This is a genomic window from Photorhabdus sp. RW14-46 (genome assembly GCF_963887965.1).
Taxonomy (GTDB): Bacteria; Pseudomonadota; Gammaproteobacteria; order Enterobacterales; family Enterobacteriaceae; genus Photorhabdus; species Photorhabdus laumondii.
The window spans coordinates 1-57671 of record NZ_CAWPHH010000026.1; the positions used below are offsets into that span (position 1 = coordinate 1).

Annotated in this window: 49 protein-coding genes, 4 tRNA genes and 1 pseudogene (1 of these 54 running past the window's edge); 20 read left to right on the plus strand and 34 right to left on the minus strand. The window is 42.5% G+C overall.

Annotated elements, in window-relative coordinates; translation table 11 throughout:
• Positions 1–29: 29 nt before the first annotated feature.
• From AACQ38_RS17660 to lptM, 8 genes are all read right to left on the minus strand, one after another.
• Positions 30–998 carry an IS30-like element ISPlu1 family transposase gene (locus AACQ38_RS17660; RefSeq protein WP_165578717.1) on the minus strand — a complete coding sequence of 323 codons (969 nt, stop codon included), beginning with the start codon at positions 996–998 and terminating at the stop codon, positions 30–32.
• A 972-nt stretch (positions 999–1970) separates the two neighbouring features.
• Positions 1971–2921 carry a magnesium/cobalt transporter CorA gene (gene corA / locus AACQ38_RS17665; RefSeq protein WP_011148706.1) on the minus strand — a complete coding sequence of 317 codons (951 nt, stop codon included), beginning with the start codon at positions 2919–2921 and terminating at the stop codon, positions 1971–1973.
• A gap of 95 nt (positions 2922–3016) precedes the next feature.
• Entirely contained in the window at positions 3017–5179 is a 2163-nt protein-coding gene (gene uvrD / locus AACQ38_RS17670) for a DNA helicase II (protein WP_011148707.1), read from the minus strand.
• Between the two features lie 66 nt (positions 5180–5245).
• The gene (gene yigB, locus AACQ38_RS17675) at positions 5246–5962 is read right to left on the minus strand and encodes a 5-amino-6-(5-phospho-D-ribitylamino)uracil phosphatase YigB (protein WP_011148708.1); all 717 of its coding nucleotides are present in this window, start codon (positions 5960–5962) and stop codon (positions 5246–5248) included.
• Positions 5962–6873: a tyrosine recombinase XerC gene (xerC, locus tag AACQ38_RS17680; protein ID WP_011148709.1), complete on the minus strand. Its 912-nt coding sequence runs from the start codon at positions 6871–6873 to the stop codon at positions 5962–5964. The genes yigB and xerC overlap by 1 nt, the downstream gene beginning before the upstream one ends.
• A complete protein-coding gene (locus tag AACQ38_RS17685) occupies positions 6870–7574 on the minus strand; it encodes a DUF484 domain-containing protein (RefSeq protein ID WP_165578718.1) in 705 nt (234 codons plus the stop codon). Before AACQ38_RS17685 ends, xerC begins: the two co-directional genes overlap by 4 nt.
• 32 nt (positions 7575–7606) lie before the next feature.
• Positions 7607–8431 (minus strand): diaminopimelate epimerase, encoded by an 825-nt coding sequence (dapF, locus tag AACQ38_RS17690; protein WP_165578719.1) that lies wholly within the window; start codon positions 8429–8431, stop codon positions 7607–7609.
• Positions 8432–8479: 48 nt separating this feature from the next.
• On the minus strand, positions 8480–8665 hold the full coding sequence (lptM, locus tag AACQ38_RS17695) for an LPS translocon maturation chaperone LptM (protein ID WP_011148712.1): 186 nt from the start codon (positions 8663–8665) through the stop codon (positions 8480–8482).
• 78 nt (positions 8666–8743) lie between these two features.
• On the opposite strand from lptM, the gene cyaY reads away from it, so the two are divergent.
• A complete protein-coding gene (cyaY, locus tag AACQ38_RS17700) occupies positions 8744–9064 on the plus strand; it encodes an iron donor protein CyaY (RefSeq protein ID WP_011148713.1) in 321 nt (106 codons plus the stop codon).
• A 45-nt stretch (positions 9065–9109) separates the two neighbouring features.
• Here cyaY and AACQ38_RS17705 read toward each other — a convergent pair.
• Positions 9110–10292 (minus strand): annotated as a pseudogene (locus AACQ38_RS17705) (IS4 family transposase).
• Positions 10293–10388: 96 nt separating this feature from the next.
• On the minus strand, positions 10389–12959 hold the full coding sequence (locus AACQ38_RS17710) for a class I adenylate cyclase (protein ID WP_011148714.1): 2571 nt from the start codon (positions 12957–12959) through the stop codon (positions 10389–10391).
• A gap of 598 nt (positions 12960–13557) precedes the next feature.
• On the opposite strand from AACQ38_RS17710, the gene hemC reads away from it, so the two are divergent.
• The 4 genes from hemC to hemY are packed head-to-tail and all read left to right on the plus strand — an operon-like array spanning position 13558 to position 17623.
• Positions 13558–14499 carry a hydroxymethylbilane synthase gene (gene hemC, locus AACQ38_RS17715; protein ID WP_011148715.1) on the plus strand — a complete coding sequence of 314 codons (942 nt, stop codon included), beginning with the start codon at positions 13558–13560 and terminating at the stop codon, positions 14497–14499.
• Positions 14496–15236, plus strand: coding sequence for a uroporphyrinogen-III synthase (gene hemD / locus AACQ38_RS17720; protein ID WP_165578720.1), 741 nt, complete (start codon positions 14496–14498; stop codon positions 15234–15236). The genes hemC and hemD overlap by 4 nt, the downstream gene beginning before the upstream one ends.
• A gap of 20 nt (positions 15237–15256) precedes the next feature.
• Entirely contained in the window at positions 15257–16381 is a 1125-nt protein-coding gene (gene hemX / locus AACQ38_RS17725; protein WP_011148717.1) for a uroporphyrinogen-III C-methyltransferase, read from the plus strand.
• Between the two features lie 3 nt (positions 16382–16384).
• Positions 16385–17623, plus strand: a complete 1239-nt coding sequence (hemY, locus tag AACQ38_RS17730; RefSeq protein WP_165578721.1) for a protoheme IX biogenesis protein HemY — start codon at positions 16385–16387, stop codon at positions 17621–17623.
• A 65-nt stretch (positions 17624–17688) separates the two neighbouring features.
• Here the strand turns inward: hemY and AACQ38_RS17735 are convergent, their stop codons facing one another.
• Entirely contained in the window at positions 17689–17991 is a 303-nt protein-coding gene (locus tag AACQ38_RS17735; RefSeq protein WP_165578722.1) for an NINE protein, read from the minus strand.
• A 351-nt stretch (positions 17992–18342) separates the two neighbouring features.
• On the opposite strand from AACQ38_RS17735, the gene AACQ38_RS17740 reads away from it, so the two are divergent.
• Complete coding sequence (locus AACQ38_RS17740; RefSeq protein WP_157852087.1) at positions 18343–18489, plus strand: hypothetical protein; 147 nt, start codon at positions 18343–18345, stop codon at positions 18487–18489.
• A 271-nt stretch (positions 18490–18760) separates the two neighbouring features.
• Here the strand turns inward: AACQ38_RS17740 and AACQ38_RS17745 are convergent.
• The 19 genes from AACQ38_RS17745 to trxA form a co-directional block, all read right to left on the minus strand.
• Positions 18761–18837, minus strand: a tRNA-Pro gene (locus AACQ38_RS17745).
• 42 nt (positions 18838–18879) lie between these two features.
• Positions 18880–18966: transfer RNA gene (locus AACQ38_RS17750), tRNA-Leu, on the minus strand.
• A 15-nt stretch (positions 18967–18981) separates the two neighbouring features.
• Positions 18982–19057 (minus strand) — tRNA-His (locus tag AACQ38_RS17755).
• Between the two features lie 76 nt (positions 19058–19133).
• Positions 19134–19210 (minus strand) — tRNA-Arg (locus AACQ38_RS17760).
• 282 nt (positions 19211–19492) lie between these two features.
• Positions 19493–20869, minus strand: a complete 1377-nt coding sequence (gene thrP / locus AACQ38_RS17765) for a bifunctional threonine/serine APC transporter ThrP (protein WP_041380423.1) — start codon at positions 20867–20869, stop codon at positions 19493–19495.
• Positions 20870–21127: 258 nt separating this feature from the next.
• Complete coding sequence (wecG, locus tag AACQ38_RS17770; protein WP_165578723.1) at positions 21128–21865, minus strand: lipopolysaccharide N-acetylmannosaminouronosyltransferase; 738 nt, start codon at positions 21863–21865, stop codon at positions 21128–21130.
• Positions 21856–23235: an ECA oligosaccharide polymerase gene (gene wzyE / locus AACQ38_RS17775; RefSeq protein ID WP_011148722.1), complete on the minus strand. Its 1380-nt coding sequence runs from the start codon at positions 23233–23235 to the stop codon at positions 21856–21858. The genes wecG and wzyE overlap by 10 nt, the downstream gene beginning before the upstream one ends.
• Positions 23232–24317: a TDP-N-acetylfucosamine:lipid II N-acetylfucosaminyltransferase gene (locus AACQ38_RS17780; RefSeq protein WP_165578724.1), complete on the minus strand. Its 1086-nt coding sequence runs from the start codon at positions 24315–24317 to the stop codon at positions 23232–23234. Before AACQ38_RS17780 ends, wzyE begins: the two co-directional genes overlap by 4 nt.
• Complete coding sequence (wzxE, locus tag AACQ38_RS17785; RefSeq protein WP_165578725.1) at positions 24314–25564, minus strand: lipid III flippase WzxE; 1251 nt, start codon at positions 25562–25564, stop codon at positions 24314–24316. Before wzxE ends, AACQ38_RS17780 begins: the two co-directional genes overlap by 4 nt.
• A 1-nt stretch (position 25565) precedes the next feature.
• The gene (gene rffA / locus AACQ38_RS17790) at positions 25566–26696 is read right to left on the minus strand and encodes a dTDP-4-amino-4,6-dideoxygalactose transaminase (protein ID WP_058588783.1); all 1131 of its coding nucleotides are present in this window, start codon (positions 26694–26696) and stop codon (positions 25566–25568) included.
• Position 26697: 1 nt separating this feature from the next.
• Positions 26698–27408: a dTDP-4-amino-4,6-dideoxy-D-galactose acyltransferase gene (gene rffC, locus AACQ38_RS17795; RefSeq protein ID WP_165578726.1), complete on the minus strand. Its 711-nt coding sequence runs from the start codon at positions 27406–27408 to the stop codon at positions 26698–26700.
• On the minus strand, positions 27386–28267 hold the full coding sequence (gene rfbA, locus AACQ38_RS17800) for a glucose-1-phosphate thymidylyltransferase RfbA (RefSeq protein ID WP_011148727.1): 882 nt from the start codon (positions 28265–28267) through the stop codon (positions 27386–27388). Before rfbA ends, rffC begins: the two co-directional genes overlap by 23 nt.
• A gap of 21 nt (positions 28268–28288) precedes the next feature.
• Complete coding sequence (rffG, locus tag AACQ38_RS17805) at positions 28289–29359, minus strand: dTDP-glucose 4,6-dehydratase (RefSeq protein WP_011148728.1); 1071 nt, start codon at positions 29357–29359, stop codon at positions 28289–28291.
• Positions 29356–30618, minus strand: a complete 1263-nt coding sequence (wecC, locus tag AACQ38_RS17810) for a UDP-N-acetyl-D-mannosamine dehydrogenase (RefSeq protein ID WP_011148729.1) — start codon at positions 30616–30618, stop codon at positions 29356–29358. The genes rffG and wecC overlap by 4 nt, the downstream gene beginning before the upstream one ends.
• A 19-nt stretch (positions 30619–30637) precedes the next feature.
• Positions 30638–31759, minus strand: coding sequence for a non-hydrolyzing UDP-N-acetylglucosamine 2-epimerase (wecB, locus tag AACQ38_RS17815; RefSeq protein ID WP_165578727.1), 1122 nt, complete (start codon positions 31757–31759; stop codon positions 30638–30640).
• A gap of 126 nt (positions 31760–31885) precedes the next feature.
• On the minus strand, positions 31886–32941 hold the full coding sequence (wzzE, locus tag AACQ38_RS17820; RefSeq protein WP_011148731.1) for an ECA polysaccharide chain length modulation protein: 1056 nt from the start codon (positions 32939–32941) through the stop codon (positions 31886–31888).
• 29 nt (positions 32942–32970) lie between these two features.
• Positions 32971–34056, minus strand: a complete 1086-nt coding sequence (wecA, locus tag AACQ38_RS17825; RefSeq protein WP_165578728.1) for a UDP-N-acetylglucosamine--undecaprenyl-phosphate N-acetylglucosaminephosphotransferase — start codon at positions 34054–34056, stop codon at positions 32971–32973.
• 296 nt (positions 34057–34352) lie between these two features.
• Entirely contained in the window at positions 34353–35612 is a 1260-nt protein-coding gene (gene rho / locus AACQ38_RS17830) for a transcription termination factor Rho (protein ID WP_011148733.1), read from the minus strand.
• 476 nt (positions 35613–36088) lie between these two features.
• Positions 36089–36415: a thioredoxin TrxA gene (gene trxA / locus AACQ38_RS17835; RefSeq protein ID WP_011148734.1), complete on the minus strand. Its 327-nt coding sequence runs from the start codon at positions 36413–36415 to the stop codon at positions 36089–36091.
• Between the two features lie 118 nt (positions 36416–36533).
• On the opposite strand from trxA, the gene rhlB reads away from it, so the two are divergent.
• Positions 36534–37820 (plus strand): ATP-dependent RNA helicase RhlB, encoded by a 1287-nt coding sequence (rhlB, locus tag AACQ38_RS17840; RefSeq protein WP_011148735.1) that lies wholly within the window; start codon positions 36534–36536, stop codon positions 37818–37820.
• 5 nt (positions 37821–37825) lie between these two features.
• On the plus strand, positions 37826–39328 hold the full coding sequence (gene gppA, locus AACQ38_RS17845; RefSeq protein ID WP_011148736.1) for a guanosine-5'-triphosphate,3'-diphosphate diphosphatase: 1503 nt from the start codon (positions 37826–37828) through the stop codon (positions 39326–39328).
• 50 nt (positions 39329–39378) lie between these two features.
• Here gppA and rep read toward each other — a convergent pair whose 3' ends face one another.
• Both rep and ilvC read right to left on the minus strand, forming a co-directional pair.
• Positions 39379–41406 (minus strand): DNA helicase Rep, encoded by a 2028-nt coding sequence (gene rep / locus AACQ38_RS17850; protein ID WP_113042871.1) that lies wholly within the window; start codon positions 41404–41406, stop codon positions 39379–39381.
• A 209-nt stretch (positions 41407–41615) separates the two neighbouring features.
• Positions 41616–43094 carry a ketol-acid reductoisomerase gene (gene ilvC, locus AACQ38_RS17855; RefSeq protein ID WP_165578729.1) on the minus strand — a complete coding sequence of 493 codons (1479 nt, stop codon included), beginning with the start codon at positions 43092–43094 and terminating at the stop codon, positions 41616–41618.
• A gap of 189 nt (positions 43095–43283) precedes the next feature.
• Between ilvC and ilvY the strand changes: the two genes are divergently transcribed.
• The 3 genes from ilvY to AACQ38_RS17870 all read left to right on the plus strand — a co-directional run bounded on the left by ilvY (position 43284) and on the right by AACQ38_RS17870 (position 45600).
• The gene (gene ilvY, locus AACQ38_RS17860; RefSeq protein WP_011148739.1) at positions 43284–44165 is read left to right on the plus strand and encodes an HTH-type transcriptional activator IlvY; all 882 of its coding nucleotides are present in this window, start codon (positions 43284–43286) and stop codon (positions 44163–44165) included.
• Between the two features lie 580 nt (positions 44166–44745).
• Positions 44746–45291, plus strand: coding sequence for a hypothetical protein (locus AACQ38_RS17865; RefSeq protein ID WP_242685620.1), 546 nt, complete (start codon positions 44746–44748; stop codon positions 45289–45291).
• A 3-nt stretch (positions 45292–45294) separates the two neighbouring features.
• Complete coding sequence (locus AACQ38_RS17870; protein WP_278249260.1) at positions 45295–45600, plus strand: helix-turn-helix domain-containing protein; 306 nt, start codon at positions 45295–45297, stop codon at positions 45598–45600.
• 233 nt (positions 45601–45833) lie between these two features.
• On the opposite strand, the gene AACQ38_RS17875 is transcribed toward AACQ38_RS17870, so the two are convergent.
• Positions 45834–46952 carry a flavin-containing monooxygenase gene (locus AACQ38_RS17875; RefSeq protein WP_339367065.1) on the minus strand — a complete coding sequence of 373 codons (1119 nt, stop codon included), beginning with the start codon at positions 46950–46952 and terminating at the stop codon, positions 45834–45836.
• 360 nt (positions 46953–47312) lie between these two features.
• Here AACQ38_RS17875 and AACQ38_RS17880 point away from each other — a divergent pair, with 360 nt between their 5' ends.
• From AACQ38_RS17880 to AACQ38_RS17920, 9 genes are all read left to right on the plus strand, one after another.
• On the plus strand, positions 47313–48491 hold the full coding sequence (locus AACQ38_RS17880) for a LuxE/PaaK family acyltransferase (RefSeq protein WP_011148742.1): 1179 nt from the start codon (positions 47313–47315) through the stop codon (positions 48489–48491).
• 16 nt (positions 48492–48507) lie between these two features.
• A complete protein-coding gene (locus tag AACQ38_RS17885; protein ID WP_011148743.1) occupies positions 48508–48864 on the plus strand; it encodes an iron-sulfur cluster assembly scaffold protein in 357 nt (118 codons plus the stop codon).
• Positions 48861–50051 carry a cysteine desulfurase family protein gene (locus AACQ38_RS17890; protein WP_165578732.1) on the plus strand — a complete coding sequence of 397 codons (1191 nt, stop codon included), beginning with the start codon at positions 48861–48863 and terminating at the stop codon, positions 50049–50051. Before AACQ38_RS17885 ends, AACQ38_RS17890 begins: the two co-directional genes overlap by 4 nt.
• A gap of 32 nt (positions 50052–50083) precedes the next feature.
• The gene (locus tag AACQ38_RS17895; protein WP_011148745.1) at positions 50084–50320 is read left to right on the plus strand and encodes an acyl carrier protein; all 237 of its coding nucleotides are present in this window, start codon (positions 50084–50086) and stop codon (positions 50318–50320) included.
• A 155-nt stretch (positions 50321–50475) separates the two neighbouring features.
• Complete coding sequence (locus AACQ38_RS17900) at positions 50476–51741, plus strand: beta-ketoacyl-[acyl-carrier-protein] synthase family protein (RefSeq protein ID WP_011148746.1); 1266 nt, start codon at positions 50476–50478, stop codon at positions 51739–51741.
• Positions 51738–52553 (plus strand): MaoC/PaaZ C-terminal domain-containing protein, encoded by an 816-nt coding sequence (locus AACQ38_RS17905; protein ID WP_011148747.1) that lies wholly within the window; start codon positions 51738–51740, stop codon positions 52551–52553. The genes AACQ38_RS17900 and AACQ38_RS17905 overlap by 4 nt, the downstream gene beginning before the upstream one ends.
• A gap of 56 nt (positions 52554–52609) precedes the next feature.
• Positions 52610–53353, plus strand: a complete 744-nt coding sequence (fabG, locus tag AACQ38_RS17910; protein WP_165578733.1) for a 3-oxoacyl-ACP reductase FabG — start codon at positions 52610–52612, stop codon at positions 53351–53353.
• 322 nt (positions 53354–53675) lie between these two features.
• Entirely contained in the window at positions 53676–54848 is a 1173-nt protein-coding gene (gene emrA, locus AACQ38_RS17915; protein WP_165578735.1) for a multidrug efflux MFS transporter periplasmic adaptor subunit EmrA, read from the plus strand.
• Between the two features lie 7 nt (positions 54849–54855).
• Positions 54856–56373 carry a DHA2 family efflux MFS transporter permease subunit gene (locus AACQ38_RS17920; protein WP_011148750.1) on the plus strand — a complete coding sequence of 506 codons (1518 nt, stop codon included), beginning with the start codon at positions 54856–54858 and terminating at the stop codon, positions 56371–56373.
• Between the two features lie 180 nt (positions 56374–56553).
• Here the strand turns inward: AACQ38_RS17920 and ilvA are convergent, their stop codons facing one another.
• A protein-coding gene (gene ilvA / locus AACQ38_RS17925; RefSeq protein ID WP_165578736.1) for a threonine ammonia-lyase, biosynthetic crosses the window boundary here: on the minus strand, positions 56554–57671 show its 3' portion. Its footprint extends 442 nt past the window's final position; 1118 of the gene's 1560 nt are visible here — the last part of the coding sequence; its start codon lies beyond the right edge, outside the window; it ends in the stop codon at positions 56554–56556.

Here is a 57671-nt window from a genome sequence, read left to right on the forward strand (position 1 = left end):
GGTAGATTCACATAATAAGTGCAACATCGTTAATCTGGAAGTAAACATGTTCGTATTCCTTTAAATAATTCATTCGGGGTTTTCCCACCCCGTGTTTTTCGAGGGCGATTATTTAATCGGTTTACCACAAAATTTATTTCCTGATCAGAGATTTCATTAAAATTGGTTCCCTTTGGAAAGTATTGTCTGATTAATCCATTGATATTCTCATTGATCCCTCTTTCCCAAGGCGAATAAGGGTGAGCAAAGTAAATTTGGGTTTCTAATTCTTCACCGATGATTTCATGATCTGCGAACTCCAAACCGTTATCGAACGTGATGGTCTTAACCTTTTGTTTTAACGGGTATAATACTTTCACTGCCGCTTTCGCGACTTCTGATGCCTGCTTGCTATCAAGTTTAACGATTATTGTATACAGCGTCTTGCGGTCAACCAATGTTAATAAGACACTTTTTTTATCTTTCCCTATTATCGTATCTCCTTCCCAGTCCCCAATACGTTCTTTTTTATCAACAATTTCCGGGCGTTCATCAATACTGACCCGATTTTTAATTTTACCTCTTCTTTCATAGCGACCATAGCGTTTGCGATAGGGTTTTCTGGCTATTCGCAGATGTTGCCATAAATCACCCCCCTTTCTTTTATCTTGATAAATCAGTCTATAAATCGTCTCATGATGCAAAGATATCCCTTTATGTTGCTTCAAATAATCAGCCACCTGTTCAGGGCTTAAATCTTTCCAAATTAACCGTTTTATCCATCTTTTTACTTCCGGCGTTATTTTCACGGCTTTCTTAGCAAAATGACGACGCGCCAATACCTTCAAATGAGCCTGTTCAGGGCAGTATGTCTGGACTTCTTGATTTCTCTTCAATTCTCTGCTGATGGTCGATGGGCTTCGCTTAAGTGACTCCGCAATAAAAAGCTGTGAAAAACCCGCTTCTTTTAAACTGGAAATCTGGTATCTTTCTGTTTCGGTCAGTTGTGTATAGGCCATAGTGCATTTTCCTTTGGCGAGAAAGATGCCTACTATAGCAACTGACCGCCCTTCTGAAAAATTGCACTTATTAGTCGAATCCGCCATAGAAAACAATAATAAAAACTTCTTTTAAAACGAAAATTACTCCAAGTTATATATTCAATCATAGATTATATAAATCATATAGAACTAGCATTTAAGCATTTAAGCATTTAAGCATTTAAGCATTTAAGCATTTAAGCATTTAAGCATTTAAGCATTTAAGCATTTAAGCATTTAAGCATTTAAGCATTTAAGCATTTAAGCATTTAAGCATTTAAGCATTTAAGCATTTAAGCATTTAAGCATTTAAGCATTTAAGCATTTAAGCATTTAAGCATTTAAGCATTTAAGCATTTAAGCATTTAAGCATTTAAGCATTTAAGCATTTAAGCATTTAAGCATTTTATAATAATGTCAAGGTTGTTTCCATTCAATAATCAATATTTTAAATAATAATAATAANCATTTAAGCATTTAAGCATTTAAGCATTTAAGCATTTAAGCATTTAAGCATTTAAGCATTTAAGCATTTAAGCATTTAAGCATTTAAGCATTTAAGCATTTAAGCATTTAAGCATTTAAGCATTTAAGCATTTAAGCATTTAAGCATTTAAGCATTTAAGCATTTAAGCATTTAAGCATTTAAGCATTTAAGCATTTAAGCATTTTATAATAATGTCAAGGTTGTTTCCATTCAATAATCAATATTTTAAATAATAATAATAAAACCTAATGCCGCACAAAAAGATGATTAAACTATTAATGTACTGTTTTTATGTCTCTATTATAGCCGCCATAATAAAACTATTACGGCGGTCATATATACCCGTCATCTTTCAAGTTGCTTCTTTGTTGGCTGCACTCACTCACCCCGGTCACATAGTTACCTATGCTCCCGGGGATTCGTTCCCTTGCCGCCGCGATGCATCTTGAAATCCATAGGGTATATTAAAGCCAATTCTTCCGCTTAAAATAGAGATACGGCGCGAGACCGGCAGCAATCATTAAACCAATTGCGCCCGGATAACCAAATGTCCAGTGCAATTCCGGCATAAATTCAAAGTTCATGCCGTAACTGGAAGCCACCAGCGTCGGCGGCAGGAATACCACAGAAACAACCGAGAAGATTTTGATAATTCTGCTCTGCTCAATATTGATAAAACCCATTGCCGCCTGCATCAAGAAATTAACTTTCTGAAACAGAGATTCATTATGTGGCAACAGCGATTCAATATCCCGCAAGATTTCACGGGCCTGCTCTAGTTGAGCCCCCGGCAAACGGGCCCGTCGCACCAAGAAGTTAAGAGCACGCTGAGTATCCATAAGACATAAGCGAACCTTCCAGCTAATATCTTCCTGTTCAGCAAGACTGGACAAGGCAATATCAAACTCATCACCCTGTTTCCCTTCCATAATGACCCGGCTCAGGGATTCCAACACGCTGTAAATATTTTCGATAACATCAGCCAACTGTTCGATCTTGGTTTCAAACAGATCCATCAGCACTTCATAAGCATTACCATCAACTAATGTCTGATTACGAGCACGCATACGATACAATCGAAACGCAGGGAGCTCCCGCTCTCGCAACGTATAGAGACGACCATCACGAATAGTAAATGCAACTGTTGCGTTGCCAGCATGGTCTTCCGCGTCTTCAAAGTAGAAAAATGAGTGGACGTGTATCCCGTCTTCATCTTCAAAAAAACGCGCCGACGCCTCAATGTCATCCAGTTCCGGTCGGGTTGCCAGAATTTGGCCCAATTCATTTTGAACTTGCAGTCTGTCTTGCTCTGCCGGTTCAACCAAATCTACCCATAAGGAATCAGATAACTTTTCTCCCTCTTCAAACTCAAGACGGAGCAGGCGATTATTCTCTAACTTAAATGCGCTCAGCATGTATCATAAGTCTCCTTTACTCCCTACGTGATCGTAAGGCGCGAATGTTACGCTTAGAAGAAAAAGCCTGTCAACATTCAACCTGGATATTATTTTCAGACCATTTCAAGCCTGGCATAAGCAGCAACCAGCCACTTAATTCCTTCCCCTTGAAACGCGATTTGCAATCGGCTATGTTCACCACTTCCCTCCATATTGACAATGGTTCCTTCACCAAATTTAGGATGACGAACACGTTGCCCAAGAGCATAACCGCTATCATTGGCGCTAATTGGTGTACCTAACCGACTATGACTAACCGGACGAGATACTGTCGCACGTAACCGAACTTCTTCAATACATTCTGACGGCAGTTCCCCAATAAAACGAGATGGCCGATGATAAACCTCTTTGCCATATAAACGACGACTTTCGGCATAAGTGATGGTCAGCTTTTCCATTGCACGTGTCAGACCCACATAAGCCAAGCGACGCTCCTCTTCCAAACGTCCACCTTCTTCAATCGACATCTGACTTGGGAACATGCCTTCTTCCATACCAACAATAAATACCTGTGGGAATTCCAGTCCCTTCGCCGAATGTAATGTCATCAGTTGCACCGAATCCTGATAGGCATCGGCCTGCCCTTCTCCCGATTCCAGCGCAGCATGGGAAAGAAACGCCTGCAATGGCGTGAAATTTTCATCCTCATCCTGATAACTAAACTGGCGAGTCGCCGTGACAAGTTCTTCAAGGTTTTCAATACGCGCCTGCGCTTTTTCACCTTTTTCCTGCTGATACATTGCTCGCAGGCCAGAATCACGGATAATCCTGTCAGTCTGAACATGCAATGGCATATCTTCAGTTTCTGTCGATAATGCGTCAATTAGTTCAATAAAACGCTGTAAGGAAGCAGCGGCACGCCCAGCCAACACTTTCTCTTGCAGCAATATCTGACAACAATCCCACAACGTTTGCTGCCGTTCACGCGCCGCCTGGCGCACAATATCTAACGTTCTGTCACCAATACCACGGGTAGGCGTATTCACCACACGTTCAAACGCCGCGTCATCATGACGATTGGCAATCAAACGCAGGTAAGCCAGTGCATCTTTAATTTCCTGACGTTCAAAGAATCGTTGACCACCATAAATACGGTATGGCATTGATGCCTGTAACAGCGCCTCTTCCAGTACACGGGACTGCGCGTTGCTGCGGTAAAGTATGGCACAGTTTTTCAGGGCACCACCATTTTCAAGCCAGTTTTTTATCCGGCTGACCACATAACGGGCTTCATCCAGTTCATTAAATGCACAATAAAGGGAGATGGGCTCACCCTCTACCCCATCAGTCCACAAATTTTTACCCAGACGATCACTGTTATTGGCAATCAGTGTATTGGCAACTTTCAGAATATTACTGGTGGAACGGTAATTCTGCTCCAAACGGATAGTTTCAGCACCGGGAAAATCTTTCAGGAAACGCTGAATATTCTCAACTTGAGCCCCACGCCAACCATAAATAGATTGATCATCATCCCCAACAATCATCACTTTGCCTGTTTCTCCTGCCAACAGATGGATCCAAGCATATTGAATACTGTTAGTGTCCTGAAACTCATCCACTAGAATATTAGTAAAGCGGCCACGGTAATGTTGCAGGATCTGAGGTTTATTCAGCCACAACTCATGAGCTCGCAGTAAAAGCTCAGCAAAATCCACTAGCCCGGCCCGATCACAAGCCTCCTGGTAAGCCTGATAAATTTTCTGCCATGTCGCCTCAACAGGATTGCCATAACTTTCAATATGCTGTGGCCGCAATCCTTCATCTTTTTTACCATTGATGTACCACATGCCTTGACGAGCTGGCCATTGTTTATCATCCAGATTCATCGCTTTGATAATGCGTTTAAGCAGGCGATTTTGATCTTCACTGTCAAGAATCTGAAAATCCTGTGGCAAATTAGCATCCAGATGATGGGCTCGTAATAAACGATGAGCCAAACCGTGAAACGTACCAATCCACATTCCACCTTGACTGGTACCGATCAAGTTTTCAATCCGATGACGCATCTCCGCAGCCGCTTTATTGGTGAAGGTCACAGCCATAACAGAAAATGGCGAAGCCTTCTCCACCGATAGCAACCAAGCAATTCGGTGTACCAGAACCCGGGTTTTACCACTCCCCGCGCCAGCTAATACCAACATATTAGTCCGCGGAGCAGCTACAGCTTCCCGTTGTTTGTCATTCAGACTTTCGAGCAGATAGGAGACGTCCATAGTTACCATCAATTGATTAGACAGCGCCCAAAGGTTGCTGTGTTTTTATACAGAATAATTTCTTGATTATATCAATGCTGTCAAAGAAGCCAAATCGTAAATCTCAATGTGAGGCAGTAGGCGGCTTTCCATCGTCTGCAATAATTTTTTATTCTTAGTATTCATCCAGCAAGCTTGCATACCACTACCCAGCGCTCCTGCCACATCAGTATTCAAGTCATCACCAATATGTAAGATTTGCCCAAGCGCTAAACCCAGACGATCCGCGGCCAAACAGTACATATCGCTGCAAGGTTTTGCGCGTCCATCAGGGCCAGCTTGCAGCACAAATTTAAAATAAGGGGCAAGACCACAGGCGGCTGGTTCTGCATTGCCATTAGTAATGGCTACCAGTGGCATTTGTTCAGCAAGTGCCGCCAGAGTTTTATGTGTTGATTCAGGGATATCAATTCGATTACGCCAAAGTGTGAAATGCGCCATGACATCATCTGCCCCCCGATCAGCGTCTTCACGGCTAAAACCGTAATGGCAAAACATCAACTTTGAGGAGTACCAGCGCCATAAAGTCATGTCATGATAAATTTCAGGATGCTGCTCAAGTGTCAATTCACGGAAAGCACATAGATCCTGATGATTAAGGTGGCTGAACCTAGGATCATACTGCCGTACAAAGTTCAGTACTTCCTCTTCTGCCTTATCCATGACTGGATGATTATCATACAGCGTATCATCCAGATCAAATGTCATCGCTAACACTGGCGCAAGAGGCCGGTAAAAACGCATTACGATTTCCCTCGTTTGGCTCTGGGATGGGCGACATCATACACTTTTGTCAAATGCTGGAAATCTAAATGAGTATAGATTTGTGTGGAGGATAGGCTGGCATGACCCAGTAATTCCTGAACTGCGCGCAAATCACCACTGGATTCCAGAATATGAGTGGCAAAAGAGTGACGCAATTTATGAGGATGAATATGACTGCTCATTCCCTGGCGTATTCCCCACTGCGCAAATCGTTTTTGTACATTACGGGTTGATATCCGCCGCCCACGCTTTGAGACAAAAACAGCATTATCCTCCGGCTCGAATAGCTCCCGCATCGCCAACCAACGATTAAGCCATTCAACCGCGGTATGTCCCAAAGGCACCTTCCGCTCTTTACTGCCTTTACCTGAAACCCATACTTCCCCACTTTCAAGATCCAGATGCTGGCAATCAAGACCCACCAACTCCGACAAACGTAATCCAGCACCATACATCACTTCCAACATCGTCCGGTCACGCACCGATAATGGATCATTAAAATTGATATTCAGCAGTTGGTTCACTTCATCCACATCGATATTTTTCGGCAAATGACGCTTGGTTCCCGGCGTGCTGACGGTTTTACTCGGATTAACGGAAATTTCTCCTTGAATTACCTGCCAATCAAGAAAACTGCGCAAGGAAGATAAACGCAACGCCAAGTTAGCTGATTGCAAACCAGCCCGACGACTACGTGTTACCAACATTCTCACTTTCGCGGGATCAAGATCTTGCCATTGGCTGACACCCATTTCTAAAACCATCTCAGCCAATGTAGCAAGATGGCGACGATAATGGGTGATAGTCACGGGACTTAATCGACGCTCTACCCTGAGGTAGCGCAAAAATGCCTCAATCGGCTCCAGTAACTGGTCAATTTCCTGCATCATATGCGTTTAATCCAACGAGACAATATATCCGGCAATAACTTAGCCAGATGCTCAAGCATGTCAGTTCCCATGCCTTCTTGATAATGTTGATGATTCCGACTGTTAAATATCACCATACCCAGTTCGCCCCTCGTTCCCAATAGAGAGACGGCAACCGAACCGACCTGCCGAACTTGCGGCAACAACAATAGAATTTCCGGCCCATTTAGCATACCGAGATAGTGGTTTTTATTACCAAAACGCTGAATACGGATTGGTTCAAAAGCATTGCGAGAAAGCGCTAAATCAGGCGCATCAAGTGGTGCACCAATATGCCATTTATCACTGAAAAGACGGATATTGGCACTATTTAGTCCCATATTCTTAGCCCATAAACTTAACCGACTAAGCATATCTTGCAAACTCTCTGCCGCAACCAAATTAACAAGTAATTTAAGCAACTGCTCAAACAGTTGTTCGTTCACTCTCGCCTGCTCCATGAGCAGAGTTATATCTTCTTCCAGATAAGCAATACGCGTTCTCTGGCGGCTCATATACCATTCAACCAAAGAAATCGTTTCTCTCACCGGGTGAGGAACCCGCATCTGTTCAACGACACATGCATTACGGATAAAGAAATTGGGGTTTTCCAATAAATAATCCACAACAGTCTGATCATCAAGTATGTCATTGATGCTTAACTGCTCTTCTTTTTTCTCCATCTCCGATGCCCCGCAGCTCAAAACAGAATCGATTACAGATGAATTGTGCCATCATAAACGTGCATCGCCGGTCCCGTCATATAGAGCGGTTTTCCCGGCCCATCCCAACAGATAAACAGTGAACCTCCCGGCAAATCTACCCGAACATGGTTGTCGAGCAATTGCTGCTGAATACCTACTGCTACCGCTGCACAAGCACCACTGCCACAAGCTTGGGTTTCCCCAACACCACGTTCATAAACCCGTAAGCGAATATGACCACGGTTTAAAATTTGCATGAAACCAATATTCGCCCGTTCAGGAAATCTTTCGTGGCTTTCCAAAGCTGGCCCCAAAATGTCTACTTCGGCCGTTTCCACATCTGGCACTTGAATCACACAATGAGGATTCCCCATAGAGACAACACCACAAAGAACAGTTCTCTCTGCTACCCGTAAAATATAGGTTTTTTCCGCCCTTAACGCACGAAATGGCACATGATGCGGCTCAAATTCAGGCTCCCCCATATTAACGCAAACCTGATCATCATTGGTGATACTCAACACCATCCGTCCCGATTGCGTGCTGACTTTAATATCACGCTTATTAATTAATCCCTTAAGGCGGACAAAACGGGCAAAACAACGCGCTCCATTGCCACATTGTGCAACTTCACTGCCGTCAGCATTAAAAATACGATAGTGAAAATCCATATCCGGATCATAAGGTGCTTCAACAATTAATAATTGATCGAAGCCCACACCGGTATGCCTATCTGCCAAACGACTGATCAGCTCTGGTGAGAAATAAACATTTTGGGTCACAGCATCAACGACCATAAAGTCATTACCCAGACCATGCATTTTGGAGAACTGCATATCATGCTCCACCGTAAACCGTAGCGACTAACTATCGGCTTATCTCGCTTATTTCTGAGAGGTACTATCCACTTGCTGCCCTTGCTGCTCAGTATTCGCGGGAATCTGAGATGCAGTTGTTGCCTTCTCGGTCGATGGTTGTTCTGGAGGAAAATAGAGAGGACCTTTCAGTCCACAACCGGAAAGTACAAATAAGGTTATGATAGCCAGAAATCCACGTAATTTTTTCTTCATTGCATTAATGCCTGTAATTCATACGTCAATATTCTCTATAATCGCAGTTAGACCTCGAAAAGCAAATAGGAAATGAAGATGAACGACAGTGAATTTCACCAGTTAGCTGACCAACTGATACTTTATATCGAAGGGCAGTTAGATAATTATGATGGCAATGCTGATATCGACTGTGAAACCAATGGCGGTGTCATGACCCTGAGCTTTGATAATGACAGCAAAATTATTATCAATCGCCAGGAACCTTTCCATCAAATCTGGCTGGCAACAAAAGGCGGTGGTTATCATTTTGACTACAAAGAAGGTCAGTGGATTTGTGACCGCAGCGGGGACAATTTTTTAACCATGCTAGCATACGCCATCACCGAACAAAGTGGCGAACAGTTCAGTTTCCCATAATTGAACCTACCCCGCATCGCGCTGAAGGATCCCCACAAATCAGCGCTAATAAATCAAAACCATACTTTGGTAGATTTTGGCGAGATGCTTGAGGGTTTTATTAAGCACTATTTCAAATAATATTAGCGGGGAATGGCGTAAGACATTCTCTGCTAATGTCAGATGAGAGATAACTCTTCTTGATTTAATACTATTTGCCTGATAATTAAGATGTATTCCTTTATTTTCGGCATAAAAACCAATCAGCCAAAGTACAACCGAACTCAGTGTAGCAAGTAGACTCAATACTGATAAACGACCAGCCCCGTGGCTATAGACCAAATCCAAAACGTTCACTCTTTTCATCCCTAAAATTTTGCTCTATTTGCATTCTTCGGCTGTAAATTTTCATCACCTGACGAGGTTTAAAATCATCCATACTAGTAAAAATAAGCCAAGGCTCCATTGCTGCCGAACGCCCATCTTTGACCTGAGATTTTCGCACCATTCGATATCGTGATTTTTTGAATTTTCTACCTTTATTCGGTCTTTTATGAAGATAAAAATAACCATCGCAACGTGCATATTCTGCTTTTGATAATGTACCAAACCCTAAAAACTGTGGGGTTGTAGTGGCTTTTAAAGCTTGCCGTTTAAACCAAAGCTCACCCTATTTTTCAAGTCTTAGTTGAGTATTGCCTCGAATGCGTCCGACAAAATCCCAACCGAGCGTTTTTATATGTTTGAACCATGCATTTTGAAAACCTGCATCCGTAACAATAATTACTCTGGCTTTAGGGTTAACAGCACGCGCTAGCCTGTCAAGAAATGCATTTTGTATCGTTACATTTTGTTGTTCACATGAGGGAACTATTTGACTTAACAAAGGAATTGAGCGTCCATCGCAAATTAAACTCGCACGGAGCACATGGTGTTCTTGTGACGGATATCCACTCCAATCAACAGCAATGACACACAGCGACAGAGACTCAGTGAGCATTGAAATAATGTTGCGAAAGATATCAGGAATATCCCTATGAAGAGCTTCATTACCGAGTAGCCGGTCAATACGTTTAATTTTATGTTTGACGTGAGCGTTTCCGGGTAAAAAGCGCCCAATGCTGGTTAACGTAAGAAAAGCACCATTAATCAAAGCGATAGTGGCATCGATTAATGCATTCTGACGATATTTATGAAAGGGTGATAAAGCATCTTTAAAGAAGTTATGACATACTTCACGTACAGGCATAGCAGTGACCTTATTGACTTGGTGGAACAATCAGTAGATCACATAACGCTATGCCTGTCTATTTTCTGGGGATTCCTCAGCGCATCGCGGGGTAAATCAGTAATGTGACACAGAACGATAAAGTTCTGGCTGCTCTTCATTTTCCCCATCATGAGCCACACACAAATGTGAAAAAGATGATCCACTAAATGGAATCACCTGAATCTGGCCTTTCATTTGCACAATCTGATAAAACTGTGGCAAGTTAAAGTTGATAAAACTTGATCCATAGGTAAACCGATCATGAGATGAAGAATAAAACCGACTGACGTCGCGTACCAATTCTTCCTTACTTCCCTCGCAATGAGAATAAATTTCTACCCGGTTGGTTTCATCCAGAATATAAATATTAAAACTTTGATTATCTTGCGTATTTTCGAAGAAAAATTGAATAATACCCTCACTGGCAAAGCCATCAACCACCGCGGGTAAATGTGTCTCTTTGGTATTAATTTTCACCGGCAACCCATGCAATTTGTTATTAGAGATTGCCCCATAGAATTCCACGGCATTTTCCAATTTCTGCACAGATACGTTAAGACGTTCAAAGAACAGCCCCCAAGTCTGGCCGGCAATACGTAATGCTTTAAAACGACCTGGGTCCTGACGATTGCTGGATAAACGTAATTCAATACATTCAGATACCAGTTGCTGGATCCGAGTTCGAATAAGCCCTCGTAAATGTTCGCTGTAACAGAACACTTCAACCGCCGCTGGCGGCGCAGCATCTTGATGCATTTTGCCCAGTATGGTCTTCAACGCTTCCAGCACAGATTGCCCACCACTAAAGTGTAAGGTCCTCACTTCATTCCATGAATTACGATAAAGTAAGTCAATGCTTTCCACCAAACACTGTTGCGATTCACCAAAACTGAATACATCAAGCTTACGGAAATCAAAATGTACAACCTGATTGGAGAACTCAGCGGTCGGATCTTTCTCCAGATTGACAATTATTGCCAAATGACGAATTTCACACGGGCTATAGAGTGCTTTCGGTGTCGGTGATGGCAGGCGGATAGGAAAATGAGTAGAAATATCATTAATCAATTCATGCAGCTTCAGCTCATCACATTGAGTTTCGCCATGATGAATATGGATACACGATTTTTCTGTTAACAAGCCGTTAAAGTAGGTCCACGACACCAGTTTATTGAGATAACGATTATATTCCAGAGGTTGATGACCAATGATCGATCCAATAGCCGGAGCCTGATTGTAGAGATACCAACCGCTACGGTTTGCACGCCCTTGAGGAACATAAATAAATGTTAAATTTTTCTCTGATAGATCTGGCGAAATTTGCGGATTAACCAGCGTTACTTTCCCTGGCAATGCTTCAAATGCAGCATAAAGTTTACGCGTCAGCACACCAATATCCTGTGGACTGGCACTGACACTCAGATTATTACGGCGGGCAAAACGGATAAGATTACGATAGCTCTGCATCATGGTATCGAGCAGTTCATTATGCGCATCACGAACCTGTTCAATTTTCCATAAGTTGCGGTTATCCAAAATTTTCAACCGCTCTGGATCCCACTTCCACTCATAGATCAGTTGGGTCAAAACCTGGCGTCGCCAGCCAATGCAGCCTTTATCATCTTGATTTAGAGAGAGTTTTTCACAAACTTTTAAATAAAAACATCGACGTATTAGATCTAAACGGGTCGTATCATTAATTTCAATCAGATAACGGGTAACACGCTCAAGCATCATGCTGTATGCGTCAAGGCCAAAGGAAACTATTTCACCTGCATGTAGGCGCTGTTTCATCTCCATTGCCAGTAACTTACCATTGGGATATTCCCAAGAATACGCTTCCAGTAACAAGCTTTTTAATACGGCTTTATAAGGGGAATCGATACTTTTGTAGAGTTGCCATAAGCTAGCACCAAAGTACTCTTCAGCAGATAGCTCACCCAATCCACCGAGATCAAGCCACTCATTTGGCGTCAGAACACCTTGCGCATAAAGCGATAAAACATATTCATCATAATGGCGTTCTTCTTCTACAGGCACCATTTCCCATAACAAACGCTTACCCGCCATACGTACAGCGGTACGATAAAATTCATCAAGTAACAGAATATGCTGAGTAGAGCCGCAATCCTCACCACCGAGGCTACCACTCGCATTGTGGCGAAAGCGGTTTTCATCAATAAGAAAAAAATTGACTTCAATACCAAGCGCTGCCGCCCACTGCTCAATAAGCGTACACTTACGTTGCAGCAAAAGGCGCTCATCATTATCAAGCCATGACTGATGACATACCCAGATATCCAAATCAGAACAACCGCTCTGCCCGATTGATGAAGTACTGCCCATTGAGTAAATACCGGTAATAGGAAGTTCACCATTGGCAGGCTGTTCTATGAAGTGATCTAATTTATTTTCTAAATCATTAAGATAAGATTTTTGTGCTTCATCATGCACGAAAAAACATACGCCATAGGGAACATTACCGTTAATGTAACCTGGCATCATCGAATGATGATAGTGCAATAATACTGGCAGTAAACTGTATACCTGTTTAAATTCCGCACTCATGGCGGTAGAGGCGCGTTCTAACCTGAGTTGGTTTATCGCATCCAGTCTCTGCTTCAGTGTTTCGATATAAAGGTACAAGACGTCTCGCCCGATTGAGTTCCAGTGCCCAGATAAATCCCCCGTTTCCGGCTGTTATAGCTCTATGGAATTATTTAGAATGATTTTTACCAATTTATTACCGGAAACGTGATCAATTTAACACCTTGTCGATAAACCGTAAAGTCAGTAAAGCAATTGAATTCGATGTCTTATCGTACGAAAAATCAAATAATACATTGTTATATATAGAAATAATCAAAAAACCCATACCATTTATACCCTCATTATATGAAAGAAATTTTCTCTGCCCATTTTTTCAAGTTAATGTGCGTAATATCTTGTTATCATCAACCCTACAGAAATGACTCCGTTGGCTATATTTTAATTAATGATTTTTTCCATTCGGGATTCTTTAATTACAGAAATAATTTACTGGAAAAGTTAATTCATAATTAAATCAATTTACTTTCATCAATATCAAAATAATTTAAAAAATTAAAATTTATTTTATGCTTTAACATAACCGGCATCTCTTCTTCTCAGCTCCTAACTGGAAAAAAAACAGCCGAAGTGTTAAAACGAGTGTTATGTTTTTTCATTTATTGACGGCTGAAAAGCCTGAGAAATACAACCAGCTATGTCAACTAAAACCATCCGTATCGCAACCCGCCAAAGCCCTTTAGCTATGTGGCAAGCGCTGTATGTTCAGCAAAAACTGCAACAATGTCACCCAGATCTGGAAGTTCAACTGGTTCCAATGGTAACCCAGGGCGATGTCATTCTGGACACGCCTCTGGCAAAAATCGGAGGAAAAGGGCTGTTTGTCAAAGAGTTAGAGTTAGCTCTACTTGAAGGCCGAGCCGATATCGCCGTCCATTCAATGAAAGACGTCCCGATCTCTTTTCCTGAGGGGCTAGGTCTGGTCACTATTTGTGAACGTGATGATCCTCGTGATGCTTTCGTCTCTGTGAAATATCACTCTCTGGATGAATTGCCAACAGGCAGCATCGTTGGCACATCAAGTTTACGCCGCCAGTGTCAACTCCGTGAATTACGTCCTGATCTGATTGTCCGTGACCTTCGGGGCAATGTTGGAACCCGCCTGAACAAGTTGGATAATGGTCACTATGATGCAATCATCCTTGCCGTCGCAGGATTGAAAAGGTTAAAACTGCATGAGCGTATCCGTACGCCGTTGACGGCAGAACAATCATTACCTGCCGTTGGTCAAGGCGCGGTAGGAATTGAATGCCGCCTAGACGACCAACAAACACAAACTCTGTTAGCACCATTAAACCACTATGATACAGAAGTTTGTGTTCTTGCCGAACGTGCGATGAATACCCGACTGGAAGGAGGCTGCCAAGTACCAATAGGTAGCTATGCTATCTGGCAGGACGGGAAAATCTGGTTACGGGCATTAGTTGGCGCACCTGATGGTAGCGTTATTATTCGCGGTGAGAGAACAGCTTTACCAAAAGATGCCTGCCAGGCAGGGGTTGAATTGGCAGAAGAGTTGTTGGAACGGGGAGCACGGGAAATTCTAACCCAAGTTTATCGAGGAAATCCCTCCACATGAGTATTCTGGTGACTCGCCCTGCTCCTGCCGGAGAGGAACTAGTCAGAAGGTTACAGGCTGCGGGAAAAACAGCTTTCAGCGCACCTTTAATCAATATTCACCCAGGTTCAGAGCTGCCACAGCTAGCTGAGAAGCTTAACCCTCTAAATACCCGTGATATGGTATTTCTATTGTCAAAAAATGCAGTTTATTATGCAAACAATCAGTTAAATAAAATTAATCTGTTATGGCCCGACAAGCTGATTTATTATGCTATCGGCAGATCAACCGCTCTGGCTTTTCATCAACTAACGGGTATGAATGTTATCTGGTCATCAGAGGGTGAGACCAGCGAAATCTTGCTAAAACTACCATCGCTACATCAGGTTGAAAATAAACAAGCTTTGCTGCTCAGAGGAAATGGCGGGCGTGAACTTATTGCCCGGACGCTGACAGAAAGAGGTGCCACAGTTGACTATTGTGAATGTTATTTCCGCCAGCCCGTAGACTACCCGGCAGCAGAATTCAGTGCCCACTGGCAAAAGTATGGAGTACAAACTTTAGTTGTAACCAGTGGCGAAATACTGCAACTGTTATATAACTTAATACCCGAAAGTGATCGAAACAGGTGGTTATTGCATTGCCGCCTGATTGTGGTAAGCGAACGTCTTGCACATGCCGCCCGAAATTTGGGCTGGCAGGATGTTAAAGTTGCAAAAAGTGCAGATAACGACGCCTTAATTCAGGCACTAGAATAAACTGACATGGGATGCCCACTATGACGGAGCAAAAACAGTCCTCCGAGACAGTTGAACAAACAAAAACTACGGTTGAAAACTCGCAACAGCTCGAAACCGCGCCTCAAAAGCAAGAACGTTCTGGCACGCTAAAAAACATAATTGCTATTGCAATCATGCTGGCAATCGGTGGCGGTCTTTATTATTACGGACAGCAACAAAGCCATTTACTGAGTACAGAGAACCACGAGCTACGCCAACAACTGGAATCATTGAAACAACAACAATCACAGGATAAACAGCATATTGAAGCGCTGTTTAAAGAACAATCACAGACTTTAAGCCATTTTTCCGCACAAAATGAGCAACTGGGTCATAGTCTACAAGAGTTACAGGCCAAAATCTCTGCGTTATCCAGTTCTGATGTAAAAAGCTGGCTACTAGCACAAGCTGATTTTCTGGTCAAAATGGCAGGCCGGAAATTATGGAATGATCAAGATATAGTCACCGCCGCTGCTCTGCTGAAAAATGCAGATGCCAGTCTCTCTGAAATGAATGATCCAAGCCTGATTGAAATCCGTCGTGCAATTACACAAGACATCAGTACATTATCTGCCATTAGTCAGATTGATTTTGACGGCATTATCCTGCGAGTTAATCAGCTTTCTAACCAAGTAGATAACCTGCGTCTGGCTGACAATACAACCGATGGTTCGCCAATGGACGAAGATAATGATGAATTAACCGGTACATTATCTGAATGGCGCCAGAATCTGAGCAAAAGCTGGAAGAGTTTCATGGATAATTTCATTACCATCCGTCGCCGGGATACCGCAGCAGAGCCATTACTGGCACCAAATCAAGATATCTATCTACGAGAAAATATCCGAGCCCGTCTGTTGATTGCCGCCCAAGCAATACCCCGTCATCAAGGTGAAGTTTTTAAACAATCATTAGAAACAGTTTCAACTTGGGTTAGAGCTTACTTTGATATCAATGATCCCAATACCAAAGCATTCCTGGAAGAAATTGATTCATTAAGCCAGCAGCCTGTTTCCATAACTGCTCCAGACCACCTTTCAAGCCAGCCTTTACTGGAAAAACTGATGCAAACCCGGGTTCGCAGCTTACTTTCCCAATCTTCTGAAACTAATCAGGAGGGTTAAGTTATGCTGAAAGTTTTATTACTGTTTGTGGTACTCATTGTTGGTATTGTGCTCGGTCCGATAATTGCTGGCCATCAGGGATATGTGCTGATTCAAACTGACAATTACAACATTGAAACCAGTGTTACCGGCCTGTTCATTATATTTGTTCTTTTACAACTGGTACTCTGCCTCTTTGGTTGGTGCTACCGCAGAGTTATACGCACAGGCTCACGTACCCGTGGCTGGTTCCTTGGACGCAAACGCAGCCGTGCCCATGCCCAAACAAAAGCAGCGTTGCTCAAACTGGCAGAAGGCGATTTCAAACAAGTTGAGCAATTACTGACCCGTAATGCTGATCATGCGGAACAACCTGTAGTCAACTACTTACTGGCGGCTGAAGCAGCCCAACAACGCGGAGATGAATTTCGTACCAATCAGTATCTGGAACGTGCAGCAGAAGTCGCAGACAATAATCAGTTGCCTGTGGATATTACCCGTGTACGTATTCAACTCACTCAAGGTGAAATTCATGCAGCCCGTCATGGTGTAGATAAGCTACTAAATCAAGCTTCACGCCATCCAGAAGTCTTACGCCTGGCTGAACAAGCCTATATGAAGTCAGGAGCTTACCAGTCACTGATTGATATACTGCCGGTAATGGAAAAAATCCATCTACATGATGAGTTACAAATTCACAAATTGCGCCAGCAAGCCTATATCGGTCTGATGAATCAGTACATGGCAGAACAAGGCAGCGAAGGCTTAAAACGTTGGTGGCATGATCAAAGCCGAAAAATTCGCCATGATGTGGCTTTACAAGTTGCAATATCTGAACATTTAATTGAATGTGATGACCATGAAACTGCACAAAAGATCATCTTGGAAAGTTTAAAACGTCAATACGACGAACGTTTACTCTTATTGATCCCTCGCTTAAAAAGCGAAGATCCAAAGCCGATACAAAACGCATTGGACCATCAGTTAAAACAACATGGTTCGACCCCTCTGTTAAACAGTACACTTGGACAAGTTGCTTTGCGCCACGGAGAATGGGAAAAAGCAGTAAAAGACTTTAAAACTGCATTAGCCCAACGTCCTGATGCACATGATTATGCTTGGTTAGCCGATGCATTGGATAAACTACGTAAACCAGAAGAGGCCGCACAAGTTCGTCGCGAGGGATTAGTACTCACTTTAAAGCGTGAAAGTAATGTCGTGAAGAGTGATCTCGTTAATAGTAATAGTGCTGTAATATCGTGATCGCTCATCCATTATTAGCAAGTCTTCATGCCGATGATTAAAAATGCCCCGCACGGGGCATTTTTCTAACCATATTTTTTGGCAAAATCTTCATCGGAAGTGCAAAGATAAATAATAAATTCAATAAATGAGATAAGTGCAGGGATAAATGTCCAGCAAAATAACAGATATAAAATCCCCATACCGATTTTGCTCAGATAAAATTTATGAGCGCCAAAGGAACCAAGAAAAAATGCCAACAGTGCAGCAACAATGCGGCTTTTACTACCAGAAGAATAAGCCCTTATCATCGCACCACAATGTGGGCACGATTGTGCGGATTCATGTAACATTCGGCTACAACCAGGGCATCCCATCATTTTTGACATCAATATTCCCCTTAAGATAAGTTTAGAAATGAAATAACTAAATTAATTTTACAGTAAAAAACTACCTATCATATTTTCAGTTCTGTTTATATTAGACAGTAATACCTAAACAGTATATAAACCTACCAAATATATCTCTTAGAAATAAAAAAAACACCTACCTTAAAAATAAAGATAGGTGTACAAATACAATCAGGTCTACAGACGGATAGTGCCTCACTCAACGTTGAGTCCGGTCGGCGATGAAAAGAGGGTTATATCTTACTCATCTGTGACATGGACAATAGGCACCGATAATCGGCTCTGCATCATCCCTGGGTTTATGAAGCATATGCAATCATAAGAAATAGGATGAGCATCTACGTTTATAATAATGCATTTAGTGTGCCAACTTTTATTCAAATGAAAGCTGCCTCGCTTCATCAGCTATTTCTCTATTTATTACAACAACAAATCGAATCATCACAAAATCCATCTCATGCACTGTCTCTTATTTGAGACAAAACATAAGGTATTTATTATTCTCATTATAATTCAATTTGTTATAAGTCTCTTATTTGAGACAGCTAGTATATCGATTGTCGTCAAAATACAAAAAATAAAAAATTATCATATAAAACAAATAGTTATTTTAAAAAAATAATCCACTAAATTTGAATCAACAGAGCACAACTTGAAGGTATATGGATTAGGAAAGGGAACAAAAAGCCAAGGAGATAAAAAGGGATAAAACGTAAAAAACCCTGCATTGCAGGGTTCTTTTGGAATTTGGTCGGCGAGAGAGGATTCGAACCTCCGACCCACTGGTCCCAAACCAGTTGCGCTACCAAGCTGCGCTACTCGCCGAAATTTTCTACTCTTCGATCTCTAATTCTTTTCTCTTTTTTATGGTGCGAAAGGGGGGACTTGAACCCCCACGTCCGTAAGGACACTAACACCTGAAGCTAGCGCGTCTACCAATTCCGCCACCCTCGCGTGTCACAAAAAAGATGGGGTGGCTAATGGGACTCGAACCCACGACAACTGGAATCACAATCCAGGGCTCTACCAACTGAGCTATAGCCACCATAACAGCTATTTACTGCTAAATACTTAACTTACCAACAGCGTAATACATCACCGCAGCTCTTGCACGCAAATAATGGCGCGCCCGACAGGATTCGAACCTGAGACCTCTGCCTCCGGAGGGCAGCGCTCTATCCAGCTGAGCTACGGGCGCTTAACGCCGTTTCGGGTGGGGATAGTACGGATTTAATGATATACTGTCCAGTGCTTTTTTAAAGAAATGATGCGTTTGATTACACCTTGCTCATTTCGTAGATAAAGCCAGCTCTTAACTTTCCTACTTACTACTACCATGACAGTAAATCAATCTATACCCGTCATCTTTCAAGTTGCTTCTTTGTTGGCTGCACTCGCTCACCCCGGTCACACAGTTTGCTATGCTCCCGGGGATTCACTCCCTTGCCGCCGCGATGCATCTTGAAATCCATAAGGTATATCAGGCTTTTGGTTTTTTACCGTTAAAAAGCTTCACCAACCAATAAATCAGCGACACTATCAACAAAAATCCCCCACCTACCAGCAATGAAAAACGGGTATCCGGGTTAATTGCCATCCCTACCAACACACAACATAAAAATGCCAATGTCAGGTAATTTACATAGGGGAACAGGATAGATTTAAAACTATGTTGTTTCAGTGCTTGTTGATGATACTGACGAAAACGCAATTGGCTCATCAGAATAACAAACCACGGTACCATTCCTGGTAGCACACTGGCACTGTAAACATAAACAAAAACCGCCTGCGGATTTGGGATCAAATAATTCAAACTAGAGCCCACAATCAAACACAAGATAGTGATAGCAATACCAATTACCGGTACCCCATTCTTTGACAATTTAGTCAATGATGAAGGTAGCTGACGGTTTTGCGCCAGCGCATAAAGCATCCGCCCACCACTGTACATACCGCTGTTACAGCCGGAAAGCGCGGCCGTCAATACCACAAAGTTAATCACGGCTGCCGCTGAGGTGATCCCCACTTTGGTAAATGTCATGACAAACGGGCTGCCCTGTGCACCCACTTCTGTCCATGGAAATAATGTCACTACAATGAAAATCGCACCCACGTAGAAAATCAGGATACGCCAGAGAATATTGTTAATCGCTTTTTTCAATGTCACCTGAGGGTTCTTCGCTTCCCCCGCAGTGATACCAACCAGCTCCACCCCCTGATAAGATGCAACCACAATACAGAGCGCAAACAGAAACCCTTGCCAATCACCCGCAAAGAAACCACCATGCACAGTCAGATTATCCAATCCAATAGGCTGCCATTGATTACCAATACCGAAAAATATCAATCCCAAGCCAATCAGGATCATGACAATAATTGTGGTCACCTTAATCATGGCAAACCAAAATTCCAGCTCACCATAAAGACGTACCGCCGCAAGGTTCGCCAAAGCGACCAACGCCACCGCAATTAATGCTGATACCCACTGAGGAAGTTCAGGGAACCAGAACTCAGCATAAACACCAATAGCCGTTATTTCTGATATCCCTACCGCCACCCACATAAACCAATAGCCCCAAGCGGTGAGGCATCCCCAGTATGGGCTGAGATATTTATGTCCAAAAGAGGCGAAAGAACCCGTGACAGGTTCAAGAAACAGCATTTCTCCCATCGATCGCATAATGAAAAAAACAAAAATTCCGGCAATAATGTAAGCCAGCAAAACGGAAGGACCAGCCCATTTCAGTGTGCTAGCCGAGCCCATAAACAGACCGACACCAATTGTGCCGCCTAGTGCGATCAGCTCTATATGACGGGCTTCTAAACCCCGTTGCAAGCTATGTTGTTGATCTGCCATAAATTCCCTGTCCATTGTTATATGTTGTAATGTGCAATAATAAAAACATACAAGACTGATGTTGATCAGCCATAAAAAGGTCAGGGATCAAAACATGTTTTTCCACTGAGTGGAATAAAAAATTATCCAATAACTAACTATAAATAGTGAAAATCTGGCAGGATCAAACTGTTAGATAAATATTGTGGAATAAATTCATTGTATCGCCTGACGAAAGTATCGCCTGACGAAAATTCACACGACAGGCAAGAAGCGAGTTTACAGACGACCACTATAATAATATCCAATAAATTTCAATAACTTAAATTGGCGACGAATACGGCTTGGTTGTGATAACAGGCGATAAAGCCATTCAAGCCCCAAATTCTGCCATGCTTTTGGCGCACGTTTCACATGGCCGGTAAATACGTCATAAGTACCGCCAACGCCCATATACAACGCATTCGAATGAATTTTTCGACAGTCACGCATAAAAATCTCCTGTTTAGGCGATCCCATTGCAACTGTCACAATCACCGCACCGCTGGCATGAATCCGTTCAAAAACAGCATTACGTTCTTCTGGCGTGAAATAACCGTTCTGGCTGCCAACAATATTGACGTTCCACTGAGCCCGCAGTTTGCTTTCAGTCTGTTTCAATATCTCTGGTTTACCTCCAACCAGAAAAATAGGTGTGCCTTCTTTACCGGCACGCTCCATGATGGCTTCCCATAAATCAGCACCCGCTACACGAGAAACTTCAGCGTCAGGGTATTTACGGCGAATAGCACGTACAATACTGATACCATCAGCATACAGATATTCTGCGTCACTCAGCAGTGTACTTAAAGCTGTATCTTCCTCTGCCGTCAGAACTTTTTCCGCATTAATCGCCACCATAGTACCCGTCTTTACCTGTTCGCGTTGAAAAATATGGTCAAGAAAGTGCGCCATATCGCGGAAGCCCCAAATATTCAGACCACGAATACTGTATTTAGGAATATCGTTTAGCTCCATTTTCTTTCCTCACATTGCAGCGGACATTTTTGTGATACCACTCGGTTGCCAGTCAGATACATTCTAATAAGCCCTGCACTCTCAAATAGCCAATACAACAACTTAGCAATTACCAGACATAAGCCAAAAATAATACAGAAAAATACCACTCGGGAAACAAATGAATCCACGCCTTCACGAGCTAACACAATCATGTTGAAGATCGCGCCAAAGCAAAATGCCTGCAAGATAGCGGCCTTATAACGATTAGTCTCCTGTTTTCCTAATTCATAAATCCAGTCAAACCACTTAATTATCAATCCAACAACAATCGCACCAACCGGAATAAACAGCACGCCTCCCATCACAACCAGAGAGCCTATCAGAGTCGGAGAAATTGCCAGACCAGAGTGGTTATCCAGTACTTCCCAAGTAAAATAATTCGCAGAATTCAACACAGCATCAGGACGTCCTGGCCAAAGCCAACTTGGAATAAAGACATAGAAATCACGGATAATAGGTGCCAACCCCTGAAAATCAATTTTGTCGTAGTTATTCAGCAGTAATGCAAAATTTTCCCACGGGGAAAAAGTATCCCTCGTAAGGTAGAGAAAAGTATAAAACGCCTCTGCGCCGCTGACATCCAAACTATAGCGTTTGAGTGCCAACCAAAACATGCCAACAATCCCTATTGCGCCCGCCGTTACCAACATCCACAAGGTTATCCAGCCACGCACAATGCCAATAAACAGAAACAACGCGAACGCAATGATAATATTAGCCCGTGTTCCGCCAACAACGACATAAGTCAGTATCCCAAAAGCAACCGTACTAATCAGAAAAAACAGCCAGCGTAACTGGGTCGGCTTCAAGAAATAAACCACCAACATGGCAGGAATAAAGAAGTAAAAGAACCGTTTCAGGGCAACACCGGAAACCTGACTGGAAAAAATTTGACTGTATGACTGTAATTTAAACAGTAGAAAACCGTTTTGCATAAAGAACAGCCCCACTGTCACCACCGCAACTGATGCCAGTAGTAACCATGTAAAGTTAGTTTCTACCCGGTTCATGGTGAATACCGGTGCTTTAGGCTGCATAGATGGCTTTCTTAGCCGTGTTTTATAACTGACGTAATAAATACCATAAAAGCAGGTCGAAGCCAGTAGAGCGTGTAGTAAGGCGTCCACAGGTACCACTTCAACATCAAATTGGAAAACCAACAAACATGTCAGTGGAAAACCAAAATAGAATGTCAGCAAATAAAGCAATGAGAAGAATATATTAAAATTAAAGCGTACACGCCGGAATTCCTGATAAGTCAACGTCAGGATGAAAACCAGTGATATTAAATAAACAACAAATAATCCGCCAAACTGCGTTAAAGTCATTGCTGCTCTCCCGCCGCTTTTGCCAACGCCTGCCGCCAGCCATCAATAAAGTTCGGGCTAAAAAAAGCTATCACATTTCTATCCAAGGAGAGCATCTGCCGTTGTGCTTCTGCAATCAGTTGGCTATCTAAAGGATCACCGGCGAAAAATACCGGCACCTGTTGTTCTATTAAATCTCGCCAAAAAAGATTCTGACGACTAAGTACAAATGGCACACCAAATTGTATCAACAGACAAATTGTTCCAATCCCCTGCTGGCGATTAAACATGAAATACCCTAAATCACAACGGCGCAACAATGCCAGATAATCATCAAACGCCATATTTTGCTTAATAATGTTCAAATTTTCTGGCCGGAACAATGATAAAGCAGCCTGTTCTACCTGATTAATATAAACCTGATTGTTTTCAGGATAACCCATTGGGATAATGATTCGCACCTTATCGCCAAACTGCTTATGAATTACTTTCAATGCCGTAATATGGCGGTTCGATCGATCACCAGAATTCCCCAACAAAATTGTCATCTTGCCATCTTCAACAGGTATTCTTTCTGCAATTGTCAAAGCAGGTTCCATTCTGGTTGGAAAATAGAGCAATGATGTTGGTACGTTTGGATGATGTTGAGAATAAAAATAGAGATCTCCACGAACCGCAAACACATGCCCTACCCGACGCTGCGCCAAACGGCGCAAGAAATAGAATAGACGGAATTTTAACTGCTGGGAGTCTTCATACAGATCAGCTCCCCAAGCATGCCACCAAAACTGATGACGTTTGATTTTTCCTGACAACAGCGCCAACCACAAACTCACATTAAATTGACCATGAAAAAAGAACCGGCAATCTCTATCTGAACACGCTTGAGCAATAACCGCCTGCGCCAGAGATTTTTTACTGTCGAAGAATGCCATATCTAATGCCGGGCAATCATCCAATAAAGCGCGATTCTTCGTCACCACCATAAACTTCGGTTTGGCTAAAAAACCAATTTCTTGTACTAAGACGTCATTAAAAAAGCGCAGTACTGTTCGATTGTGATGTGGGATATCAGATCCCAAAACGTGAATAAGGGTTGTCATGCTCGCCTACGATAAATAAGAAATGCACCACAACAAAGGGTGAAATAAATAATGTAAGTTGCCATATAGGCTTGTGCTGCACCTAACGCTCCATTTACAGGAATAAGCCAGTGGGCAAAACCAGTAAGCAATAAAAACTGGCTAACTTCCGTCAACACATAAAAACGCAACGCAGCCTTGGCAATCACCAGATAACCAAAAACATAAGCGCCTACCTTCAAGACATCACCCACCAACTGCCAGGCAAATAGATCACGCATAGCAGTAAATTTGTCAGAAAACAGTAACCAAATGGCAAAATCACGCAGCAGCCATACAGTAAAACTTGCAATAGCCACCGCAGGCAAAACAAATTTCAGCGCCTTAATTATCTCATTTGATATTTCATTCTTACCCTGCAATCGTGAAAGCGTAGGCAACAGATAAACAGTAAAAGATGCTGTGATAAATTGCAGGTAAGCATCGGAAATACTGCTTACACCTTGCCAGATACCCACATCGCGCCAACTATAATGCGCTGCCAGCAGATTTCGCATCATAATGTAGGCAACCGGTAAGGTAATAGAAGTCAGCAAAGCCATAAGGGTAAACTTGCCAAGCTGGCTGGCCAGTACTTTATCCCACATGGGCTTAAAGCTTGAAATTGATACCGCTTTGAGACGCCAAACCATCAATCCCGCAGGAAATATGATTAATGCTGGCACTAAAGCCAAACCCGCCAAAGCGCCTTCATACCCACCAAGAACAAAACAGAGATAATAGGCCATCACGCCAATCACGCTACCAAAAATAATCGCCAGCGCATTCCTCTGTGCATCTCGGTATCCTTTCAAAATAGCCAAAAAATAGTTGGCAAAAGCAATCCCCATTTGAATAAAGGCGAGTGCCTGCACAACTGACTCATAATCTTGATGGCCGAATAATCCCGTACTGATAGACCCGCTAAACAGCAAAAAAATCACCGCCAACAGCGTGGAAAACCCAAGGATAATGGCAGAAGATGTTCCCAATACCGCACGCAATCTTTCTGGCTGCTGCTGATACTCAGCAACATATTTCGTCACACCATTAAAAATACCGGCACCAGCCAATACCCCAAGCACAGTAATAAGCTGACGGAAATTACCCGCCTGCCCAACCCCGCTGGGGCCAAAAGCAACCGCCAGTAATTTAACGATTAAAAGCCCTACACCGATTTTTATCAGTGTAGAGCCCGCAGTCCATATTGATGCTTTAGCCAACGACATATCAGGCGAAGTATTCCCGAATATGTTTGATGACAATCTGCTGTTCAGCGTCTGCTATGTTGTAAAACATCGGCAAGCGCACTAGACGATCACTTTCACAAGTAGTAAAACAATCTTCCCCATGAAAACGGCCAAATTTTTCACCACCGGGGCTGGTGTGCAGAGAAACATAATGGAATACTGTTAGTACACCTGCGTCCTTCATATAGCTATTGAATGCTGAGCGTTCTTCAACATCTTTCAGCTTGATATAGAACATGTGAGCATTATGCTCCAGCTCTTCCGGTATGACAGGCAATGTCAGGAGACCAGCATCAACCAGCGGTTTTAATGCTTGATAATAGGTATTCCACAAGGCAAGACGACGCTCATTGATTTTCTCAGCCTCTTCCAATTGTGCCCACAAATAAGCAGCCTGAAGTTCCGACATAAGATAACTCGAACCGATATCGCGCCAAGTATATTTATCAACTTGACCACGGAAAAACTGACTACGATTAGTCCCTTTTTCACGGACAATTTCCGCACGAGAAATCAATGATTGATCATTGATAAGTGCTGCACCACCTTCACCACCAGAGGAGTAGTTTTTGGTTTCGTGGAAACTGTAGCAACCAATGTGTCCGATAGTTCCCAATGCACGCCCTTTATAAGTAGACATTACTCCCTGTGCAGCATCTTCCACGACAAACAGATTATATTTCTCTGCCAAGGCCATAATGGTATCCATTTCACAGGCTACACCGGCATAATGCACTGGAACAATCACGCGTGTTTTAGCTGTAATTGCTGCTTCGATTTTGGTTTCATCAATATTCATGGTATCTGGACGGATATCCACAAATACAACAGTTGCTCCACGCAGTACAAACGCGTTAGAACTGGAAACGAAAGTGAAACTCGGCATAATAACTTCATCACCGGGTTGGATATTCAGCAAAATAGCCGCCATTTCCAGTGCAGCGGTACAGGATGGTGTCAATAGAACTTTCGGGCAATTGAAATGTTGTTCCATCCACTCTTCACAACGCTTGGTGAAACCACCATCCCCGCAAAGCTTACCGCTTTCCATGGCTTGCTTCATGTAATCTAATTCAGTGCCAACTACTGGTGGTTTGTTAAATGGAATCATTTCATCCCCTATATAACCAATACGCGGTGCTTTCAACAAACGCACCACTGCGTGTATAAAGGCGCAAAGCAGCAATGTTGCTGGTTTGTGTCGCAATCCTTAACTGATGTATTTGGTGGTGCTGACACCACTGCTGCGCCGCCAACATTAATTTTGAGCCAATCCCACAGCCAATATTTCCTGGGAATACGGCTAGCAAACCTATACGAGCCTCTCCTGCGCCTATATCCCGTAAGGTAACAAACCCTGCGGGTTGCTCATTATCTCCGTTTACCAGTAAACACTGATGATCAAATGTCCCTAATACCGCTTTTTCAACCCAAGTCGCGTAAAAACGACCACTATCCTGTGGTTGATACCACGGGGTTCGGAAACGACTCAAAGGAAATACGTTGGAAGCCACCTCCTTCAACATCGGGATATCTCGCCTCTCAGCCAAAAGTAGGTTACTCTCAGGATTGTCTTTAGCATTTTCTATGCCAATCATTAAGGAAAGGTCTACTTCCCCTTCTACTAACGAAAAGCCCAACGCGGATAATCCATCAATAAGATCCAATCGCTGCGCAGGTACTTTAGCCTGCACTAAAGCATACTGATCTAACTGAGATGAGGTTAGCAGACCGGCATCAGGTGTGAAATCAAGGCGAGCGGTGGACAACCCAAAATAGTGGCTATCCCACTCTAATGGTTCAATATTGGCGCGCACGGACATGGAGCAAATCCAGCAGATATTGGCCATAGCCAGTTTTTGACAAGGATTTTACTGTTTCTCTTAACTGTGCATCATCCAGCCAACCATTACGCCAGGCGATCTCTTCAAGACAAGCGATTTTAAAACCTTGACGCTTCTCTACGGTCTGCACAAAAGTGCTGGCTTCAATCAGGCTGTCATGAGTGCCAGTATCCAACCAGGCAAAACCACGCCCTAACAACTCAATGTTTAGTTCACCACGTTCCAAATACATCTGGTTAATACTGGTAATCTCTAGTTCACCCCTGGCAGAAGGCTTGACCTGCTTAGCAAAATCTACCACTTGATTATCGTAGAAATAGAGACCCGTTACCGCCCAGTTGGATTTTGGCTTTTCTGGTTTTTCTTCAATGGAAAGAACGCGGAACACGTCATCAAATTCCACCACCCCAAACCGTTCAGGATCCATCACTTGATAACCAAAAACAGTCGCCCCTTTGCCACGAGAAACAACATTCTTCAGTTTTGGGCTAAATCCTTGTCCAAAGTAGATATTGTCTCCCAATACCAAACAGCAAGGCCCGCCGTTAATGAACTCCTCACCAATCAAAAATGCCTGAGCTAAACCATCCGGTGATGGCTGTTCTTTATAGCTCAAGTGAATACCAAATCTGTTACCATCACCTAACAGCCGGCGGAAAGAAGGTAAATCTTCTGGCGTAGAGATAATTAGAATATCACGTATCCCTGCTAGCATGAGTACTGACAAAGGATAGTAAATCATCGGCTTATCATAAATTGGCAGTAGTTGTTTGGAAACACCTTGTGTTATCGGATGCAACCGAGTTCCCGATCCACCTGCCAGAATGATCCCTTTCATATTTACTGCCCCCATCGTCATTCAGTTTTTACCTAATCCAAGGCGTTCACCGGCATAAGAACCATCTTGAACCTTACGCCACCAGTTTTCATTTTCCAAATACCATTGAACTGTTTTACGAATACCTGATTCAAATGTCTCTTGTGGTCTCCAGCCTAGCTCACGCTCAACTTTCGCCGCATCAATGGCATAGCGCATATCATGGCCTGGGCGATCCGCAACATAAGTAATCAAGTCTCGATAATAAGCAATCCCCACGGGTTTCTCAGGACAAAATTCTTCCAGAAGTTCACAAATCGCACAAACCACATCAATATTTTTGCGTTCATTATGACCTCCAATATTGTAGGTTTTGCCCGGTTCAGCTTCTGTCACAACCAAATAGAGCGCTCTGGCGTGGTCTTCCACATACAACCAATCGCGAATTTGTTTCCCTTCACCATATACCGGTAAAGATTTTCCTGCTAATGCATTTAAGATCATCAGTGGGATCAGTTTTTCCGGGAAATGGTAAGGACCATAGTTATTTGAACAATTAGTGATAATGACCGGTAAACCATAAGTCCGGTGCCATGCTCTTACCAAATGATCGCTGGACGCTTTAGACGCCGAATATGGGCTACTTGGCGCATAAGGTGTTGTTTCGGTAAAGAAGCCCTCCTCACCATGTAAATCACCATACACTTCATCTGTTGAAATGTGGTGAAAACGGAAAACAGCTTGCTTCTCTTCATTGAGTTTCTGCCAGAAAGCACGTGCAGCTTCCAACAAAGTATAAGTACCCACAATGTTGGTTTCGATAAATGCCGTAGGGCCATCAATAGAGCGATCCACATGGCTTTCTGCCGCCAAATGCATCACACAATCCGGCTGATATTGTTCAAAGACCCGATCCAGCGCTCCACGTTGACAGATATCAACCTGTTCAAACGCATAACGAGGGCTATCCGCAACCGGGGCAAGAGACGCCAGATTACCGGCATAAGTCAGGCTATCAACTACAACCACGCTGTCTTCTGTATTATTAATGATATGCCGCACAACCGCGGAGCCAATAAAACCTGCACCACCTGTGATTAGAATACGTCTCAACGCCAGACTCCTTTTGTATCCACAATCCACTTCTGTTTAATTTCATGACTGTTTACAGCTTTAAACTGATTATGATCTACCAGCATCAACAGAATATCTGCTTCTTCCAGCGCTTTTTCCAGATTAACTAATTGAGTTATTTCCTTCAAAGGTGCAGATAATTCATGAATATGAGGTTCTACAGCCAACGTTTCACCTGTATGCCATTGTGCAATCATACCGGTGATATGTGCCGCTGGACTCTCACGCAAATCGTCAATATTTGGTTTAAATGCCAAACCAAAACAGGCAATTTTCACTTCGCTTGCACGTTTTCCACTTTCAGCCAAACAATCCGCAACAGCCGCTTTTACTTGATTCACAACCCACAATGGTTTGTCATCATTAATCATACGTGCTGTATGAATAAGACGTGATTGTTTCGGGTTTTGAGAAACAATGAACCACGGATCAACAGCAATACAATGACCACCCACGCCAGGGCCTGGTTGGAGAATATTTACACGCGGGTGGCGATTTGCCAAACTGATCAGTTCCCACACGTTGATACCTTGATCAGCACAAATCAGAGAAAGTTCGTTGGCAAATGCAATGTTTACATCTCGGAAACTGTTTTCTGTCAGCTTACACATTTCAGCAGTCCTTGAATTAGTGACAACACATTCACCTTCAAGGAAAATTTTATACAACTCGCTAGCTCTGGCCGAAGATTTTAATGTCATACCGCCAACAACGCGGTCATTCTTAATTAATTCAACCATAACTTGTCCTGGCAACACACGTTCAGGACAGTAAGCGATATCAATATCGGACTCTTCTCCAACCTGTTGTGGGAAAGTTAAATCAGGACGCGCTGCGGCCAGCCATTCTGCCATCTGCTCCGTCGCGCCTACTGGTGAGGTAGATTCCAGAATAACCAGATCACCTTTTTTCAGCACCGGCGCCACAGATTCAGCTGCGGAACGGACATACGTCATATCCGGCTCATGATCGCCTTTAAAAGGCGTCGGAACCGCTATCAGAAAAGCATCTGCGGGTAATGGGGCAATCACTGCCTTCAGGTAACCGCCTTCTACGGCAACTTTCACCACTTTGTCTAGATCCGGTTCTACAATATGAATTGCACCACGGTTGATGGTTTCTACCGCATGCTGATTAACATCCACGCCAATGACTTTCTTATTACGGGATGCAAACGCTGCTGCCGTTGGCAAGCCAATATAACCAAGACCAATAACAGAAATAGTTTCAAAGCTCACAGTTTCAAAGCTCATAGTGTCACCTGATTTTTTTCAAAGCGTCGAGAATACGTTGACAGGCATCGCCATCCCCGTAAGGATTGTGAGCGCGGCTCATTCGCTGATAGGCAGCATCGTCTGTCAACAATCGAGTCACCTCTTCCACGATAGTTTCTGTTTCTGTCCCAACCAAACGTACTGTTCCAGCATCAACCGCCTCTGGCCGTTCAGTAGTATTACGCATTACCAATACCGGCTTTCCTAAAGAAGGCGCTTCTTCCTGAATACCACCGGAATCTGTCAGGATCATATAGGCATGGTTCATTAGATAAACAAATGGCAAATAATCCTGGGGTTTAATGAGAATAACGTTATCAATATCATGCAAAATGCGCTTTACTGGCTCACTGACATTCGGGTTTAGATGAACCGGATAGACTACTTGCACATCTGGATGAGCGCGGGCTATCTGTGCCAAAGCTTCACAAATTCGCTCAAACCCACCACCAAAACTTTCACGACGATGCCCCGTCACCAGAATCATTTTTTTATTAGTATCAATAAACGGGTAATGCTTCGCTAGCTTACTCCGCATAGCCTCATCATTCATTATTCGATCGCGTACCCACAGCAACGCATCAATTACTGTATTTCCGGTAACAAAAACCCGATTATCTGCAATGGATTCTTTCAATAAATTATTGTGGGAATTTTCCGTCGGAGCGAAATGATACATTGCCAGATGCCCTGCAATCTTACGGTTTGCCTCTTCCGGCCAAGGGGAATAAAGATCACCCGTTCTTAATCCAGCTTCAATGTGACCAACAGGGATACGTTGATAGAACGCTGCCAAACTGGTTGCCATTGTTGTTGTCGTATCTCCGTGAACCAATACAACATCAGGTTTAAATTCTGCTAAAACAGGTTTCAATCCTGCCAAAATACGACAGGTAATATCCGTTAGATCTTGCCCTGATTTCATAATATTGAGATCAAAATCGGGAGTGATCTCAAAAAGGTGTAACACCTGATCCAACATTTCCCGATGTTGGGCGGTGACACATACTTTCGCTTCGAAGGCTTCATCCCTTGCCAACGCGTGTACTAACGGAGCCATCTTGATAGCCTCCGGCCGAGTACCAAACACAGTCAACACTTTCACAGTGACTCTCTTATAGTCAGTAACTTGCAGATTTTCCTGCAAACAATACTCTTAATGCTATTTACTCCTGCTGCTGGAGTTGCAGAAGAGATCCCTCAGAAGCAGTTATCCCTAATAATTATCTGATTACTTACGTGAGCATCTAACCAATGCCACGCCGGCTCCCACTAAAGCGCCAACTGCACCCCACATGATCATCAAAAACATTCTGCGAGGGCTGTCTCTGGTAACAGGCTCCTCTGGTGTTCTCAAATAGCGGTAAGCCTGGAATTGATCCTGTAACGTCGGGTGAACATTCCATGCTGCTAACATTGCAATATTCCGGTCATAGTCCACATCATACTTAGGCCCTATTGCTTCCAAAGTCTCAAGTTGAGCCTGTAACAACGGCGCCCCTAACATAAACATTTTTGAATCGGGCAACTGATCCACCGGTGTATCCGTTTGATTGCGCCGAATCCCTTGTTTTTCCGCAATTTTCAGGGACTGTTGTAATACATTCATTTCGCGGCTATAAACCGCTTTAGCGACCATTTCTTGACGCTTAACCAATGCATCCATAGATTGGGCACGGGTAATCCATGCACCTTTTACTTCATCATTTAAATGAGTACTGGCACGACTATTGGCAAAAGCAATGTACTGGCGCAGGAGTTGATTTGCTTGTCCAGAAGACTCAGCGGTCAGTTTAATGCTGTCATTCAGCACTTTTTTATCATCATGAGGAATAAACTGAATATTATTGACTAATTCATCTAATAAGGCCGCATCAGCTCTGGCATCGCCTTCCTGCTGCTGCTTGTAATAATCAGATTTCAACCAGAATTCACGGCGAGTATCATATGCGGCAACCTGAGTGATGAACTCCTTATAGGCTTCTTCTGAAATAGACGGTAACTGAGTTTCCAATGAAATATTAATGTGAGTATCCAGATTGCGCAAAAACTGCTGCTGAGAGTAATAACTTCCCAACTGATTAGTCGTAGGCAGATCAGTGATTGCGGTGGCACTCCATTTTTGTTGCATCAGATAAGATGCTCCTAGCGCCGCGGTTGCGAAAATTATTGCCAGTACAATGATCCATACCTTTCCATGCCATAGCGCACTGCACAAAGCTCTGATATCCAGCTCATGCTCCAGAGCTTGTTTATCCTGAATAGATTTCGTTTCTGATTTTATCACTGCACAGAACCTCTGCTGATAATAGATGCTTAATGGTTAGCTGAACGGCGCATACGACGCTTTTGCCGTTTAATGAAACGAGCTACCTTCCATACACGCTTGAGGCAATAGCCATACAACACAAATGCAAGCAAGAACAGTGCCAACATTATCCACTCAGGCACAAATTCCAGCCATTCTCCAGTAATGCCGACAGCGGCTAATAAAGTGGCTGCAACAGTGATTAAAATAAAAGCCTGACGTGATGAGAATCCAGACCGCATAACTAGGTGGTGAATATGTTGCCTGTCAGGAGAAAATGGGCTCATTCCTTTCCGTAACCGGCGGTACATAATAGCAACCATATCCATTAATGGAATGGCAACAATCCACAACGCAGTAACTGGATTAACAGGGCGCTCATTCCCCTGAGTAGATTCAATGAGCAACCAGATAATGGTAAAACCAATCAGTGTACTGCCCGCATCCCCCATAAACACTTTGAAACGTTGGCTTAATAAACCAAGATTAAGAACAATATAAGGGAGAATGGCAGCAATAAATGCAAAACACCATAATGCTAGTGCCGTATTACCACTTTGATACAGTAAGATCCCCAAAGCACCGAAGGAGACACAAGATAATCCGCCTAATAATCCATCTATCCCATCAACCATATTAAATGCATTGATAGCAGCCCAGACAGCAAATAGTGTCACAACATAACTAAACGGTCCAAGTGTCATGTCCCAAGGGCCAAAAGCATAACCAAGACTATCTAACTTCAGGCCAGCAAAATACATCATCGCAATACCAACCAGAGCTTGGATGGTTGCCCGGGCCTTAACGCTGATATCAAAACGGTCATCCAATGCACCGACAAATACCAATACACCAGCACAAACCAAATATAACCACTTGTGAGGAATAAATTCTTTTGTGATAACAAAAGCAAAACAGATGCCAACAAATATTGATATTCCTCCAACCAGAGGCACTAACCCCTGATGACACTTACGATAATTGGGCTTATCAACAAGGCCAACTTTCTTTGCTATTTTGCGAGCCATAAACAAAAACGCAAAAGAAAACAGAAAAACATAAAAAATTTCAATATTCATGCTGAGAATATTCACGATGATAACTCTCTGTAAAAAGTAAACACACCCTGGTCATTTATCAACCGAAAGCATATGATTTTCTAGCCAGAATCTACCCTCACGAGCGCCTTAGCTTACGAAAACACTGCTTATATGAAAAAATTAATGGCCCTTATGCTCTTACATCATTCTTTTAATATTTATTTCAAATATATGGCAGCATTATACAGCTTGCAAAATACATGCCATATATAGCTATAACAGCGCGGTGAATACAAAAAACGCCACGAAACTGTGGCGCTAATTAAAATGATCATGAACTGAGTTAAAAACTATGAACGTTTCATCATGTCAAAGAAATCGTCGTTCGTTTTGCTCATAGCCAGTTTGTTGATAAGGAATTCCATCGCATCAATTTCGCCCATCGGATGAATAATTTTGCGCAGAATCCACATTTTCTGTAGCTCTTCAGAGGTGGTGAGTAGTTCTTCTTTACGTGTACCAGAACGGTTGTAATCAATAGCTGGGAAAACACGTTTTTCAGCAATTTTACGGGAGAGATGCAGCTCCATGTTACCAGTGCCTTTGAACTCTTCGTAAATCACTTCATCCATCTTAGAACCCGTATCCACCAACGCAGTCGCAATAATGGTCAGGCTTCCGCCCTCTTCCACATTACGCGCAGCCCCGAAGAAACGTTTCGGACGATGTAACGCGTTAGCATCCACACCACCAGTCAATACCTTACCGGATGCGGGAACAACAGTATTATAGGCACGTGCTAAGCGAGTAATAGAGTCAAGCAGAATAATCACATCTTTTTTGTGTTCAACCAGACGTTTTGCTTTCTCAATAACCATCTCTGCCACCTGAACGTGACGAGAAGCGGGTTCATCAAAAGTAGAAGCAATAACCTCACCTTTTACCAGGCGTTGCATTTCAGTGACTTCTTCTGGACGTTCATCAATCAGAAGTACCATCAATACACAATCTGGATGATTGTGAGCTATGTTAGCGGCAATATTTTGCAGCAACATCGTTTTACCCGCTTTTGGTGGCGCGACGATCAGACCACGTTGTCCACGGCCAATCGGTGCAGCCAGATCCAGAACACGGGCAGTCAGATCCTCAGTGGAACCATTACCACGTTCCATACGCAGGCGGCTATTAGCATGCAGCGGGGTTAAGTTTTCAAAAAGAATTTTACTGCGGGCATTTTCTGGTTTGTCAAAATTAACTTCGTTAACCTTCAACAGGGCAAAATAGCGTTCACCTTCTTTAGGTGGACGAATTTTACCTGAAATTGTGTCACCGGTGCGGAGGTTAAAACGACGGATTTGGCTGGGAGAAACGTAGATATCATCGGGGCCGGCAAGGTAGGAGCTGTCTGCTGAACGGAGGAATCCAAAGCCATCCTGCAATATCTCCAACACGCCATCACCGAAGATATCTTCCCCACTTTTCGCATGCTGCTTAAGGATAGAGAAGATAATATCTTGTTTACGCATACGGGCTAGATTTTCCAGCCCCATATTTTCGCCAAGTGTAATCAGTTCAGATACCGGCGTATTCTTTAATTCGGTAAGATTCATAATGGTGGGTTCTTAAACTCGGGGTATATCTCGAACTATGAACGTGAATAGTATGGCAGCGTCATCGATCGGTGCCTGTTTATTTTGTACAAAAACAAATCAGACCTTTAATACATTATGCATATAAAAAGGTAATAATTTGAAGTACTAAGATTGAGCTCAAATAAGACTGACAGGCTGTCAAAAACGCTGTTGAGATAATGCTGAAACATTACTGATTTCGATAAAAACTATCTCAACGTAACGAGCTATACGCCAGATTATTCCCGTATAACCCATTGGATATTTTAGACTATCCAGAGATAACAGACTTATCAGACACTACAGATTATTCAGTATGCAACATACTTCTAACATGATGTATGTGATACAAGCAGTGGCGCTAACTTATCACGCTTCTTTACGGACGTCTAGCGGTCAATGAAATAAATAATAATATACGCTAAACGCCCGGCATTAATGTGAGCTCACTTCAATCAGAGATTAGCATCCAAAAATTCTTTCAATTGAGTTTTTGACAGTGCTCCCACTTTTGTAGCAGCAACCTGACCATCTTTAAACAGCAACAGTGTAGGAATACCACGGATACCATACTTAGGAGCAGTTGCCGGGTTGTCATCAATGTTCAATTTAGTAATAGTCAGTTTGCCTGAATATTCTGGGGCAATTTCATCTAAAATAGGTGCAATCATTTTACATGGTCCACACCAGGCAGCCCAAAAATCGACAAGAACTGGACCTGCTGCGTTAAGAACGTCAGTATCAAAGCTAGCGTCACTCAAATGAATAATTTTGTCGCTCATTTTTTACTCCAAAGAATAATTTTTTACCATGCTAGTGTAACATTACTGATATAAGGTTGCCTTTATTTCAGCGGATACACTTTCGTAAGACAATGGTTAACTGATATTCTACCACACTATGAGTAAAACACACTTGACAGAAAAGAAGTTTTCCGACTTCGCCTTGCACCCCAAGGTTATAGAAGCTCTTGATAATAAGGGCTTTTCTAATTGTACACCGATACAAGCACTGACATTGCCTTTCACTGTCGAAGGTCGTGATGTCGCGGGGCAAGCGCAAACCGGTACGGGGAAGACGCTAGCATTTTTAGCGTCTGCTTTTCATTATTTACTAACTCATCCCGCAGCGGAGGAGCGTCAAACCAATCAGCCAAGAGCGCTGATTATGGCTCCTACCCGCGAGCTCGCTGTACAGATTTACTCTGACGCAGAAGATCTGGCACAGGCAACAGGTCTAAAGATGGGTCTTGCCTACGGCGGTGATGGTTACGACAAGCAGCTGAAAATACTGGAATCCGGAGTTGACATCCTTATCGGCACTACCGGACGTCTAATCGACTATACCAAACAGGGGCACATTAATCTGAATGCGGTCCAAGTTGTGGTTCTTGATGAAGCTGATCGCATGTACGATCTCGGTTTTATCAAAGATATCCGCTGGCTATTCCGTCGGATGCCACCAGTAAACGAACGCATGAACCTACTGTTTTCTGCCACACTCTCTTACCGAGTCCGAGAACTGGCATTTGAGCAAATGAATCATGCAGAGTATATCGAGGTAGAACCGTTACAGAAAACGGGACACCGCATCCGCGAAGAGCTGTTTTATCCTTCTAATGAAGAAAAGATGCGCCTGCTTCAAACGTTGTTGGAAGAAGAGTGGCCTGATCGATGCATTATTTTCGCCAATACAAAACATCGTTGTGAAGATATCTGGGCGCATCTGGCTGCTGACGGACATCGAGTTGGGTTACTAACCGGTGATGTAGCACAAAAAAAACGGTTACGCATTCTGGAAGAATTCAGCAACGGCAATATTGATATTCTGGTTGCAACTGATGTCGCAGCCCGTGGGTTGCACATTCCTTTAGTCACTCATGTTTTTAATTATGACTTACCAGACGACTGCGAGGATTATGTTCACCGCATTGGCCGTACTGGTCGTGCAGGTGAAAGTGGTCATTCGATCAGCCTAGCCTGTGAAGAATATGCACTAAACCTGCCAGCGATTGAAGATTATATTCAACACTCTATCCCGGTCAGCAAATATAACAGTCAAGCCTTGCTGAAAGATTTACCGGCACCTAAACGCCGATACCGTTCGCGTTCAGGAAATCATCAGCGCCGTAACAATTTGTCGCATCGTAATAATACACCACGTAATAACCGTAAACGTTCAGGCTGAAAATGATGCTGAGTTCTTCTTCGCTCTATGCGGCTATCGACCTGGGTTCAAACAGTTTTCATATGCTGGTTGTGCGTGAAGTATCCGGCAGTATGCAAATACTGGCACGAATCAAACGTAAAGTCAGGCTGGCCGCCGGATTAGATAAAAATAACCGCTTATCTCAACAGGCAATGGAGAGAGGTTGGCAATGTCTCAGGATTTTTTCTGAACGCTTACAAGATATACCACCATCACAAATCCGCGTTGTTGCTACAGCAACTTTACGTATCGCTGAAAATTCAGACGAATTTGTGGGAAAAGCATCAGAAATCCTTGATTGCCCGGTTAAAGTAATCAGTGGCGAAGATGAAGCTCGGCTTATTTATCAAGGCGTTGCCCATACAACTGGCGGCCCTGAAAAACGTCTGGTTGTAGATATTGGTGGTGCAAGTACAGAACTGGTTACGGGGAATGGGGCAAAAGCCTCTCAGTTATCCAGCCTAAGTATGGGTTGTGTTACCTGGCTTGAAGGCTACTTTAATGACCGTAGCCTGACGGAAGAAAATTTCGCCAGAGCCGAAGCTGCCGCACATGAAACGTTGAAACTCATTGCCCCAAAACTGATCGAACAAGGCTGGCAGATTTGTGTAGGCGCTTCCGGTACCGTTCAGGCTCTGCAAGAAATCATGATTGCTCAGGGTATGGATGAACTGATCACTTTGCCGAAACTTCAAGAGCTCAAACATAAAGCGATTGAATGCGGTAAGCTGGAAGAGCTGGAAATAGAAGGATTGACGCTGGAACGGGCTTTAGTTTTCCCAAGTGGCCTTGCTATCCTGATAGCGATTTTCCAGGCATTAAATATTGAAAGTATGATCCTTGCGGGCGGCGCCTTACGGGAAGGTCTTGTTTACGGCATGCTGGATTTACCAATAGAACCAGATATTCGTACCAGAACACTACGTAATATACAGCGACGTTTTCAGCTAGACGTTGAACAGTCTCAACGGGTCAAACAATTGGCTGAACACTTCCTACAACAGGTTGCTAAACCTTGGGAACTTGATAGCCGATGTCATGAATTATTACAAAGTGCCTGTTTGATACATGAAATTGGCCTAAGTATTGATTTCCATCAAGCTCCATCACATGCAGCCTATCTGATCAATTATCTCGCTCTCCCCGGCTATACGCCTGCACAGAAAAAACTCTTAGCCACATTGCTAAAGAACCAGAGCGGCCCTATTGATTTGTTTTCCTTTAATCAACAAAACGCCTTACCTCTGATACAAGCTCAACGTTTATGTCGTCTGTTGCGGTTAGCTATCATCTTCGCCAACCGTCGTCGAAATGACACGCTCCCTGCTCTACGTTTAAAAGTGAGTGATGAAGCGTTAACAATAACGTTACCTCATGGCTGGCTAATGCAACACCCTCTGAGGGCAGAGTCTTTACAGCAGGAAATTCAGTGGCAAAACCATGCTCAATGGTCACTTGTTTTAGGCGAGCAGGATGCTCAAACCTGAATAAAATCACTTTCCCTGTATCTCTGTGATACAGGGAATCTCCAACATATTTATGACTTATTTTTTTGTCCAAGCCCTAAACGCGATTTGATATCCGCAATACGCGATTGCCCTTTTTGCATTCTTTCTTCGGCAGTCACTATTTTTTTATCTTGTGGCCAATGTAAGTCATCCTGTGGCAACTCATGCAAAAAACGGCTTGGTTCTGGACGGATTAACTCGCCATATTGACGACGTTCTTTACATAAAGTAAAGAATAACTCCCGTTGAGCTCGGGTGATCCCTACATAAGCCAATCGTCGCTCTTCATCAATATTTTCTTCATCAATACTGCTCTGATGAGGCAACAGCCCTTCTTCCATGCCAACCAGAAATACATAGGGAAACTCTAACCCTTTGGAAGCATGTAAAGTCATCAATTGCACCTGATCAAACTCCTCACCATCTTCGTCTCGCTCCAGCATATCCCGTAATGTGAAACGCGCGACCACCTGAGATAAAGTCATTGCTTCGTTCAGTTCATCACCTTCCAGCATTTCACTCATCCAAGTGAATAACTGATTAATATTTTTCATCCGCATTTCAGCCGCTTTCGGACTCGGTGATGTTTCGTACAGCCAGCTTTCATAATCCATACCATGAAGTAAATCACGCACCGCTAGCAAAGGATCTCGTTCAACCTGACGAGTTATCTCATCCATCCAGTGAATAAAACGCTGTAATGCCGCCAAACCGCGGCCAGTTAGACTTTGTTCCAAACCGAGATCGAAACTAGCCTGATAGAGACTTTTATTGCGCTGATTCGCCCACTCACCCAGTTTTTGAATGGTAGCAGCACCAATTTCACGTCTTGGCGTATTGACAATTCTTAGGAATGCGCTGTCATCTTCGGGATTAGTCAGCACCCGCAGATAAGCTAGCAAATCCTTAATTTCAGGGCGGGCAAAGAAAGAAGTACCACCAGAAATCCGGTAAGGAATGCGGTTTTGCATCAGCATCTTTTCAAACACGCGGGATTGATGATTTCCTCGGTAGAGAATAGCGTAATCTTTATATTGGGTCTTATTGATAAAGTGATGTGCCATCAGCTCCCCAATAACCCTTTCCGCCTCATGCTCTTCATTATTAGCTGTAATCACTTTCAATGGATCACCATACCCCAGTTCAGAAAAAAGCCGTTTTTCAAACACGTGAGGGTTATTGGCGATCAAAATATTAGCTGCTTTCAGAATACAGCCAGAGGAACGATAGTTTTGTTCTAATTTGATCACATTAAGCTTAGGGAAATCCTCTTTCAGTAACACCAAATTTTGTGGTCTTGCACCGCGCCATGAATAGATCGACTGGTCATCATCACCCACCACCGTAAAACGAGCCCTTTGCCCCACCAACAATTTAACCAGTTGATATTGACTGGTATTAGTGTCCTGATATTCATCTACCAACAGATAACGAATACGGTTTTGCCAACGCTCCCTGACTTCTTCATCACGCTGCATTAGCAAAGTCGGTTTGGTAATCAAATCGTCAAAATCCAATACATTACAGCTCGCCAGATGTAAATCATAACGGCGATAACATTCAGCAAACTGGTGCTCCTGAGCAGAACGGACCAATGCCAAAACTTGCTGTGGAGAAAGCAGATCATTTTTCCAATTTGAAATGGTGGAGATCAGTTTTTGTAATAGATCTTTATCTTCCTCCAGTAAATCGGCTGTTAAATCTTTCAACAGAGCCATCTGGTCCTGATCATCAAATAACGAGAAATTGCTTTTCATTCCTAACGCTTTGTATTCGCGCTTAATGATTTCCAACCCCAAAGTGTGGAAAGTCGAAATCATCAACCCCTTAGCCTCTTTGCGCCCCAGAGTTTGTGCTACACGCTCTTTCATTTCCCGTGCGGCTTTATTAGTAAACGTCACAGCGGCGATATGGCGAGGCTGATAGCCACAAGTACGGATAAGATGAGCAATTTTATTGGTGATCACTCTAGTTTTACCAGAACCCGCCCCCGCCAGGACCAGACAAGGACCGGTAACAAATTCGACAGCTTGTTGTTGGCTAGGATTTAATCGCATGGTATTTAATAAGTTATGTCAAAGCAGTACTTCAAGAGATGGAATTGTAGCAGAAAGGGGAGAAAGGAAACGCCGTTTTCTTTATGAAGGAAAAATACTCTATTAGTTGGTAAATCGCGACTTATCCCCCAAAACTTTAGCAAACGGTCTCAGAACCATATTCATTAGATTCAAAGAGGGAGGATTTCTCCCCCTTATCTTTATCAATATCAACCACCAACTGCAATACGTTTCATATCTGTCATGTAACCACGTAATACGCGGCCAACAACTTCAATTGGGTGGTGACGAATAGCCTCGTTTACATCGCGCAACTGGGCGTTATCAATACCGTTATCTACAACGGGCTTACCTAAATCACCCGCCTGTAGCGAACCCATAAACTTCTCTTTCAACAGTGGGACCGCAACATGAGAGAACAAATAGTTACCATATTCTGCTGTGTCAGAAATAACGACATTCATTTCGTACAGGCGTTTACGAGAGATAGTATTCGCAATCAGCGGTAATTCATGCAGAGACTCATAATAGGCAGATTCAGCAATAATACCGGTATCAACCATAATTTCGAATGCCAGTTCAACCCCCGCTTTCACCATAGCAACCATTAAAACGCCGTGATCAAAATATTCCTGTTCACTGATTTTGCCATCATATTCAGGTGAATTCTCAAACGAAGTGTTACCGGTTTCCTCACGCCAACCTAATAGTTTCTTATCATCATTGGCCCAGTCAGCCATCATACCGGAGGAAAATTCACCAGAAATGATATCATCCATATGTTTCTGGAACAGCGGCGTCATCATTTCTTTCAACTGCTCAGACAGCGCATACGCTCGCAGTTTTGCCGGGTTAGACAGACGGTCCATCATCAGGGTGATACCACCTTGTTTCAGGGCTTCTGTGATGGTTTCCCAGCCAAACTGGATCAATTTTCCTGCATAACCCGGCTCAGCACCATCTGCCACCAGTTTGTCATAACACAGCAGTGAACCAGCCTGTAACATACCGCACAGAATAGTTTGCTCACCCATCAGGTCGGATTTCACTTCAGCCACGAAAGAAGATTCCAGAACACCAGCGCGATGCGCGCCCGTTGCCGCGGCCCATGCCTTAGCGATTGCCATACCTTCACCTTTCGGATCGTTTTCCGGGTGAACTGCGATCAAAGTAGGCACACCAAAACCCCGTTTATATTCTTCACGCACTTCGGTGCCAGGACACTTAGGCGCTACCATCACCACCGTGATGTCTTTACGGATTTGTTCACCGACTTCAACAATATTTAAGCCGTGAGAATAACCCAGTGCAGCGCCTTCTTTCATCAACGGTTGAACTGCGCTAACAACAGAAGAGTGTTGCTTATCTGGTGTCAGGTTAATCACCAAATCAGCCTGCGGTATTAACTCTTCATAAGTACCGACTTGAAAACCATTTTCCGTTGCTTTACGCCATGAAGTGCGTTTTTCTTCAATGGCCTCTTTACGCAGGGCATAAGCGATATCCAGACCGGAGTCACGCATATTCAGGCCCTGATTCAGCCCCTGCGCTCCGCAACCGACGATAACCACTTTTTTACCTTTTAAATATCCTGTCTCATCAACAAACTCTTCCCGCGCCATAAAACGACATTTACCTAACTGCGCCAACTGCTGACGCAAATTCAGCGTATTAAAATAATTAGCCATTAGTGACTCCGTATCATGTTGTGCTCAGCAATGAAGTGCTGCGACTATTTTTTAGATTTCCTCACCCTGTGAGGTGTTTATATATTTTCAATATATGACATGAAAGCCATTGCTTAAATTGATATATTAACAATACTATATTGCATTTTATGCAACACAGACTATTGGACAGGAGAAGGAGAATGGGCTATGGATATACGTGATCTCAAACTGTTTCTACATCTGGCTGAAAGCTGCCATTTTGGCCACACAGCAAAAGCAATGCATGTCAGTCCATCCACATTATCCCGCCAAATTCAGCGTATTGAAGATATTTTGGGACATCCATTATTTTTACGAGATAATCGCACCGTAAAACTGACCTTTGCCGGCGAGCAATTTAAACAATTTGCCCAACAGACACTGTTACAATATCAGCAACTAAAGCATTCCTTGAATCAACAAAGCCCATCTCTAAGTGGTGAGTTACGTCTGTTTTGTTCGGTCACCGCGGCCTACAGTCACTTACCACAGATCCTAGACCGTTTTCGTGCAGAACATCCTATGGTTGAAATTAAACTCACCACAGGTGATGCCGCAGATGCGGTCAATAAGATACAGTCTAATGATGCCGATTTAGGCATCGCCGGTAAGCCGGAAAAACTACCAGATAATGTCAGCTTCACCAAAATGGGTGAAGTCCCACTGGTACTGATTGCGCCTTCCCTCCCTTGCGCTGTACGAGCACTTGTAATGCAAAAGTCCCCTGACTGGAATAACATTCCCTTCATTTTGCCGGAACACGGCCCATCACGTAAGCGCATTGAGCACTGGTTCCGTCACCATAAAATTACCAACCCATCAATTTACGCTACCGTGTCCGGTCATGAAGCCATTGTTTCTATGGTTGCATTAGGTTGTGGAGTGGCATTAATTCCCAATGTCGTTGTAGAAAACAGCCCTGAACCGGTACGCAGTCGCATATCTTTATTGGACAATATTTCTTTAGTAGAGCCGTTTGAATTAGGTATGTGCGTACAGAGAAGACGGCTTAATGAACCCTTGATTAAAGCGTTTTGGGGATTGTTATAACAAACTGCGTTAACAGGTCTTTTTATTCATTACAAGCCTGATGTAACCTATTTTCGGTATTATGCCAACATACTTATAATTTATGTGGCCTAATTCACAAAGAACATAAAAATATAACCATTTTGTTCTCATGATAATATGTTTAATATAAGTTATAACCAATCAAAATAATTATATGAAAATATTGGCTCCTCATTAAATTTTTGGTCATTAATTATGTCACTAAAGAAAATACTTTTAATTATATCAAGTGGATAGTAGCTATTTAACGTTGAGTTATTCAGATATTGTTAAGATTGGCTAGCAAAAATCGAGTATTCCACCAGCGATAAACAGAGTGGAAAATAATTCTCCATGCCATGTCATAACAATATTTCACAATAGTGAAATTATTTTTTCCCAGATACTATAGGAGGTAACGTCATAATAATTATTTAATAGTATTCCTATGATATAGTAACTAATAATAATTATTTAATCAGTTAATATAATTTAATTAAAAAATAACACCAAAGATTTATAATAATTATATAAAACAATTAATTAAAATACACACAACAATTTAATAAAGGACACCATCATGTTACACAAAATAGACAAATCACCGTATTTTATTAAATTCTATAAATTCCATCTACAAGATCTCGTTTTCTCTTATAATATGCAAACAGAATGGCATCATCATCCTTGCATCCAATTAAGTGTATCACCACATAATTCACTCATGAGGATTGATACTGAAAATGAATCGAGGCAAGCACATGGATTCATTATTTCTTCTAATATTAAACATAAATTACACTCGGAAGGGCAACTCTGTTTTAATCTACTGATAGATCTAGCCAACCCATTATGTCATTTATTACTACATCAGATGAGAGGCTCAGATATAATATATTTAAATCAAGAATCATCTGGTTTGATAGCAAACTATTTTACTAATTGTTTACAATCAGAAACCTCTCCAGATATTTTCATCTTAAATAACCTTTTAGGTAAAATAGAAGATTGCCATTGTTATCAAGATAAACGAATCATAAAAGCAGCCTCTCTTATTACTGAATTACCGGTTAAATGTATATCCTCTCGTGAAATATCAAATCAACTCTATTTATCCGAAAGTTGATTCTTGCATCTCTTTAGAGAAAAAATGGGAACTAATTTCCGCAGCTATCTATTATGGAAACGCCTGCATCATGCTATTGATGAGATACATTCATCAGATTCACTGACTTTATTAGCTTGTAATAGCGGATTTTCCGATGGCGCACACTTCAGTCGTACCTGTATGACGCTATATGGATTAAGGCCCTCTGAATTAAAACATGCCAGTAAGAACAGAATTCAACAAGCACAACAAAAATATTTCAATTTATCATCAACATTAACAGGTCTAAATTTTACAAAGAAAAATATCTGGGTTATGAATAAATAGTATTTTTGATAAATTACCTAAAATAAATAATTTATATTTATAACCATTATTATCAAAATCAATATGTTAGAGATTCTGTATCATTTTATTCCTAATAGAACATTTACTATATTATGCACTCTTAGTAATGATACAGAATTCAGAACAACACCATAAAAACACTACCCAATAAACCCTCAATCCACGACAAATAAAATATACAGAGTAAAATATCACTATTCTGTATTAATCATTCATTTTAATGGTACATGCTCTTTCAGATAATTTTCTACCCATTTAGCGACCCGACAAGTGTCTTTATAAGCCCCTAACATCAATTCAGAACCACGGCTACTCAACCATTTCCGCCCAACGATAAATAACCCAGGATAAGGGGTTTTCCCACCTTCTGCATGACCATTTTTACAAACGAATCCATTAGCATCCGCAGCACCGGGAAGCGTTAACCATGCCGTATCATCTTTATACCCCAAACACCAGATAACCGTATCCACCTCATATTGATTGCCGGACGAATCACATAATTTATTGTCTTTTATATCAACTAACCTATTCGCTATTTTTATATCCAAAACAGCTAATCGATGGTTTTTCAGATCACCACAAGGGATAGGGTTACGCCGCCGCATAATTTTCCCGACTAAACTGTAATAATTGGCAAATAACAGACCGCTTTTACTTAACCACCAAAAGATATCTTTGCCCAATATTCTATTAGGTAAGAGAGGACGGGAGGAACCACAAAATAATGTCACCTTCGCAGTTGCTGCCAAATCTTTAGCAATCTGACGACCACTCGCACCATCACCAACGACAGCAACTCGGCTGCCCGTTTTAATTTGCTTAGGTTCCCGATATTGATCTGCTGTAATTTGTTGTATATCGGTAGAAAACTGCTCAGCAAGCGCCGGAATATCAACTAATTGATTAGCCCCTGTTGCATTAACCAAACAAGGTGCATGAAATACTTTTCCATCTTTTGTTTTAACACGATAACCATCTGTATCGTGCTTCACCTCAACCACTTCGGTTTGAGTATGTATCGCAAGGTTATGATGTGAAGCATAGCGCTCAAGGTAATCAGCGACTTCATTTTTATCTGGATAACCTTCTTTAATTCCAGGGAACGGTAAGCCATGAAGTTGAGTCATACCGCGTGAAGTGAATAATAGCATATTATCTGGACGCCTGCGCCACACATCACCAATACGTGCCTCCCGCTCTAATATGCAGACATTAATATTCTTAGCCGCAAGGGTAGCAGCTAAACTTAACCCGGCTTGACCGGCACCCACAATTAAGCAATCCATTTTCATCATGCGTACTCGTTTTTTAATTTGGCATTTATTTATATTTTATTTCTATCATTATCCCAATCTTAGGACAATGAAAAAATTTACAAAAGAACATTCAATAGATCAAAAAACAACGAACTTCACAAAAATATAAAAGACAATTAAAAAATTTACTTGAATTAACTGGTCATATTCGCACTAAAGTGAATATTTTGAATAAATCAGCTATTTTTAGCATAATTTTAACAATATTGACAAATCCATATAATGATCAAAGTAATAATATAGCCAATTTATTCAATAAAAATAAATTATTAATGACTATCATTTTTGCCTACGTAACTTATGCTTTATCGCTATAACTTATAATAAGCAAAGATTAATTTATCTACTCTTTACCCTACCGGAGATGAAAAAATGGAAAATATCAAAAATATATATGACGGTATAAAATCTCGTGGCGGAAATCCGTTGAAGTGGCTAATAGCCGATGTCGACCTTCTCTATAAGTTGTCTAAAGAAGAACAACAGGAATTAAAAACCTGTTTGCTTAAGGACGCTTTTAATTTCCATTATCATAATAACCCTTACTATAAAGATATTTGTGAAAAACAAGGTATTAAACCAGAAGATATCCAGAACTATAATGATTTGGTTCGCATCCCACTCATACCCGTTGCAACTTATAAATCAGCCGAAAGTCACCGTTTATTAAGCAAGCCATTATCTGAAATCGAACATGAAATGCGCTCAACGGGTACCAGTGGAATTCCTAGCGTTTATCGTCGTTGCCACGATACGATGGATCATACAGTATTGGCTGTCTATTCCAATTATCGCAGTATGTTCAAAGTATCTGGCGGTGCCGGCCTATGCTTATGCCCGTCAACAGAAGATATTCCAGAAATGGCACTGGTCAAAATCTTTAATTTCCTGACGGGTTTATTAGATACCCGACGCTATATGATTAATCAGGACCACTTCTCCCCAGAAGATGCTTTGAATCAATTAATCCAGTGGAAAGGCAAATTCACCCGGCATTTAATTGGCCCTCCATTCATGATCCATCGTTTTATTACGTTCCTAAAAGAGAATAATACCAAGCTCACTTTAGATCGCGATAGCATGGTAATTACTATGGGCGGCTGGAAACGTTTTACCGGGGATATGATCTCCCGCAGCGAATTGAATGCAGATATCGAAGAATGGATGGGCATTCCAGCTTCCCGAAATCGTGACATGTATGGTCTGGTTGAAGCAAACGTTCTTGCCATCGAAGATGAATATAACCATAAGCATGTTCCTCCTTATATTCATTTCTCCGTCCGTGATCCTAACGATTTAACACGTGAATTACCTGATGGCGAAACCGGACAATTAGTGATCTTAGATCCACTCTCTGTTTCCACTCCCGGCATGTTACTGACAGAAGATTTGGTCTACTTGCGTACCGATCCTAATAAATCCTGGCGTAATTCTCAGCGAATTCAGTTTGTTATGCGTACCGCTGCTGCTAAAGAGTTTGGTTGCTGTGCGGTCAACCTTGAGAGAAAAATGTCAGACGATGAAAGTACCTCAGCTACACCCGCTGTATAAATAGCAAGGTGGAATTATGTTTAACAACATCATTATTGACAACTTTTGCAATCCTGATTGCCAGGGGACGTTATCCGCCCCCACCATTAAACTGGCATTAGGTAACCCTGTATGTGGTGACAAGGTTGATATCGACCTGACATTGGATAACCAAGGGCGGGTAAATAATGCCTGTTTTCGTGCATGGGGATGTACCGCCTCCCTGGCAATGTCTAACCAGTTTTGTCGCCATGCTAAAGGTAAGACTCTCGAAGAATTGAATGCATTATCGCCTGAAGGCATAGATGCATTATTAGGTGAGTTAGAACCCGCACAGCAACACTGCCTTGATATGCTGCATAAGCTATTTGAGCAGCTAAAGGGAAAAATATGACAAGTCTATATTTCGACTACAACGCCACAACACCGCTAAGTGTTAAAGCACAGTTGGCGATTAAAGACGCAATGTCTGTTTTTGCTAACCCATCTAGCCACTACAGCTTAAGTAGCATGGCAAAAAAGTTGCTCACTGACGCTAGAATATCGATGGCTGCATTGATGGGCACAGTCCCAGAGCAAATCCTGTTTACATCAGGAGGAACCGAAAGTAATAACCAAGCCTTATTCAGCTTGTTAGCAACACTTTCCGGTTCGGATCTGTCTGCTCATCATGTTATTAGCTCTTCCATTGAGCATCCGTCTGTTCTGGCACCGTTACTCTGGTATCAGCAACGCGGACTTCAGCTAACACTGATCAACCCCGATAATCAAGGGCGGATAAGTGTACAAAGTATCCAGGAAAACTTGCGGCCACAAACCCGTCTGATCACCTTAATGGCGATTAACAACGAAACCGGCGTGATCCAGCCCTATGAAGCGGTCGCCTCTTTAGCAAAAGAGGCCGGTGTTTATCTGCATATCGATGCAGTACAGGCTATTGGTAAACGGCCTTTTAGCTGTGACACACTTTCCGGTGTAACGACCATATCTTTCTCCGGCCATAAGTTTAACGGCCCGAAAGGTATTGGCGGGCTTTACCATGCACCAGGTATTCAATTAAATCCCTTGCTACATGGTGGAGGGCAAGAACAAGGAGTACGCAGCGGCACTGAGAACACCTTAGGACTTGCTGGACTGGCGGCGGCAGCTAAAGAATCACTGAACAGCTTGCAAGGACGCTTCAATACTTACAAAACGCTCAGAACAACCTTGCTATCTCGGTTAGATCAACATCATGTTAACTACCTGATTAATGGTAATACCAATCCAGCGTTTCAGGCACCTTGGACTCTCAATTTAAGTTTCTCGGGTATTCGTGCTGAATCGCTAGCCAGCAGGCTAGATTTACGTCACGGCATCTCTTTATCCTTAGGATCAGCCTGTAGCAATAACAAATCAACCCAACGTTCTCACGTTCTGGCTGCTATGGGATTACCCGATGATCGTATTGATAGTGCGGTACGCATCAGCTTCGGATATGCCACAAGCCAAGATGATATTGAGATATTGGCTAACGCCATCAAACAAGAAACGTATAACTTACTTAAAATTTCAGGGAAATCTTTAATCACCCAGGAATAATAGAAAAATTTAAATTTTTAGGGGACATTAATATGAAACTGTTTGAATTACTTCAATCTCAAATTACTGAATTAACCGATATCGAACCAGAAGATATTACTCTCGACACTCTACTTGATGATATTCATTTAGTGAGTCTGGATTTCGTTTCTATTCAGGTTGCGTTAAAAAGAGAAATGGGAATTCAACTGAATTTCGATAAGTTCCAGCGGGATAATACGACAACAATCGGTGACTTTGTCAATTACGTTAGTGAATTAGCAAAATAATCATCACGAATACACTGGGATGTTAGCTGTCTATGACAATATCACAACACAGCTAACATTCATTTTTATGATGCTTTTATCTACCAATCCTATTATTTGGTTGTGTTAAAAAATAAAGCATGTCACCAGGAAATGAATTTTGGAGATAATGTTTCATGAATATTCAAACAGGCTATCACCGCGTTGCCGTCACAGGCTATGGTTCTATCTGTTCGCTTGGGCAAAATACCCAGGAAATTTGGGATGCAATCCTAAATTATCGTGTAGGCTACAAAAAGGAAGAACACCCAGACGCTTCTGTTGTAGCTAAATTTTTCGGTAATATCCCTTTCTCGCCTGATGTATCACGGTTTTCCAAAAAGTTATTAAAGAACCTGCCCAAATTCAGCAAACTTGGGCTGATTGCGGCGGATGAAGCAATCAAGATGGCATTTGGTAACGATAAAACCGCTCTTGACGAAAATTATTCGCCTTTTGAACGCGGCGTCATTTTTGGCACTGGCTGGGGTGGAGAAGATGCAACCGTTGAAAACAGCCATTCCTATGCTGATCAAGGCATTGCTTCACCGATGACCAATATTATGTCTATGCACAGCGTAGGAACAGCCGCAATTTCAATGAACTGGAACTTACGGGGATATCAAAATACCCCGGTTGCAGCTTGTGCAACCGGCAGTATGGCGATAGGTGATGCGTTTGAACTTATCCGCAGTGGACGCACTAAAATGATGCTAGCAGGGGGTGGTGAAAGCATCAGAGATCCATTCATTGTCTGGAGTATCGACATTCTTGGAGCATTGAGTAAAGAACAGGAATCTGTCGAAAAGGCTTGCTGCCCATTCAGTAAAGATCGTAGTGGTTTTGTTATGTCGGAGGGTGCCGCAATATTATGCCTTGAAGACTATGATTGCGCTGTTGCCAGGGGAGCTAAAATACTGGCGGAAGTGATTGGCTATGGCAATAATTCTGATGCGTCAGATATGACCGCCCCGGCCCCAGATTGCAAAGGACGGGTCATGGCAATTCAGATGGCGCTGGAACAGGCCAAACTCTCCACCTCAGATATTCACTATATTAATGCTCATGGGACATCAACCCCATTAAACGACATTAACGAAACCGATGTTCTAAAAATGAGCCTGGGCGAGCACGCTTATCGTATTCCTATTTCCAGTACAAAATCCTATACAGGCCATCTTATTGCCGGAGCAGGAGCAATTGAATCCATTTTCTGTCTCAAAGCGATAGAGACAGCAACGATTCCCGCAACGATGCACTTGAATAACCCTGATCCGCTATGCGATCTGGATTATGTCCCCAATATCCACCGAACTCACCAACTTATTGACACCGCTTTAAATGTTAACTACGGATTCGGTGGCACAAACTGTGCACTTATTTTCAGGAAGGCCGATAGATGAACGTTCAATTTAGCAAAAAAGATCTCAGTCAATGGGCTAAATTCTCTGGAGACTACAATCCTATCCATTTTGATGAAAAAATCGCAAGAGAAGTTGGGTTAGGTGGTATTGCAGTACACGGCATGCTGGCCATGATCCCGCTCAAAAGCGGATACGATTATCTGTCACAACTAAATCGGGAAATGGGCAGACAGTGGCACGTTAATTTACGCAATCCCGTACCTCTGGATGCCTGCTATTGCGTCAAAACTAAGCACACTAACCGGAATGGGAAAACGACCTTTAATCTGCAAGACGAAACAACCAACCTGAAACCTCTGATTGGTCACTATAGTTGTTTCGATTTTTCACAAAAAACTAGCTTTCCCGAAAAACCACGTTGCCAAGTTCCCATACAAGAGACAATAAAAAAATCCATCGAATTTAAACATACCTTCCCGGAAGTCAATGAATTCTGGATCTTTCTTGATGCTCTGATGTTTTATCTTTTTATGCAGCAAAGTGCCAAAACTGCACTAGCAACAGAATTTAAAACCTATTTTGGCAAACAAGAACATGATGAAACATGCCTCAAAGATCTCATTGTTTTGCATGTTATGCACACCGTGAGTTTCTCTCCAGCGCTGCTTAATCGCCAAATCCCAGATGAAATGCCAAATATCGAATATACGATCGTACCAAAAGATACATTCGACGTTGATGGTTCGTTATACGGTACGCTGGAAATCCCGATCTGGCTGAATGGCGAAATCTCTTTAGTTGTTGAGATGAGTCTGATGGGAACAACAAAAAGAAAGCAGATTGCCAACTAAAATCTGATGAATGCGGTATTGGCAGACGGATGGCATAAATTTAGAGGAATCACTTAATGAATATCAGCACCCCTTGGGTTTTTATTTCAGGTGGATCACGTGGTATCGGCAAAGGCATAGTAAAAATGCTAGCAGCTCAAAACTATCACGTGGTTTTTACCTATAAATCCAGCATAAATGAAGCACAAATATTGTGTCATGACATTGAACAGCAAGGTTATCGCTGTGAGGGCTATCAATGTGACGTCTCAAACGCGAAAGAAGTCACAACATTGTCAGCAGAACTTATCTCACAATATGGCGCTCCTTATGCCATCATCAATAACGCCGGAATTACACAAGATGCATTGCTGATAAATATGAAAGAAGAAGAGTGGCATAATGTCATTTCCACCAATCTTTCTTCTATCTATTTAGTGAATCACGCATTTCTCCCTGAAATGATTACTGCTGGAGAAGGCTGCATTATCCATATGAGCTCAGTCACTGCATTTAAAGCTAACTCAGGGCAAGTTAACTACGCTGCCACCAAAGCCGCCATGATCGGTATTACCCGCTCATTAGCTGTTGAAGTTGGCCGATTTAATGTCCGGGTCAATACCGTTGCGCCAGGCTTGATTGACACTGAAATGCTGGATCATATCCCCGCGCCACATAGGAAAAAACTGTTATCTAACATCCCACTGGGCCGCTTGGGTTCAGTAGAAGATATTGCTCTGACAATCAATTTCCTACTCAGCCCTGGAGGACGCTACATTACCGGGCAAACATTCGTTGTTGATGGAGGAATGACCGCTTGAGTCAGTTAAACAATTAACATCAATGGATTCGTAGCCCTATCCTGTGGTCATTTGTACCCAGATAAATATTCTGGGTACTGACACAAAATACCGTTAATCATTGCCAGATAAACAATCCAGCCTATCTGGTAAATGTTAATAACGATAATAAACAATTTTAATATTAAATCATGCTCTTGGCGTTAAGTGCTAAATATTAGCAATTTTCATTTTATCAGATGAGAAGGGCTTGACCTTGTAGTCGACTCCAAGGTGTTTAATCAAATATAAGCACATTAATTAAGACGAATTTACTTTTAATCACTGTGATAGGAGAGAACACATGACCGGAGAAATACAATCACCTCCGCTTAATGAGAAAAAGTCAAAACGTAAGTTAGCACTGATCCTCGCAACTCTCTTATTTGCTTTTGTCGGGTTGGGTTACTTCACCTATTGGCTTATTTCATTACGTCATTATCAAGCGACTGATGATGCTTACGTTGTGGGTAATCAGGTACAAGTGATGGCCCAGATCACCGGTAGCGTAACCGCCATTTATGCCGATAATACCGACTTCGTTCAACAAGGCGATATTTTGCTACGTTTAGACTCTATTGATGCGGAACATGCTTTTGAGCGAGCGAAAAATACTTTGGCTAATAATGTCAGGCAAACTCACCAAACCATTATTGATAATGAAAAACTATTGGCTAACATTGATCTCAAACAAACGGCATTACAACAGGCTCAAGACGATTTAAAACGACGTGAACATTTGGGACTCACAGGTGCTATCGCCAAAGAAAATCTGATTCATTCCCGCAATAGCGTACAAATGGCAAAATCTGAGCTGAATGTTGCCCGACAACAATATTATGCCAACAAAGCACTAGTTATAGACACCCCATTAGATCAACAACCTGCGATTAAACTGGCCGCTTCCCAGCTCCACGATGCATGGTTAACCTTACAGCGCACCCAGATTGTCGCGCCGGTAACAGGCTACGTTTCACGCCGCAGTGTTCAAGTAGGCTCACAAATAAAAAGTGGTGCTCCACTGATGGTTATCGTACCCGCTGACCAACTTTGGGTCGAAGCTAACTTCAAAGAAGTTCAACTTGCCAATGTGCGTATTGGTCAACCCGTAACCCTGATTAGCGATTTCTATGGTAGTGGTGTCACTTATAAGGGCCGGATCGTTGGTCTTGATATGGGAACTGGCAGTGCATTTTCTTTATTGCCAGCACAAAACGCCACCGGTAACTGGATCAAAGTAGTTCAACGTTTACCCGTTCGTGTTGAACTAGAAGCACAACAACTTATTGCTCATCCTTTACGCATCGGTTTATCCATGCACGCCGCGGTTGATACCCGAAATCAGGGTGGTCTGGTGCTTGCTGACACGCCTCGTAATGGCATTGTTTATGAAACCAACGTTTTAACTTACAACACCGTAGAAATTGATCGGCTAATTAACGAAATCATTCAAGTTAATACCAGTCAAAATAAGTGAGGTTAACATGCTAAAAGAGCCATTATCAGGAGCCAAACTTGGCTGGCTAACCCTGGCTTTAGCATTAGCCGCTTTTTTACAAATATTGGACCTGACCATTGCTAACGTTGCAATATCAACAATTGCTGGAGATCTGGGTTCATCAGTATCACAAGGAACCTGGGTTATTACCTCATTTGCTGTTGCTAACGCGATCTCTATCCCATTAACTGGCTGGTTAGCAAAGCGGTTCGGGGAAGTCCGGGTTTTCTTAATTTCAATGATCTTATTTGTGATCACTTCCTGGTTATGTGGTATTGCTAATAGCTTGGAAATGTTGATTATTTCCCGCGTCCTGCAAGGTATCTCAGCCGGGCCAATTATGCCCCTTTCTCAAAGTTTGCTACTCAACAACTATCCTCCGCTAAAACGCAATATGGCATTGGCTCTGTGGTCAATGACTATCGTTATCGCTCCAGTTTGTGGTCCGATACTCGGCGGTTGGATCAGCGACAACTACCATTGGGGGTGGATCTTTCTCATCAACGTTCCGGTTGGCTTTGCCGCCATTGCTATCACCTGGATGCTGTTAAAAGATCGGGAAACTGAAATAACGGCTAGGTCAATTGATATCGTAGGACTAATTTTATTGGTCATCGGTGTTGGTTGTTTTCAGCTATTGCTTGATAGAGGAAAAGAGCTTGATTGGTTCAACTCAACAGAAATTATTGCATTAGCCATTATCGCAGTTATTGCCATAACTTTCCTGATCATCTGGGAATTCACCGATGATGATCCGATCATTGATTTATCACTATTTAAATCACGCAATTTTACTATCGGTACTTTATGTATCAGTTTGGCTTTCCTACTCCATATAGGCACTCTGGTTTTGCAGCCTCAACTATTGCAAATGGTATTTGGTTATACAGCCACTTGGGCAGGATTGGTAATGGCTCCATTAGGGATAGTGCCAATAATGCTCGTTCCACTCATTGGTCGTTTTAGTTCAAAAATTGATATGCGTTATTTAGTTATGTTTAGCTTTATCATTTTTGCACTCTGTTTCTTTTGGAGAACTCATACCTTTGAGCTATCAATGGATTTTTCCACTGCTGCCTGGCCACAATTTATTCAGGGCTTTGCTATCGCCTGTTTAATTATGCCACTAACAGCCATTATATTATCTGATGTTGAACCCGCTAAAATCGCCTCTGCGGGCAGTTTATTTAACTTTTTACGCACGCTGGCAACATCCGTGGGTACTTCCATCACCACGACCATGTGGTCCCGTCGCGAAGCTGTCCATCATGTCCAGTTAACTGAATCGATAACTCCCCATAATCCTATTGCCCAACAAGCCTATGAGAAAATGGAACAATTAGGGATGACACACGCTCAAGCCAGTCACTCTCTGGCACGTGAAATCACTAATCAGGGATTGATTATTGCTGCTAACGAGATTTATTGGCTATTTGGCTTTATTTTTCTGATCTTGCTGATCTTGATCTGGCTGGCAAAACCCACCGTCGGAGAAAAGAAATAACACTATGATAAATAAACAAAATAAGCTTAAAAACCAAACTATCGATAAATAACCAAAGAACCCATTTAGCCCCCTTTCCAATGAAACCTAATCAAAATAGCACCTTATCAAGGCGCTATTTTGTCGTTTTATAGAACATGTTTTTTCATCACCAAAACTACCGATCAATCTCCGGCTGTTTTAGATGTTTTGGCACATCAAAAAGAATTTAAACGCAGGGGTATCCGTCTCATCATGATACGCATAGCCTAATGCATCAAGATGACGCTTAAAACGCACTTCCGCTCCTGACAATTCAAATGCGGCTAACACCCGACCATAATCTGTACCATAATTGCGATAATGGAATAACGTAATATTCCAGTGAGTTCCCAAAGTTTGGAGGAACTTTAGCAAAGCCCCCGGTGATTCAGGAAATTCAAAACTAAATAAGCGCTCTTTCAATGGCTTAGATGGACGACCGCCGATCATATAGCGAACATGTAATTTCGCCATCTCATCATCAGAGAGATCGGCAACCTGATATCCTGCGGTACGCAATTCCTCGATAATTTCCCGTCGTTCTACCTCACCACGACTCAGGCGAACACCAACGAAAAGACAAGCCTGATCAGGATCTGCATCCGTATAACGATAATTAAACTCTGTTACCACCCGATCGCCCAATTTCTGGCAAAAACTCAGGAAACTCCCTTTCTGTTCAGGAATAGTCACTGCCAGCAATGCTTCCCGCTGCTCGCCCAATTCACAACGCTCAGAGACATAACGTAACCCGTGGAAGCTTACGTTAGCGCCAGAAAGAATATGTGCCAGTCGCTCACCTCTAAGCTGATGCTGCTGAACATACTTTTTCAATCCAGCAAGTGCCAATGCACCGGATGGCTCAGCAATCGCACGCACATCCTCAAACAGATCTTTTACCGCGGCACAAATAGCATCACTGTCTACCGTGATAACATCATCTACATATTGCTGACACAAACGAAATGTTTCATCACCGATACGCTTAACCGCAACACCTTCAGCAAACAAACCAACTCGTGGCAAATCTACCGGATATCCAGCCTCCATTGCTGCTTTCAGGCAAGCTGAATCTTCCGCTTCCACCCCAATAATTTTAATTTCTGGCATCAGTTGCTTAATCAACACAGCAACGCCAGCAATCAACCCCCCTCCACCGACAGGTACAAAGATTCGATCCAGACGCACATCCTGTTGCAAAAGTTCCATCGCCAGTGTTGCCTGACCTGCGATTACAGCAGGATGATCAAACGGAGGAACAAAGGTATAGCCCTCCT

What these genes read in the sequence shown, in the direction of transcription:
- AACQ38_RS17660 (WP_165578717.1), bottom strand. Translation starts at nt 998, where the DNA reads ATGGCCTATACACAACTGACCGAAACAGAAAGATACCAGATTTCCAGT.
- corA (WP_011148706.1), bottom strand. Translation starts at nt 2,921, where the DNA reads ATGCTGAGCGCATTTAAGTTAGAGAATAATCGCCTGCTCCGTCTTGAG.
- uvrD (WP_011148707.1), bottom strand. Translation starts at nt 5,179, where the DNA reads ATGGACGTCTCCTATCTGCTCGAAAGTCTGAATGACAAACAACGGGAA.
- yigB (WP_011148708.1), bottom strand. Translation starts at nt 5,962, where the DNA reads ATGCGTTTTTACCGGCCTCTTGCGCCAGTGTTAGCGATGACATTTGAT.
- xerC (WP_011148709.1), bottom strand. Translation starts at nt 6,873, where the DNA reads ATGATGCAGGAAATTGACCAGTTACTGGAGCCGATTGAGGCATTTTTG.
- AACQ38_RS17685 (WP_165578718.1), bottom strand. Translation starts at nt 7,574, where the DNA reads ATGGAGAAAAAAGAAGAGCAGTTAAGCATCAATGACATACTTGATGAT.
- dapF (WP_165578719.1), bottom strand. Translation starts at nt 8,431, where the DNA reads ATGCAGTTCTCCAAAATGCATGGTCTGGGTAATGACTTTATGGTCGTT.
- lptM (WP_011148712.1), bottom strand. Translation starts at nt 8,665, where the DNA reads ATGAAGAAAAAATTACGTGGATTTCTGGCTATCATAACCTTATTTGTA.
- cyaY (WP_011148713.1), top strand. Translation starts at nt 8,744, where the DNA reads ATGAACGACAGTGAATTTCACCAGTTAGCTGACCAACTGATACTTTAT.
- hemC (WP_011148715.1), top strand. Translation starts at nt 13,558, where the DNA reads ATGTCAACTAAAACCATCCGTATCGCAACCCGCCAAAGCCCTTTAGCT.
- hemD (WP_165578720.1), top strand. Translation starts at nt 14,496, where the DNA reads ATGAGTATTCTGGTGACTCGCCCTGCTCCTGCCGGAGAGGAACTAGTC.
- hemX (WP_011148717.1), top strand. Translation starts at nt 15,257, where the DNA reads ATGACGGAGCAAAAACAGTCCTCCGAGACAGTTGAACAAACAAAAACT.
- hemY (WP_165578721.1), top strand. Translation starts at nt 16,385, where the DNA reads ATGCTGAAAGTTTTATTACTGTTTGTGGTACTCATTGTTGGTATTGTG.
- AACQ38_RS17735 (WP_165578722.1), bottom strand. Translation starts at nt 17,991, where the DNA reads ATGTCAAAAATGATGGGATGCCCTGGTTGTAGCCGAATGTTACATGAA.
- AACQ38_RS17740 (WP_157852087.1), top strand. Translation starts at nt 18,343, where the DNA reads ATGAGCATCTACGTTTATAATAATGCATTTAGTGTGCCAACTTTTATT.
- thrP (WP_041380423.1), bottom strand. Translation starts at nt 20,869, where the DNA reads ATGGCAGATCAACAACATAGCTTGCAACGGGGTTTAGAAGCCCGTCAT.
- wecG (WP_165578723.1), bottom strand. Translation starts at nt 21,865, where the DNA reads ATGGAGCTAAACGATATTCCTAAATACAGTATTCGTGGTCTGAATATT.
- wzyE (WP_011148722.1), bottom strand. Translation starts at nt 23,235, where the DNA reads ATGACTTTAACGCAGTTTGGCGGATTATTTGTTGTTTATTTAATATCA.
- AACQ38_RS17780 (WP_165578724.1), bottom strand. Translation starts at nt 24,317, where the DNA reads ATGACAACCCTTATTCACGTTTTGGGATCTGATATCCCACATCACAAT.
- wzxE (WP_165578725.1), bottom strand. Translation starts at nt 25,564, where the DNA reads ATGTCGTTGGCTAAAGCATCAATATGGACTGCGGGCTCTACACTGATA.
- rffA (WP_058588783.1), bottom strand. Translation starts at nt 26,696, where the DNA reads ATGATTCCATTTAACAAACCACCAGTAGTTGGCACTGAATTAGATTAC.
- rffC (WP_165578726.1), bottom strand. Translation starts at nt 27,408, where the DNA reads ATGTCCGTGCGCGCCAATATTGAACCATTAGAGTGGGATAGCCACTAT.
- rfbA (WP_011148727.1), bottom strand. Translation starts at nt 28,267, where the DNA reads ATGAAAGGGATCATTCTGGCAGGTGGATCGGGAACTCGGTTGCATCCG.
- rho (WP_011148733.1), bottom strand. Translation starts at nt 35,612, where the DNA reads ATGAATCTTACCGAATTAAAGAATACGCCGGTATCTGAACTGATTACA.
- trxA (WP_011148734.1), bottom strand. Translation starts at nt 36,415, where the DNA reads ATGAGCGACAAAATTATTCATTTGAGTGACGCTAGCTTTGATACTGAC.
- rhlB (WP_011148735.1), top strand. Translation starts at nt 36,534, where the DNA reads ATGAGTAAAACACACTTGACAGAAAAGAAGTTTTCCGACTTCGCCTTG.
- gppA (WP_011148736.1), top strand. Translation starts at nt 37,826, where the DNA reads ATGCTGAGTTCTTCTTCGCTCTATGCGGCTATCGACCTGGGTTCAAAC.
- rep (WP_113042871.1), bottom strand. Translation starts at nt 41,406, where the DNA reads ATGCGATTAAATCCTAGCCAACAACAAGCTGTCGAATTTGTTACCGGT.
- ilvC (WP_165578729.1), bottom strand. Translation starts at nt 43,094, where the DNA reads ATGGCTAATTATTTTAATACGCTGAATTTGCGTCAGCAGTTGGCGCAG.
- ilvY (WP_011148739.1), top strand. Translation starts at nt 43,284, where the DNA reads ATGGATATACGTGATCTCAAACTGTTTCTACATCTGGCTGAAAGCTGC.
- AACQ38_RS17865 (WP_242685620.1), top strand. Translation starts at nt 44,746, where the DNA reads ATGTTACACAAAATAGACAAATCACCGTATTTTATTAAATTCTATAAA.
- AACQ38_RS17880 (WP_011148742.1), top strand. Translation starts at nt 47,313, where the DNA reads ATGGAAAATATCAAAAATATATATGACGGTATAAAATCTCGTGGCGGA.
- AACQ38_RS17885 (WP_011148743.1), top strand. Translation starts at nt 48,508, where the DNA reads ATGTTTAACAACATCATTATTGACAACTTTTGCAATCCTGATTGCCAG.
- AACQ38_RS17890 (WP_165578732.1), top strand. Translation starts at nt 48,861, where the DNA reads ATGACAAGTCTATATTTCGACTACAACGCCACAACACCGCTAAGTGTT.
- AACQ38_RS17895 (WP_011148745.1), top strand. Translation starts at nt 50,084, where the DNA reads ATGAAACTGTTTGAATTACTTCAATCTCAAATTACTGAATTAACCGAT.
- AACQ38_RS17900 (WP_011148746.1), top strand. Translation starts at nt 50,476, where the DNA reads ATGAATATTCAAACAGGCTATCACCGCGTTGCCGTCACAGGCTATGGT.
- AACQ38_RS17905 (WP_011148747.1), top strand. Translation starts at nt 51,738, where the DNA reads ATGAACGTTCAATTTAGCAAAAAAGATCTCAGTCAATGGGCTAAATTC.
- fabG (WP_165578733.1), top strand. Translation starts at nt 52,610, where the DNA reads ATGAATATCAGCACCCCTTGGGTTTTTATTTCAGGTGGATCACGTGGT.
- emrA (WP_165578735.1), top strand. Translation starts at nt 53,676, where the DNA reads ATGACCGGAGAAATACAATCACCTCCGCTTAATGAGAAAAAGTCAAAA.
- AACQ38_RS17920 (WP_011148750.1), top strand. Translation starts at nt 54,856, where the DNA reads ATGCTAAAAGAGCCATTATCAGGAGCCAAACTTGGCTGGCTAACCCTG.